The 40529-nt window shown below is 37.8% G+C and carries 35 protein-coding genes and 3 tRNA genes (1 of these 38 running past the window's edge); 17 read left to right on the top strand and 21 right to left on the bottom strand.

What is annotated here, in order from left to right; genetic code table 11:
- The 3 genes from ABFY81_RS10135 to ABFY81_RS10125 all read left to right on the top strand — a co-directional run.
- On the top strand, positions 1–2749 hold a 2749-nt coding region (locus ABFY81_RS10135), incomplete at its 5' end, for a BapA/Bap/LapF family large adhesin (protein WP_347913698.1).
- A gap of 145 nt (positions 2750–2894) precedes the next feature.
- Complete coding sequence (locus tag ABFY81_RS10130; RefSeq protein WP_347913697.1) at positions 2895–4550, top strand: poly alpha-glucosyltransferase; 1656 nt, start codon at positions 2895–2897, stop codon at positions 4548–4550.
- Positions 4547–6271, top strand: coding sequence for a CapA family protein (locus ABFY81_RS10125; protein WP_347913696.1), 1725 nt, complete (start codon positions 4547–4549; stop codon positions 6269–6271). Before ABFY81_RS10130 ends, ABFY81_RS10125 begins: the two co-directional genes overlap by 4 nt.
- Here the strand turns inward: ABFY81_RS10125 and ABFY81_RS10120 are convergent.
- Positions 6268–6984: a metalloprotease gene (locus ABFY81_RS10120; RefSeq protein WP_068935374.1), complete on the bottom strand. Its 717-nt coding sequence runs from the start codon at positions 6982–6984 to the stop codon at positions 6268–6270. The genes ABFY81_RS10125 and ABFY81_RS10120 overlap by 4 nt on opposite strands.
- 79 nt (positions 6985–7063) lie before the next feature.
- Between ABFY81_RS10120 and ABFY81_RS10115 the strand changes: the two genes are divergently transcribed.
- Positions 7064–7396, top strand: a complete 333-nt coding sequence (locus ABFY81_RS10115) for an MGMT family protein (protein WP_347913709.1) — start codon at positions 7064–7066, stop codon at positions 7394–7396.
- Between the two features lie 24 nt (positions 7397–7420).
- Positions 7421–8167: a hypothetical protein gene (locus tag ABFY81_RS10110; RefSeq protein WP_347913695.1), complete on the top strand. Its 747-nt coding sequence runs from the start codon at positions 7421–7423 to the stop codon at positions 8165–8167.
- Between the two features lie 38 nt (positions 8168–8205).
- On the opposite strand, the gene ABFY81_RS10105 is transcribed toward ABFY81_RS10110, so the two are convergent.
- From ABFY81_RS10105 to carA, 5 genes are all read right to left on the bottom strand, one after another.
- A complete protein-coding gene (locus ABFY81_RS10105) occupies positions 8206–8643 on the bottom strand; it encodes a universal stress protein (protein ID WP_347913694.1) in 438 nt (145 codons plus the stop codon).
- 123 nt (positions 8644–8766) lie between these two features.
- A complete protein-coding gene (locus ABFY81_RS10100) occupies positions 8767–9399 on the bottom strand; it encodes a CatB-related O-acetyltransferase (protein WP_174723723.1) in 633 nt (210 codons plus the stop codon).
- A 71-nt stretch (positions 9400–9470) separates the two neighbouring features.
- On the bottom strand, positions 9471–9947 hold the full coding sequence (greA, locus tag ABFY81_RS10095) for a transcription elongation factor GreA (RefSeq protein ID WP_004699621.1): 477 nt from the start codon (positions 9945–9947) through the stop codon (positions 9471–9473).
- Between the two features lie 87 nt (positions 9948–10034).
- Positions 10035–13265 carry a carbamoyl-phosphate synthase large subunit gene (gene carB, locus ABFY81_RS10090; RefSeq protein ID WP_004699623.1) on the bottom strand — a complete coding sequence of 1077 codons (3231 nt, stop codon included), beginning with the start codon at positions 13263–13265 and terminating at the stop codon, positions 10035–10037.
- A 14-nt stretch (positions 13266–13279) separates the two neighbouring features.
- Entirely contained in the window at positions 13280–14419 is a 1140-nt protein-coding gene (gene carA / locus ABFY81_RS10085) for a glutamine-hydrolyzing carbamoyl-phosphate synthase small subunit (RefSeq protein WP_200000947.1), read from the bottom strand.
- Between the two features lie 312 nt (positions 14420–14731).
- On the opposite strand from carA, the gene ABFY81_RS10080 reads away from it, so the two are divergent.
- Positions 14732–15316: a hypothetical protein gene (locus tag ABFY81_RS10080; protein ID WP_068935382.1), complete on the top strand. Its 585-nt coding sequence runs from the start codon at positions 14732–14734 to the stop codon at positions 15314–15316.
- 56 nt (positions 15317–15372) lie between these two features.
- Here the strand turns inward: ABFY81_RS10080 and ABFY81_RS10075 are convergent, their stop codons facing one another.
- Positions 15373–15909 carry a DOMON-like domain-containing protein gene (locus ABFY81_RS10075; protein ID WP_347913693.1) on the bottom strand — a complete coding sequence of 179 codons (537 nt, stop codon included), beginning with the start codon at positions 15907–15909 and terminating at the stop codon, positions 15373–15375.
- A gap of 15 nt (positions 15910–15924) precedes the next feature.
- The gene (yhbY, locus tag ABFY81_RS10070; protein WP_004699631.1) at positions 15925–16248 is read right to left on the bottom strand and encodes a ribosome assembly RNA-binding protein YhbY; all 324 of its coding nucleotides are present in this window, start codon (positions 16246–16248) and stop codon (positions 15925–15927) included.
- Between the two features lie 199 nt (positions 16249–16447).
- Here yhbY and rlmE point away from each other — a divergent pair, with 199 nt between their 5' ends.
- From rlmE to ABFY81_RS10050, 4 genes are all read left to right on the top strand, one after another.
- Positions 16448–17098, top strand: a complete 651-nt coding sequence (gene rlmE / locus ABFY81_RS10065) for a 23S rRNA (uridine(2552)-2'-O)-methyltransferase RlmE (protein ID WP_000235573.1) — start codon at positions 16448–16450, stop codon at positions 17096–17098.
- Positions 17099–17232: 134 nt separating this feature from the next.
- Positions 17233–19128 (top strand): ATP-dependent zinc metalloprotease FtsH, encoded by a 1896-nt coding sequence (gene ftsH / locus ABFY81_RS10060; RefSeq protein ID WP_347913708.1) that lies wholly within the window; start codon positions 17233–17235, stop codon positions 19126–19128.
- A gap of 133 nt (positions 19129–19261) precedes the next feature.
- Positions 19262–20113, top strand: coding sequence for a dihydropteroate synthase (folP, locus tag ABFY81_RS10055; protein WP_347913692.1), 852 nt, complete (start codon positions 19262–19264; stop codon positions 20111–20113).
- A gap of 128 nt (positions 20114–20241) precedes the next feature.
- Positions 20242–20556 carry a DUF5713 family protein gene (locus ABFY81_RS10050; protein ID WP_004699637.1) on the top strand — a complete coding sequence of 105 codons (315 nt, stop codon included), beginning with the start codon at positions 20242–20244 and terminating at the stop codon, positions 20554–20556.
- On the opposite strand, the gene ABFY81_RS10045 is transcribed toward ABFY81_RS10050, so the two are convergent.
- Positions 20557–20898 (bottom strand): hypothetical protein, encoded by a 342-nt coding sequence (locus ABFY81_RS10045; protein ID WP_347913691.1) that lies wholly within the window; start codon positions 20896–20898, stop codon positions 20557–20559.
- A gap of 76 nt (positions 20899–20974) precedes the next feature.
- Positions 20975–21060: transfer RNA gene (locus tag ABFY81_RS10040), tRNA-Leu, on the bottom strand.
- 196 nt (positions 21061–21256) lie between these two features.
- Between ABFY81_RS10040 and ABFY81_RS10035 the strand changes: the two genes are divergently transcribed.
- On the top strand, positions 21257–23020 hold the full coding sequence (locus ABFY81_RS10035) for an alkaline phosphatase D family protein (RefSeq protein ID WP_347913690.1): 1764 nt from the start codon (positions 21257–21259) through the stop codon (positions 23018–23020).
- A 100-nt stretch (positions 23021–23120) separates the two neighbouring features.
- On the opposite strand, the gene ABFY81_RS10030 is transcribed toward ABFY81_RS10035, so the two are convergent.
- Both ABFY81_RS10030 and ABFY81_RS10025 read right to left on the bottom strand, forming a co-directional pair.
- A tRNA-Leu gene (locus ABFY81_RS10030) sits at positions 23121–23206 on the bottom strand.
- Between the two features lie 11 nt (positions 23207–23217).
- Positions 23218–23291: transfer RNA gene (locus ABFY81_RS10025), tRNA-Cys, on the bottom strand.
- Between the two features lie 152 nt (positions 23292–23443).
- Here ABFY81_RS10025 and folD point away from each other — a divergent pair.
- On the top strand, positions 23444–24292 hold the full coding sequence (gene folD / locus ABFY81_RS10020; protein ID WP_347913689.1) for a bifunctional methylenetetrahydrofolate dehydrogenase/methenyltetrahydrofolate cyclohydrolase FolD: 849 nt from the start codon (positions 23444–23446) through the stop codon (positions 24290–24292).
- 256 nt (positions 24293–24548) lie between these two features.
- Positions 24549–25217 (top strand): 50S ribosomal protein L11 methyltransferase, encoded by a 669-nt coding sequence (locus ABFY81_RS10015; RefSeq protein WP_347913688.1) that lies wholly within the window; start codon positions 24549–24551, stop codon positions 25215–25217.
- A 22-nt stretch (positions 25218–25239) separates the two neighbouring features.
- On the opposite strand, the gene ABFY81_RS10010 is transcribed toward ABFY81_RS10015, so the two are convergent.
- Together ABFY81_RS10010 and ABFY81_RS10005 are read right to left on the bottom strand one after the other, a co-directional pair.
- Positions 25240–25662: a hypothetical protein gene (locus tag ABFY81_RS10010; RefSeq protein WP_004699645.1), complete on the bottom strand. Its 423-nt coding sequence runs from the start codon at positions 25660–25662 to the stop codon at positions 25240–25242.
- Between the two features lie 116 nt (positions 25663–25778).
- Positions 25779–27110, bottom strand: coding sequence for an MFS transporter (locus ABFY81_RS10005; protein WP_347913687.1), 1332 nt, complete (start codon positions 27108–27110; stop codon positions 25779–25781).
- Between the two features lie 373 nt (positions 27111–27483).
- On the opposite strand from ABFY81_RS10005, the gene glpK reads away from it, so the two are divergent.
- Together glpK and glpD are read left to right on the top strand one after the other, a co-directional pair.
- Complete coding sequence (glpK, locus tag ABFY81_RS10000) at positions 27484–28992, top strand: glycerol kinase GlpK (protein ID WP_347913686.1); 1509 nt, start codon at positions 27484–27486, stop codon at positions 28990–28992.
- A 149-nt stretch (positions 28993–29141) separates the two neighbouring features.
- Positions 29142–30659, top strand: a complete 1518-nt coding sequence (gene glpD / locus ABFY81_RS09995; protein WP_347913685.1) for a glycerol-3-phosphate dehydrogenase — start codon at positions 29142–29144, stop codon at positions 30657–30659.
- Positions 30660–30700: 41 nt separating this feature from the next.
- Here the strand turns inward: glpD and ABFY81_RS09990 are convergent, their stop codons facing one another.
- Entirely contained in the window at positions 30701–32533 is a 1833-nt protein-coding gene (locus ABFY81_RS09990; RefSeq protein ID WP_004699652.1) for a phosphoenolpyruvate carboxykinase (GTP), read from the bottom strand.
- Between the two features lie 391 nt (positions 32534–32924).
- On the opposite strand from ABFY81_RS09990, the gene ABFY81_RS09985 reads away from it, so the two are divergent.
- Together ABFY81_RS09985 and ABFY81_RS09980 are read left to right on the top strand one after the other, a co-directional pair.
- Positions 32925–33863: a diacylglycerol kinase family protein gene (locus tag ABFY81_RS09985; protein ID WP_347913684.1), complete on the top strand. Its 939-nt coding sequence runs from the start codon at positions 32925–32927 to the stop codon at positions 33861–33863.
- Entirely contained in the window at positions 33844–34596 is a 753-nt protein-coding gene (locus tag ABFY81_RS09980; protein ID WP_347913683.1) for a metallophosphoesterase family protein, read from the top strand. Before ABFY81_RS09985 ends, ABFY81_RS09980 begins: the two co-directional genes overlap by 20 nt.
- A gap of 144 nt (positions 34597–34740) precedes the next feature.
- Here ABFY81_RS09980 and ABFY81_RS09975 read toward each other — a convergent pair whose 3' ends face one another.
- The 6 genes from ABFY81_RS09975 to ABFY81_RS09950 form a co-directional block, all read right to left on the bottom strand.
- Positions 34741–35103, bottom strand: coding sequence for a transposase (locus ABFY81_RS09975; RefSeq protein ID WP_068935493.1), 363 nt, complete (start codon positions 35101–35103; stop codon positions 34741–34743).
- Positions 35104–35390: 287 nt separating this feature from the next.
- On the bottom strand, positions 35391–35654 hold the full coding sequence (locus ABFY81_RS09970) for a hypothetical protein (RefSeq protein ID WP_347913682.1): 264 nt from the start codon (positions 35652–35654) through the stop codon (positions 35391–35393).
- A gap of 621 nt (positions 35655–36275) precedes the next feature.
- Entirely contained in the window at positions 36276–36581 is a 306-nt protein-coding gene (locus ABFY81_RS09965) for a hypothetical protein (RefSeq protein ID WP_347913681.1), read from the bottom strand.
- 16 nt (positions 36582–36597) lie between these two features.
- Positions 36598–37977 carry an RHS repeat-associated core domain-containing protein gene (locus ABFY81_RS09960; protein WP_347913680.1) on the bottom strand — a complete coding sequence of 460 codons (1380 nt, stop codon included), beginning with the start codon at positions 37975–37977 and terminating at the stop codon, positions 36598–36600.
- A gap of 13 nt (positions 37978–37990) precedes the next feature.
- Positions 37991–38833 (bottom strand): hypothetical protein, encoded by an 843-nt coding sequence (locus tag ABFY81_RS09955; RefSeq protein ID WP_347913679.1) that lies wholly within the window; start codon positions 38831–38833, stop codon positions 37991–37993.
- A 57-nt stretch (positions 38834–38890) separates the two neighbouring features.
- Positions 38891–40529, bottom strand: the 3' portion of a protein-coding gene (locus ABFY81_RS09950; RefSeq protein WP_347913678.1) for an RHS repeat-associated core domain-containing protein. It continues 2948 nt past the right edge of the window; 1639 of the gene's 4587 nt are visible here — the last part of the coding sequence; the start codon falls outside the window, past its right edge; its stop codon occupies positions 38891–38893.

Raw genomic sequence — 40529 nt, 5'->3', positions numbered from 1 at the left:
CTTTACTCAAGACGGCAGTGCAACTGCACCAAGCTTGAGTGTGGTGAACGGTAGCTATACTGACCTTGCAGGTAACCCAGGTTCAGGTGCGAGTCTTGCAGGTTTAACTGCGGACATTACACCACCGACCCTTGCAATCAGTGCGACTGACCTGAACCTTGCTGCGGGCGAAAGCACTACAGTGACCTTTACCTTCAGTGAAGCGGTGACTGGCTTTGATGCAACTGATGTGGCAGTGGCGGGTGGTACGTTGACTGGCTTGACGACCACAGATGGTGTGACCTGGACAGCAACCTTTACTCAAGACGGCAGTGCAACTGCACCAAGCTTGAGTGTTGCAAATAACACTTATACTGACCTTGCAGGTAACTTAGGTACTGGTGCAGCATTGGCTGGTTTAGTGGCTGACATTACACCACCGACCCTTGCGATCAGTGCCACTGACCTCAATTTATCTTTAGGTGAAAGCACCACAGTGACCTTCACTTTCAGTGAAGCGGTGACCGGCTTTGATGCAACTGATGTGGCAGTGGCTGGCGGTACGTTGACTGGCTTGACGACCACAGACGGTGTGACCTGGACAGCAACCTTTACTCAAGATGGTACTTCGACACTACCGAGCTTGAGTGTTGCAAACGGTACTTATACCGACCTTGCAGGCAACCCAGGTTCAGGTGCTAATCTTGCTGGCCTTGTTCTGGCGCCAACAATTACTGCACATGACAATGTGGATAGTGTAGCTATAGATATTGTTCCATTAACGACAACGGGTATTAATGCTGGTTCTGCAACTTATCTGGCATTGATCGGTGTAACTGAGAATCTCAATGTATCGCTTTTAGGTACTCCGAGTGTGAGCTTCAATATTGCCGCTGGACATACTTCAGATGCAACGATTAGCTATGGAGCTTTACTCAGTTTATCTTTGCTTAACGACTATAAAATAGTCTTGCAAAAACAAGCACCGGATGGTTCGTGGCAGAATGTTGCAGGTGACGCGAGTACTGGATTAATTAACGTCGGAATACTCGGTGGTAATGGATTTGGTGCGACTATCACAGATTTAGCAAGTGGTTCTTATAGAGCGTTTATGGTCTATACCGGTGTTGGTGTAGGATTGTTAGGCACAATGAGTGTGGTTCGCGATGACTATAATCACACAGTAGTACCTACATATAGTGCAGCAACAGTGAGCGGTAATGTGCTTACTGATGATGATTCAACTATATATGGTCCTTCATATGTGCCAGATACAATTACTGGAACAACAGTTGTGTCTACTGTTGTGGGTGAGCAAGTAGGTGCAATACCAACATCTATTGGTTCTTCAACCCCAGTAATAGGAGCTTATGGAACACTTACGATTTCTGCGAATGGTTCATATAGCTATACACCGACTGCTAACCCTGCCAACATTGGTAAAGTAGATAGCTTTACTTATACCATTACTGATCCAGTAACGGGTGCGACAAGTACAGCTGTATTACATATACAGATTGGGTCACCTGATGTCAGCATTACTTGGAATACAGCTAGTCCTGGAACGGATGGTACGACTCAAATCGTTGCCAATGCAGACCAAGCTGTTGCAACGGTTGACTTTAGCAACTCAACTGATACACCTGTAGATGTTCCAAGTCCGGTCGTATCTGTAAGTATAATTGGCTCAAATAGCGTATTATCAAATACCTTTACTGTTGGAGCAAATGACCTAGTAGATGTACAGGTGGCAGCAACTTATGCCAACCAACCTCTAGTAAGTGTGTTGCCAACCGTGAGTTATGTTGTTCAGCAATTTGTTGGTGGAGTATGGGTTGATACTACTTATACCGGTTCAGCAACTGCACTTGGAAGTGTGGCAACAATTAGTTTGGGAACTGTAGCTTTCCAAGATGCTGTTCTACACTTAGGAGCTGGTACATACCGTGTTCAATATACGTTGACTGGAGTATCACTTGGAACAACAACGTTGGATACCCAAGTAACGACAACTACAACGCATTTGAATAATTATTCATCTGATTGGATTCATGGAAACATTGTCCATGGTGACACAATTGGTGGGGTTGCAGACAGTGGTATCTTTACCGCTGATGGTGTCAAACTCTATGTTGAAACAAGTCCTGGTGTGTATGTTGAGGCTACTGGACAATCTATCACTACTGCGAATGGTACATTTGTGATCAATTCGAATGGTGACTATGATTACCGTGCCAATACTACATCGTTAACATTGGCTAATCCAACCGATACCATTAACTATAAGTTGGTGGCAGCGAATGGTTCCGAGTCTTTATCATCATTGACAATTAACCTGACTACTTCTGATTACAATACTCATGTAATTAGCACATCAGGAAATGACACGTTCAATACGGATACTGGCACGATTGGGGCTGGTTCAGATACTCTCATTTATCATGTATTAAATAACGTTGCTATAGGTAATGGTGGTAATACAGGTGGTAATGGCGTAGATACTTGGACTAACTTCCATGTGGGTAATGTGGCGACAGATCAACAAGCTGATCTGATTGATATCAGAGGATTACTCGATGGAGCTCAAACAGACCTTACTATTGGACAATATATCAATGTCGTTGTAAGTGGTGGTAATACCACTATTCAGATTGACCGTGATGGATTAACAGGAATTATTCCTACCAATAACTTTACGAATCTATTGGTTTTACAAGGTGTTACGACTAGTGAGGCAGAGTTACTTGCTAATGGCCAAATTATCTATTAATAGATAATTAACCAAATAAAAAAAGAGCCTTCGGGCTCTTTTTTTTATGTTTAAACAATACGTTAATCTAGCTTTTAATTTCTCCGTGCTATGATGTATTGAAAATTTTATAGAACAACAATTAACGAATAGGGACTAAATTCGAGTGTCGGTATTTCTAGACTTTAAAAGACAACTTAAGCTTTGGTTGGAACATTTCGTTCAGCATGTTTCAGACCTTCCAGAAGAAACAATTTTGTTTATATCATTTGGTCCTAAAGATCAAAGATGTAGTGTCTGGCATACCGAAAAAACAGCTTTTTCACAAGCAACTATACAATTACTCGATTTTATTGATAAACAGTTTTCTCCAGATCAACTTCCAGACTATATAAAAATTGATGTTGCGTACAATCTAGAAAAACAAAGTTGGAGTCAAATAGAACAACTTGTTCATCATCAATTTCATAATAATCATTACCGCAGAGGAATTGCACTTGATGAAGCATGTTCAGTAGTTTTTCTGGAGCAAGAGATCTATGGAAAAGCAATTATTCGAGGTTTGAGTTATGACAAACCTAATTTTTTTGATGAAACCAATCTGAACTATGCGATTAAGCAAAAATATAACGCTACTAAGTCACAAATTAGACTACAAGAGCTACAAGATGTTTGGACTTTCGATACCTATGCAACTTTTTATGAAAATGGACAATTCATTAATTTAGCAAGCCGTTATGATGCAAATGGTATTAGAGTTATTGCGACCAACAAGAAACAGCATTTTAGAGAGCTCATTGAGAAAAATGCAGCGTTTTTGCACAGTCAGATTCAAGAAAATGGCAAATTCATTTATGGCTATTTTCCTGCTTTTGATCGGGATATCCGCAGCTATAATACGGTACGTCATTGCACATCACTTTATGCACTATTAGAAACGTTCGAAGTACAAGATAAACCTGAATATTTGCCTAAAATAATGAGTGCCATCCAATATGCACTTACTAGCTTTTATAAAGAAAAAGACTCTACAACTGCTTTTATGATTGATGGTAAAGAAGGGGAGTTTGAAATTAAACTAGGTGCAAACGCAGCAGCTATTTTAATGTTAACGAAATATCAGGAAATTACCCAAAAGTCTGAATATTTAAAATATGCAGAAAAACTTGCAAATGGTATTTTAAAATTAGTTGATTCAGATGGATTAACTACCCATGTGTTAAATTATCCAGACTATGATTTAAAAGAAAAGTTTAGAATTATTTATTACGATGGCGAAGCAGCATTAGCTTTATTAAGGTTATATCAAATAAATCAGGATAAAAGATTATTAGAAATAGTTAAATTAATGTTTGAAAATTTTATTCATAAAAGATATGAAAAATATCATGATCACTGGTTAAGTTATTGTACTAATGAGCTTACAAAAATATGTCCTGAAGAAAAATATTTTATTTTTGGTTTAAATAATTATTTAAAGCATTTTGTTTTTATAAGAAATAGAAAGACAGCGTATGCCACTTTATTAGAAATGCTCATGGCTGCTTATAAAATGGTAAATCGATTAAAAGAGCAAGGCCATCAAAAGCTTCTTGATCAAGCTTATATGTCAGAGCTAAAAAAACTCATTAAATTTCGGGCTGAATTCCAAACTACGGGTTTTTTCTATCCAGAAATGGCTATGTATATGGATCGTCCAGATAAAATATTACATGCTTTTTATGTGCGACATGATCGCTTTAGAGTAAGAATAGATGATCAAGAACATAACTTATCAGGCTATATAGCCTATGTAAAAGATTTCCAAGGAGAGGAGATATGACTTACTCTCTTTTTGAAATTAAGTTATTGGTACCTCTAGATAATACTAACTTCGATAATGCGGTTTGGAAATTTGAAGTTGATGGAGATGTTTCAACTTTATTGCTTATTGATTATGCATTAGAACAATTTCATCAAAAAAACATCGAAGCAAATAAGACCTATGTTGTATCTGAACAAAAGCATAAGCAACTTGGTGAGCAAAATTTAGGTTTAGAAAAAAATGAGTCTTATACATTTGTCGAGCTCTTACAATTCTTAATTTTTACTCAGGCCAATGATGTTAAACATGCGTTAAGCAATATGCTTTTTGACTCAACTGAACAAGCCCAATTGATTTTGTCTCAAAGAGCAGAGAACTATCACTTATCTTTAAATTCCTCTAATCAGTTGAAAGATTTATTTGGGTTGATAAACCATATCTGTAGCTATCCAGCCGAGCTAAAAAAATTTTTCTTTATTAAAAACCTTTCTTTTAAAAATAAAGTATATCAACCGATTACACCTTTAATTGCTCATCCAGTGCTAACCTCGGTTTTATATATGTCCCATCAATTTAGAAAAATTTATATCACTTATCTTGAAGATAACCAGAGCATTGGCTTTTTCTCTTTTTTAGATGACATTCACCGTCTCGAGCATTTGGTTCCTTACTATCACTGTTTTCAAGAAGAGCGCGTAAAGGCGAAGAGTTGTACTTCACAGACTGGTATTATTAATATTCTTGGAGATACCTATTTCGGTGAGACCTATACTGAAAAGCGTAAGTCGAGAAGGCAAATAGATGCTTTACAACAATATGGATATCACTATTCATTTGAAAAAATACAGCCATTTTTAGGTAAAAATGACATAAACATAGCTAACTTTGAAGCAGTCTTTTCTTTAGAAAACCAATCACCTTTAAAAGATAAAAAGCCATTCATTCTAAAAGCCGATGCTAAAAAAACATTAGAAGAATTTAAAAGCATTCATCTAAATTATTTGGTGTTAGCAAATAATCATCTCAAAGATTATGGTGATGAAGGGCTTACCTATACATTACAACAATTGGACGAGGCTAATGTTTCCTATATTGGTGCTGGGCACAACCAAAAAGATGCTCACAATTACTTTGAAATAGTTTTTGAAAATAAGTACTATGCGATTTTTAATGGTTATTGGCATAGAGACACTGCTTATTTGGATTATGACTTTTATGCGCTAGGGTCAAGAAGAGGAGTCGCTTGTTTAAACGGTGTCTTACTGGAGCAAATAGTTTTTTATAAACAGGCTCATCCTAAACATAAAATTATTGTTATTTGTCATTGGGGAGTCGACTTTAAACCTCCTACAAAAGAGCAAATTAAACTTGCTGGTATTCTTACACAGGCTGGGGCTGACCTAATTATTGGTCATGGTGCTCATACTATTCAGCCAATTCAGATGATCAACGATAAGCCAGTGGTGTTGGGTATCGGCAATGCTGTATTTAATAGTGATGGAGAATATGAGCAGCATCATTCTTTGCCATTTGGCTGTATTGCCAGAATAGATCTAGCAAAGGAGTTGCTTCGACTTTATCCAATTTATACGGATAACTTAAAAACTTTTTGGCAACCGTATCCAGTAGATTTTAATGACTTCTCAAAGGCCAGTACTTATATGACATCTTTACTGACCTCTGAGCGCTACATTACTACCCAAGATTACTTAGGACGGTATGTTGAAATTAAATTTTAAGGGTATTGTTGATAACTCGATAAAATCGTTTGAAGCTGTGATGGGGTAAAACCCAAATTTCTTAAGCCGCCACTGCCTAATTTACACTCAGCACTGGCCATAATATTAGTCGGGGTAGTTTTTGTAGCATTAGGTGCACATACATGTTTCAAGCCGAAAGCGTGGCCCATTTCATGAATACTACCTGCTTGTATATTATAATTTAATCTATTCCAGTCTAATAAAATAAAAGGCTTTCCATTATTACGGAATGTTCGGCTTGTAACATCATTAAACTCTAACTTTTTTGAATAAGCATCGTATATAAAGACAATGACTTCTTTACTTACTGTGCGCTTAGGAAAGCATGCATTCACGCTTGCAGGCATAGATCCTATAGAAATAGGGCGGGGTTGGTTTATTTCATTACCAAGTTGACAATGTAGTTTTGAAAATTTGTGATAAGAGATATAACGGTTTAACTTAAAGTTAAAAATTTTGTTTCCTTGGTCGTCTAAATAATATTTATTTAAAATACCAACTTCTTTTCGCATTTGTGCAAGATTATCAAAACGTGCAGCAGAAGGATTGTTGGTTGTAAAAACGAAAGTGACTGGAACTACAGGTCTATTATTAGCAGGTTCCTCTAATAAATCTGGCTTTTGTAAAGGAGAATGTGTTGTACAAGAAACACACAGTAGTGTCCCTATAATCATCAATAAGGTTTTTTTCATATTCATCACATTGTCTCTGCATATTATTCTAAAGTGATTTAAAGTAAATTTTTATATGATATGAACGATGTCAATTTTTATGGATTCCATTTTGACAACTCAGTATGAACTACATCGACAAATTTTAGAAGTCATCGCTCTAATTCCATATGGAAAAGTAGCAACTTACGGACAAATAGCACGTATGGCGGGGTTACCTAAACATGCCAGATTAGTGGGTTATGTTCTTAAACATCTTGAAGCAGATCATCATCAGGTGCCTTGGTACCGTGTTATTAATTCACAAGGTAAAATTAGCCTAAGCAGATTTAATGAAAAAGGTGAAAATGTTCAGCAGTTAAAGCTTGAAGATGAAGGAGTCTATTTGTTGAATGGCAAAGTGAACTTAAAGCAGTTCGCATGGCAACCTTAAAATTATTAAAGAGAACAAATACAAATGCAGCATTATAAATGGCAGAGTCTAGCCATATTACTATTAGGTTTAACAGTGCAATCGAGTTTTGCAGAGCAGGCTATTTCAGCCCAACCTTTTATAAATGTGAAAGCTTCATCACAAGAAATACACTCGATTTGTCAGCAGTTGAGTCAGAAATGTAGCGATGAAGTTAAGCTGTGGAAACCCAAAAATACACAAGATCAGACTTATTATTTAATAGATGAGACTCCGCAAATTGCTCAAGTTAAAAAGCTAAATAATCAATACACAGTAATAAATGAGTGGAACTTTAAAAATTATGAACATACTAATAAAGAGCCACATTCTGATGATTTAGGTCCTGATGGACTCAAAATCTTTCCAGCACTGTATCCACTCAATAAAAATGAATATGCCATAGCAGTACTAAATACTTGGTTTACTGGTTACTCTGGAGGAGGACATTTTGAAGAAAATGCTGATTTTATTGAGCTTAAGCCTAAAGGGCAGTATCAAGTTGCATTAAAAGATATTAATTTTTCTTCAAGTGAAATGATTCGTGCATGCTTTTCAGAACAAGATTATAAAAAATCTCCTCATTGTCATGACGAGACATGGATGACTCTAAACATAAGGTTTAAAGATACTGGTCAACCATACTATTTATGGCAATTAAATTATAAAAATTATTCTTGGAATGCTTTTAAAAGTAAAAAAACAATAACAGTTGAACAATCGAGTGAAGATGTTTTTCCATTTAAAAAATAGATACCTACCTGACTAAATTGAGCCAGATAGGGGTTTTTTTAGCGAACAATCAAAACAGGGATATGGCTTTCACCTAAAACTTTTTGTGCAACACTTCCTAATACAAGTTTTCGGACACCTGTACGGCCATGCGAACCCATAACGATGAGATCTGCATTGATATCTTGTGCAGCTTGAATAATTTCCTCATGAACCACAAAGCCTTCAAGTAATTTGGTTTCTACGGTAAGCCCTTCTTGTACAAATTGTTGTTTGGCTTGGTCTAAAATATCGAGCAAATAAGCTCTAGTGCGCTCAATCAATTCATTAGTTTGACCAGTCTTCACATAAAGATCGGCAATAATTGGATCAAGCGCCATCACTTGTACGATAGTAATTTTACTATTTAATGCTTTTCCAAGTTTGATGGCTTCTTTCATAGCGACCGTAGAAGTTTCAGAACCATCAATTGGTACAAGAATATGCTGATATGACATGAGATTGTTCCTTATTGTAATGATGCTTATTTATTCAATACTTTATACTTCTTTTCTTACGATTTAAATTCTAGCTCGTAATGATTTGTGTTATTGAAACAAGAAAATCTTGGCACTATTTTTTTATTTATCTCTTAAATTTTCAATATGTGTTGTTAAAGCATTGATATCATCAGTTTGCAAATATTCACGCATTTTTAAAACTTGTTTTTCATCTAAATCATAAAGTTTTAAAGTGAGTAGTTTCTCTATTTGCTCTGGCGGAAAACGGTATTTAATAACTTTTGCCGGAACTCCACCAACAATTGCATAGGGTGGAACGTCTTTAGTGACGACAGCTCCAGTTGCAATTACAGCACCTTCACCAATTTTTACGCCTTGCATAATCATTGCACGGCTTCCAACCCAACAGCCATCTGCAATTATGGTGTCGCCAGCAGCTAAAAAACTGCGGGTATCAAAGGGGAAAGTCGAAATCCAATCTGGTCTATGAAGCTGATTGCCACCCATCATAATCACGCATTCAGCACCAAAACATACAAAATTACCAATATAAAGCTGATCAATAGGTTTTTCTGGAGTAGAGGGTTTGTCGTGTAAATAGCGTACTACACAACGCTCAAAACCTTGATCCCAATAGGCTGAGTAGTAAGAGTAATTACCCTTGATATGGATATTCGGATTTTTGACAGTTTTGGAAATAAACTCAAATTCACACCAATGACGGACTGGCGAGTTAATCAGAGGTGTATCCATAATTTACTATCCAAAGAAATGAGTTAAAGCAATTAAAAACCCCTCATAAAGAGGGGCTTAAGAGTAGTATCTTAAAGATATTCTACGCTTACAACTTCGTATTCAACTTCACCTTGAGGAGTGATAATTTTTGCCTCATCACCTTCATTTTTGCCTAAAAGGCCACGAGCAATTGGTGAGTTCACTGAGATTTTATTAATTTTAAAATCAGCCTCATCATCGCCAACAATTTTATAAGTCTTGCGTTCTTCAGTATCAAGGTTTTCAATCGTTACCGTAACACCGAATACAACACGACCGTTTTGTTCTAAGTCTTTAACATCGATGACTTGTGCAGCACCCAATTTTCCTTCGATATCTTGGATACGGCCTTCGCAGAAACCTTGTTGCTCACGAGCAGCATGATATTCTGCATTTTCTTTTAAGTCCCCATGCTCACGTGCCTCAGCAATCGCTTGAGTAATACGCGGACGTTCAACAGATTTCAGATGTTGTAATTCTTTCTCTAAGGCACTTTTACCTTCAGGGGTCATTGGATAACGTTGCATTTCGGTCCCTCTTAAGTTGAGAAAACACAGTTAAAAAAATGAAAAAATCCCGCCACCGATAAGGTGGCGGGACTTATCGGAAAAAAATTAACCTACAGTTAAATCTTGCAAGCGGTATACATCCATTGGCAATTTCACAGCAAAGGCTTGGCAAACTGCTTCTGCGCCATTGATAGTCGTTGTGTAATACACTTTGCCTTGTAGGGCAGCACGACGAATCATTGCAGAGTCATATTGAGCTTGTTTGCCTTCAGTAGTGTTGACAATAAGGTGTATTTCGCCATTTTTCAAGCGGTCAACAATGTGTGGACGACCTTCAGTTACTTTATTTACAGGTTCACATTCCAAACCTGCTTCTTTAAGCACTTTATAAGTTCCACCTGTTGCTACCAGTTTGAAGCCGTATGCTACAAACTTTTTAGCGATATCAGCGATATATTTCTTATCAGATTCACGGACAGATAAGAAAGCAATCTTTTCTTCGCCTTCAGTTGGTAGGCCTGGTAAGCGGTCATTAGAACCTAAAACAGCTTTATAGAATGCTTCACCAAATGTCTTACCAACACCCATTACTTCACCTGTAGATTTCATCTCAGGTCCAAGCATTGGATCTACGCCTTGGAATTTAGCAAATGGGAAAACTGCTTCTTTCACAGAAAAGTGTGTTGGAATGATTTCTTTAGTAAAGCCTTGAGATTCAAGTGATTGACCCGCCATACAACGAGCAGCTACTTTTGCTAAAGATTCACCAATACATTTCGATACGAACGGCACAGTACGTGAAGCACGTGGGTTAACTTCAAGAACATAAACGTCATCGCCTTTAACTGCGAATTGAACGTTCATCAAGCCAACAACACCAAGTTCTTTTGCCATAGCCACTGTTTGACGACGCATTTCGTCCTGAATCTCTTGAGACAGAGAGTAAGGAGGAATAGAACACGCAGAGTCACCTGAGTGAATACCTGCTTGTTCGATGTGCTGCATGATACCGCCAATCACAACATCTTTACCGTCAGATACACAGTCAACGTCAACTTCAGTTGCATCGTCAAGGAAACGGTCAAGAAGAACAGGGGCTTCGTTAGAAGCTTGTACTGCTTCGCGAAGATAACGTTTAAGTTCATCTTCGTTATACACGATTTCCATTGCGCGACCACCTAATACATAAGATGGGCGAACAACTAACGGATAACCAACTTTCGCAGCTTCAGAGATACCTTCTTCAGCAGATTTTACAATGCTGTTGTTTGGTTGACGAAGCTGTAAACGTTGAATCATTTGTTGGAAACGTTCACGGTCTTCTGCACGGTCAATTGCATCTGGAGAAGTACCGATAATAGGAGTACCAGCTTCTTCTAAAGCACGTGCTAACTTAAGTGGAGTTTGACCACCGTATTGTACGATTACGCCTTTTGGTTTCTCAGTACGTACGATCTCAAGAACATCTTCAAGTGTTACAGGTTCGAAGTACAAACGATCTGATGTGTCGTAGTCAGTAGAAACAGTCTCAGGGTTACAGTTCACCATGATTGTTTCATAACCGTCTTCACGCATAGCTAGAGCAGCGTGTACACAGCAGTAGTCAAATTCGATACCTTGACCAATACGGTTTGGACCACCACCAATTACCATGATCTTGTCACGATTTGATGGATTTGCTTCACATTCTTCATCGTAAGTTGAATACATATATGCTGTGCCAGATTCAAACTCAGCAGCACATGTATCAACACGTTTGTAAACTGGATAAACACCCAAGTTCCAACGTTGTTTACGGAATTGCTTTTGTGAAATGCCCATGAGGTGAGCAATACGAAGGTCCGATAAACCTTTACGCTTGAACGAACGGATGTTGTCCGCGTTTAAGTCACCAAAACCTAAAGTTTTTACTTGAGCTTCTGTGTTGACGATATCTTGAATTTGAATCAAGAACCAACGGTCAATTTTAGTTGCTTCAAATACGTCATCTAAAGAGAAACCATGACGGAATGCATCTGCTACGTACCAAATACGCTCAGGACCCGGAACTTTAAGCTCTTTTAAAATCGTTTCTTTTACATTTGTTGCACCAGCTTCGATTTTTTCATCAAAACCGCTTACACCAACTTCAAGACCACGTAATGCTTTTTGTACAGATTCTTGGAAGTTACGACCAATTGCCATGACTTCACCAACAGACTTCATCTGAGTGGTAAGAACTGGTTCTGCTTGTGGGAACTTCTCAAAGTTAAAACGAGGAATCTTCGTTACAACATAGTCAATTGCTGGTTCAAAGCTCGCAGGAGTTACACCACCAGTGATATCATTTTTCAATTCATCAAGAGTATAACCAACAGCTAGTTTCGCAGCGATTTTTGCAATTGGGAAACCAGTTGCTTTAGAAGCAAGAGCAGACGAACGAGATACACGAGGGTTCATCTCGATCACAACCATACGGCCGTCTTTCGGGTTAATACCGAACTGAACGTTAGAACCACCGGTCTCAACACCAATTTCACGAAGAACTGCAACTGAAGCATTACGCATCAATTGATATTCTTTGTCAGTCAATGTTTGAGCTGGTGCTACAGTGATTGAGTCACCAGTGTGAACACCCATTGGGTCAAAGTTTTCGATCGCACATACGATAATACAGTTGTCGTTTTTGTCACGAACAACTTCCATTTCGTATTCTTTCCAGCCGATTAATGATTCATCAATCAATAATTGGTGAGTAGGAGAGAGATCGAAACCACGTTCACAGATTTCAAGGAATTCTTCACGGTTATATGCAATACCACCGCCTGAACCACCCATTGTGAATGAAGGACGGATAATTACTGGGAAACCAAAGCGAGATTGGATTTCCAATGCTTCTTCCATGGTTTCAGCAATAGCAGCTTTTGGACATTCCAAACCGATTTTGCGCATAGCGATGTCGAAGAGTTTACGGTCTTCGGCTTTTTCAATCGCTTCTTTAGTTGCACCAATAAGTTCTACATTGTACTTCGCTAATACGCCATTTTCATCAAGTGCAAGTGCGCAGTTCAATGCAGTTTGTCCACCCATCGTAGGTAGGACTGCATCTGGACGCTCTTTTTCAATGATTTGAGCAACAGTTTGCCAAGTAATTGGCTCAATATATGTTGCATCCGCCATTGAAGGGTCAGTCATAATGGTCGCTGGGTTAGAGTTAACCAAAATAACACGGTAGCCTTCTTCACGAAGCGCTTTACATGCTTGAGCACCAGAGTAGTCAAACTCACAAGCCTGACCGATAACAATTGGACCAGCACCAATAATTAAGATGCTTTTAATATCCGTACGTTTAGGCATTATTCGCTCCGTAATTACTGTTTAGATGCTTCGATAAGTTCGATGAAATGATCGAACAATGGTGCACAATCATGTGGACCTGGGCTTGCTTCAGGGTGACCTTGGAAGCTGAAAGCTGGTTTGTCAGTACGGTGGATACCTTGTAAGGTGCCATCGAACAATGATTTATGCGTTGCTTTTAAGTTAGCCGGTAATGTTTCTGCATCTACAGCAAAACCATGGTTTTGAGATGTAATCATCACTGTACCATCTTCAAGATTTTGTACAGGGTGGTTTGCACCGTGGTGACCATGATTCATTTTTACAGTTTTTGCACCAGAAGCGAGTGCCAAGATTTGGTGTCCTAAACAGATACCAAATACAGGTAATGTTGTGGTTTCAACAATAGTGTTTACAGCTTCGATTGCATAGTCACAAGCAGCTGGGTCACCAGGACCGTTTGAGAGGAATACGCCATCTGGATTAAGTGCTAATACTTTTTCAGCCGGAGTTTCAGCAGGGACAACAGTAAGTTTGCAACCGCGGTCTGCAAGCATACGCAAGATGTTGGTTTTGACACCATAATCGTATGCAACCACATGGTATTTTAACTCAGGTTGTTTAAAGCCCTTACCTAATACCCATGAACCTTCAGACCATTCAAAACCCGTTGGATCACAGCATTCTTTAGCAAGGTCTAAACCATTTAGACCACCAAAAGCGCGAGCTTTAGCAATAGCTTCTTCTTCAGTAATATTTTCGCCAGCAAGGATGCAACCATTTTGTGCACCTTTGTCACGTAAAATACGAGTAAGTTTACGTGTATCAATATCAGCAATTGCAACAACATTGTGCGCTTGTAAATATTCACCTAACGACTGCTCAGAACGGAAGTTACTGTGTAGTAGTGGAAGGTCACGAATAATTAAACCATTCGCCCATACTTTATGGATACGACCAGATTCAACGTCTTCTTCGTTGCAACCAGTGTTACCAATATGAGGGTAAGTTAATGTCACAATTTGTTGTGCATAACTTGGGTCAGTCAAAATTTCTTGATAGCCTGTCATGGCTGTGTTAAAAACGACTTCACCAGTCGTACTTCCCGTTGCGCCGATTGACGTTCCTTTAAAGATCGTTCCATCTGCGAGGGCTAAAATGGCGGGGATGCTCAAACCAAAGCTCCTGAATTTCGGCTGTAAAAAAGCGAGTAGACCTAAAAAAGATAGGCGATGTTCTAAAAAAACATGCCCCTCCTCATCGGTCTGCCCGCTTGTAACTTAACAGCGCATTATACGCATGGAACCCTAAAAAGTCTATTTGTTTTCTATTAAAAAATATAATTCCTTGCTTGCTTTTTGCAAAAATATTCATCCGCTTGTCTGAAATTGATACTTTTGGCAAATTGTCTAACAATCTGGCGGTTAAATTATGTTAATTCCACTTATTGTAATGTTAGAAAAAAATAAACAATATGAGGAAATAGTATGAGCAATCAAGTTTCAAAAGATATAGCTGAAAACGCTTCTAAAGTTGCAGATGTTGTTAAGGCTGAAGTAACTGAAGTGAAAGAAGCAGTTGCTAAAACAACGACCCGCGCTAAAAAAGCAGTGAGTGCTAAAGCGACGCAGGTAAAAGAAGTTGTAGCTGAAAAAACAGAACAGGTGAAAGAAGTCGCTCAAGAAGCAACTTCGCAAGTTAAAGAAGCTATAAATGAAACTCAAGAACAAGTAAAAGTTGTATTGAGTGAAACTGAAGAAAAAATTGAGACTGAGACTCAAGAGTTGAACCAAAACATTCAAAATCAGTTTGCTCAGATTAAACAAGATATTTTACAACGTCTTGATGTTATTAAAGCTCAGTTTAATACGTCTCAAGAAGGATTAAATGAACTGAAAAATACATTAAAAGCTGAAATTAATGCATTAATTGAAGATTTAACAAAAGTCACCAAAGAACTCAAAGGTGACATTAGCCAAATCTCTTTGAAGCACAAAGATTCTTTAAGTGAGAGTTTGAAACGCACTAAAAATAATGCGGTTGAAGCGTGGAACAAAGCAAGAGATAACTAAGTTTAGCTTCATAAAATTAATAAAAAAGCGAGAATCAATTTCTCGCTTTTTTATTTTTAAAACTGATGTAGCCAATCACGTTTATTGTGAAAATCAGCATTTTGTCCACTATGCTGCATTGCATAGTACTGCATACCATCTTTAGTCTTTAAAACAGCAGTTAAACCTAAATAAAGGTTTGTCCATTTTAAATGATGCTGCTGCATAAACTGACCTAAATCAAGACTTACATTTAAGCCGTAGTGAGTACGCTTGAGATGATTGAGCTCGATATCGTAAGCAACGAGGGGAGGCATGCTTTCCGGATAGCGATATTCTTCAAACTGGTAAGTTTGCCATGCTTGAGAAGGAGAAAGATTAATTTCCCGATAGAAATCTTCACCATGCACGCCAATAAAAATCTCAAAACAAGTCTCTTCCCACAAAAAATCTTGACGGGGATGAGCTGCAACTTCTTGAGGCCAGATAATAAGTTGGTTTGGATCACGAATCCAAAAACCCACATTTAATGTATGTGGGGTTTGCTGTTCAATTGCGCCAACAACAGAAACAGCATGAAAACGATCAAAAGCTGAAAGTTCGTAACTTGCCATAAAGTAGTCAATAAATTAGTTTGCTAAGTGAGCGTGACGAACAAGGTTAGATAAGTGTTGGTTCTGTTTAGCTGCTTTTTTGTAAAGTAAAACAATTTTACCAATTTTTTGCACAGCTTCAGCACCAGTTGCTTCGACAATTGCATCGATTACAGCAGCACGAGCTTCACGATCTTCGCCAGCAACTTTTACTTTGATGAGTTCATGATCATTCAAAGCACGAAGAGTTTCTTCGATTACAGCATCTGTTAAGCCTTGTCCACCAATCATGACAACCGGATTAAGCACATGACCAATTTGACGTAAACGTTTACGTTCATGAATAGATAAAGCGGCCATTAAAAATACCTGATTTTAAAAACGACTTAGTATAGCAAAAAACTTAAAATCAAATGTACGAAAAACTGTATAAATAATCGATCAACATTATTGGAAAAAAACTGTAAAAGTTATTGAGATTACGTTACATCCGTACTGTAATGAGAGTAATTTTCACGTACAATGAGCAATCAGAAGTTTTTTTGATATTTAGTGAGTTATGGCAACACGCATTACAAACCAAAAATTGTCTAAAAGTAGTCGTGCGTGGATGAGGGAACATCTAGACGATCCTTTTGTAAAAAAAGCACAAAAGGAAGGATATCGTGCACGAGCAGCATATAAACTTCTTGAAATTCAAGAAAAATATAAGTTGATCAAGCCAGGCATGACAGTGGTTGATTTGGGAGCGGCTCCTGGGAGTTGGTCGCAAATTGCTGGGAAACTTGTTGGTAGCAAAGGGTTGGTTATTGCTTCCGATATTTTACCTATGGATGCTTTGCCGGATGTCACTTTCTTACAAGGCGACTTCAGAGAAGAAGCAGTATTTGAAAAATTGTTAAATATTTTAAATGGAAGACAAGTAGACATTGTAATTTCTGATATGGCCCCCAATACATCAGGTAATAGGGCTGTTGATCAACCTCGACAGATTTACTTATGTGAACTTGCTTTAGACTTTGCTCAAAAAGTCTTGGGTCCAAATGGACAATTTGTTGTTAAAGTGTTTCAAGGCGCAGGATTTGATGAGTTTCGTAAACAAGTCGTTGATAGTTTTGATGTGTTAAAAACAGCAAAACCGGCAGCTTCTCGGGCACGATCTAAAGAAGTTTTTTTGGTTGGACAAGGGCGTAAGAAAGCATTGCAATAAAGTTTACTTGCCAAGCTCCTAAAAATTGTGCATTTTGTATCTTTTAGGTTATCCGCAAGCAAGACAATTGCTGTTTTTAAGAAGATCGGCCAAGATTAGGCATGATCAAATTAGATCGATATGGGAATAAAGCTTTGAGCGATTACTTCAAGAATGCCGTATTGTGGCTAATAATACTGGGTGTTCTGATTTTAATTTTCAGTAATATCAGTGACCGCAATAAGCCTTCTGCAATGAAATATTCAGATTTTGTTGCAGCGGTGAATGCTGGCCAAATTAAGCAAGTCACGATTGACGGTTTAAATATTAGTGGTGAAAAAACTAACGGATCTCAGTTTGAAACTGTTCGTCCGCAAGTTGAAGACACTGAACTTATGCCAAGCTTAAACAAGCAAAATGTTGTTGTAGAGGGCACAGCACCACAACGTCAAGGCATTTTGATGCAACTTCTCATTGCTAGTTTCCCTGTACTGTTAATCATTTTGTTATTCATGTTCTTTATGCGTAACATGGGTGGTGGTGCAGGCGGTAAAAATGGTCCGATGAGTTTTGGTAAGTCAAAAGCAAAAATGCTTTCTGAAGACCAAATCAAAGTGACTTTTGCTGACGTTGCCGGTTGTGATGAAGCGAAACAAGAAGTTGTAGAAATTGTAGATTTCTTAAAAGATCCTGCAAAGTTCAAACGCTTGGGCGCTACAATTCCACGTGGCGTACTTATGGTTGGTCCTCCAGGTACTGGTAAAACGTTATTAGCTAAAGCAATTGCTGGTGAAGCAAAAGTTCCATTCTTCAGCATTTCTGGTTCTGACTTTGTTGAGATGTTTGTGGGTGTGGGTGCGTCCCGTGTCCGCGATATGTTTGAACAAGCAAAACGTCATGCACCATGTATCATTTTTATTGATGAGATTGATGCAGTAGGTCGTCACCGTGGTTCAGGTACTGGCGGTGGACATGACGAACGCGAACAAACCTTAAACCAAATGCTCGTAGAGATGGATGGTTTTGAAGGTAATGAAGGCGTAATCGTTATTGCTGCAACTAACCGTGTTGATGTGTTGGATAAAGCATTGTTACGTCCAGGCCGTTTCGACCGTCAAGTTATGGTAGGTCTACCGGACATCCGTGGTCGTGAGCAAATCCTGAATGTACATTTGAAAAAGTTACCTTCAGTGACTGGTGTAGATGTTAAAGTCTTATCACGTGGTACACCTGGTTTCTCTGGTGCTCAGTTGGCAAACCTTGTAAACGAAGCTGCTTTGTTTGCTGCTCGCCGTAATAAGAACACTGTCGATATGCATGACTTTGAAGATGCAAAAGACAAGATCTATATGGGACCAGAACGCAAATCAATGGTTCTGCGTGAAGAAGAGCGCCGTGCAACAGCTTACCATGAAGCTGGACATGCAATTGTTGCTGAGATTTTACCGGGTACTGACCCTGTGCATAAAGTAACAATTATGCCGCGTGGTTGGGCTTTAGGTGTAACTTGGCAGTTACCTGAACAAGACCAGATTAGCCACTATAAAGACAAAATGTTGAATGAAATTGCAATTTTGTTTGGTGGTCGTATTGCTGAAGAAGTCTTTATTCAGCAGCAATCGACTGGTGCTTCAAATGACTTTGAGCGTGCTACGAAAATGGCTCGTGCGATGGTTACGAAGTACGGTATGTCTGACAAAATGGGTGTTATGGTTTACGAAGATGAGAACCAGAATGGTTTCTTTGGAAATGTAGGAAGTCGTACGATTTCTGAAGCAACTCAACAACAGGTTGATCAGGAAGTACGCCGTATTTTAGATGAACAATATAAAGTTGCACGTAATATCTTAGAAGGTAATAAAGATATTGCCCATGCAATGGTAAAAGCTTTGATGGAATGGGAAACCATTGATCGTGATCAAATTCGTGACATTATGGAAGGTCGTGAGCCACAACCACCTAAAGTCTATGTTGCTGAAAATCCAGTGGCTGCATTTGAACCACCGAAAGATGGCCCATCTACTCCACCGCCATTACCAGCGATGAATTAAGTTAATTAATAAAAAAGCCACAGTCATGTGGCTTTTTTATTTGTCTTAAATTCGGCTAAAGCTGAAAAGAAATCAACAGCATGTAAAGTATAGACTTGCTAAAATATCACCTGATTTTAAACCGGAGCTTTTTATGCAGTTAATATCTTTACCAAAGCAGATTTTACAGTGTGGACAGCTTCAACTAGATTTATCTCAGCCACATGTTATGGGCATTTTAAATGTCACCCCGGATTCTTTTAGCGATGGTGGTAAACATAACCAATTAGACCAAGCGGTTGAGCATGCGCTTAGTATGATTGAACAAGGCGCGACTATTATTGATATTGGGGGGGAGTCTACTCGACCTGGTGCTTCAGAAGTGGCGATTGAAGAAGAAATACGCCGTGTGGTACCTGTAGTTGAAGTTTTATCTCGGCATAATGTTATTTTATCGATCGACACGAGCCAGCCAGAGGTGATTCGTGCAGCAAAAGCAGCAGGGGCGCATATTTGGAATGATGTACGCGCTCTAACACGCCCTAATGCATTGAAGACCGCAGCAGAGTTAGATATACCTGTAGTCATTATGCATATGCGTGGTGAGCCAACCACAATGAATCAGTTGGATCAGTACACTGATGTAACACTTGATGTGATGCAAGAGCTGCAACAACGCATTGGTGAGGCTTTGGTTGCTGGAATTCAACAGCATAATATTATTATTGATCCTGGATTTGGTTTTGCAAAAAATGCTCAGCAAAATTTAAAACTATTAAAAGAATTTTGGAAACTTAATCAATTAGGTTATCCAATTTTATCAGGTCTTTCTCGTAAACGCTTTATAGGTGAGGCTTTGAAAGGTGCAGCTGCTGATCAGCGTGCTGTAGGAAGCGTTACTGGGCATTTGTTAAGTATTCAGCAAGGAGCGTCGATTGTAAGAGCACATGATGTGAAAGCGATGCATGAGGCTGTTTTAGTTTGGCAAGCCATGCAGCAGGCATAAAGTGTATTCGTATTGAATTAGATGTCTGTGTATCATATAAAGGCGGATGAGGAGTCGGGTAAAAATCTCGTGATTTTTGCGAAAATATGTTATAAGCGTCAAGTTTTTGCTGTTGTGTAATCTTTTGTATGTTCGAAGACCTACTTCTCCCAATGTTTGATGATGAATATTATCCAGATATTTTGGTCGCTGAACTTAAGCAGCTTATTGAACAATTTGCTAAAAAAGTTCAGAAGCCTGCTTTAGCTGATCAAGATGTTTATCGATATGCTCATCAGACTGTAAATGAAATTAATGAAATGAAACCACAGTTTGAAGATCTGGATTCATCGCTTGATGATAGTGCTGCCGATTACATTGCTGAGGCAATGATGATGGTAGTTCAAGATGCAGGATTTTTAGATCTTGAAATGGAAGAGCTGGTGATGAATCGAGAGTGGTAATTACTCTCGATTCTCAAAATTTTCAATCGCATCTAATAAATGACATGATGCTTTTAAATGTACTTGATCTATTTTTTTAATTTTTAAAATTAAATGTCCATTTTGCTGCTCATTCACATCTGCTAATACGCTTATCCAATAGGTTGTCTTTTGATGTTGTAATGCTTTTAATTGAGTAATTACATCTTGAGATGTTTTGATTAGGTAGTCATCCTGAGTTAGAGAGCAGCGTATAAAGTGCCAATCATTATTTTTAAATAAGATTGTGCCGTTAAATATATCTTCAGCATCTGCAATCGATATAAAAAGTAGGGTGGAAATAAATATGATTGTTTTTATCATAATTTTTATTTTCATCAGACATAAAAAAACCAGCTTGCGCTGGATTCTTTCTAACACCAAATTCAATAGTTGAAAATGGTGCCCGGGGCCGGACTCGAACCGGCACGCTTTGTGGGCGGGGGATTTTAAATCCCCTGTGTCTACCTATTTCACCACCCGGGCATGTGCGCAATAATAGAGGACAAGTGCGCGATTGGCAAGAGAAAAACAGAGAGTTTGCTTTATTTTCAATCAGTTCTTGTCGGTATTTATATAAATTAACCAGTTTGTGTCATGATTTGTTCATCAAACTGAGATCAGACGTTCATCTTATGTACTTAAGTTTAAAGCACTCATTGCTTAAAACTTAGAGAATTTTATGTCAGAGAAAATTTCACGCCGAGAATTAATTCAAAAAAGTCTACTCGGTTTTGGGGCTTTATCTATGCCTGTTGCTTTTACTGGTTGTAATGACGGTTCAGAAGATGAAAGTCCTCAAGTACAAGCAGATTTTCTTCATGGTGTTGCAAGTGGAGATCCCTTACAGGATAAAGTCATTTTATGGACACGGCTGACACCTACAGACTCCGGGGGACGCTTAAAAGTTGTGTGGGAAATTTCAACCGATAATCAGTTTAAACAAAATTTAAAGACGGGGATGGTTGAAACAAGCAAAACTGATGACTTTACAGTGAAAGTTGATGCAGCTGGTTTACAAGCAGATACGGTGTACTACTACCGTTTTAAGTTTGGTAGTAAGGTTTCACCAGTAGGGCAGACGAAAACATTACCAACATCGACCAATAAAGTAAGCTTTGCAGTATGTTCTTGCTCTAACTATCCTGCGGGTTACTTTTATGTTTATCGTGAAATGGCAAAACAAAACGTCGATGTCATTATTCATTTAGGTGACTATATTTATGAGTATGGGGCAGATGGTTATGCGACAGAGGATGCTGCAAAGCTAGGTCGTACGCTACCTGCTGACAATAATAAAGAAATTATTAAATTAGATGATTATCGCAAACGCTATGCACTTTATCGTCAGGATAAAGATTTACAAGCAGCTCATCAACGCCATCCTTTTATTGTAATTTGGGATGATCACGAGTTAGCGAACGATGCTTGGCGTGATGGTGCGGAAAACCATCAAAGTAACGAAGTGTCTTTCTCAGATCGTAAATTAGCTGCTCTGCAAGCTTATTTTGAATGGATGCCGATTCGTCCAGTTTCAAGTTCTGACCATTTAAATATTTATCGCCAGTTTAACTTTGGCTCTCTTGTCCAACTCACTATGCTAGATACACGCATTATTGCGCGTGACAAGCAACTTGAATATGCGGACTATATGACAGCCTCTGGCTTAGATATTGTAAAATTTCAAGCAGATTTAACAAATCCGGCGCGTACTTTAATGGGGTATACGCAAAGAGATTGGTTGGTCGATAAATTAACGCAATCTACTGCAACATGGAATGTGGTAGGGCAGCAAGTCTTAATGAGTAAAATGTGGATTCCAGCCGAATTGCTGGCATCTTTAGGGCAAATTACTTCAGGAGGAACTTCATCTGAAGCACTTGCTAAGATGAACGCACAAATTACCGAGTTGGTCACTTTAAGACTTCGTTTACAACAAAATGATCCAACATTAACAGCCCAAGAAAAAGCAAGGATTATGACGGTGGCACCATACAATTTAGATGCTTGGGATGGTTACTATGCTGAGCGAGAGTTTGTATACGATAAATTGGCAGAGTTTAATAAAAAGATGATTGTGCTTGCGGGAGATACACACAACGCATGGGCATCTTATTTATATAGCCAAAAAGGAAAATATGTAGGTGTTGAACTGGCAACAAGCTCTGTATCATCTCCTGGCTTAGAAAAATATTTAAGTATTCCATTGGCACAGTTACAGCAGTTTGAGTTTGCGTTTACTACATTGATTGATGAATTGGTCTATTGTAATTTAAATCAACGCGGATACTTGCTCGTTACTCTCGATCAGGCACAAGTTCATTCGGAGTGGGTATTTTTAGATTCAATTAAGAATGCTGAATATCAAGTGGATTCAAGCAGGCAAAACGAGATTATATTGGATCTGAATTTGACGCCTTTAAAGCAAGATCAGAAAACTGCTTAAAGCATAAAAGAATAGGGGTTACATATGTAGCCCTTTTTTTAGATATAAAAAAACCAGCTTACGCTGGATTCTTTATGACACCATATTCAGTACTTGAAGATGGTGCCCGGGGCCGGACTCGAACCGGCACGCTTTGTGGGCGGGGGATTTTAAATCCCCTGTGTCTACCTATTTCACCACCCGGGCTTTACCAAATTTGGAGGCGGAGGTCGGAATCGAACCGGCGTCCACGGAGTTGCAGTCCGCTGCATGACCACTCTGCCACCCCGCCTACATTTGGTGATGCACATATTAGCAACCTTTACGAAAAAAACAATACCGTTTTGAGCGAAGATGCACATAAAAACAACATCTAGAATAAAATTAGCGAAATTATCATGTATTATTGGCACATTAAATTCATGTCTACCTTGGAGATGTGCTGTGGCATTGGTTTTAGACGGTCGTGCATTAGCAAAGCAAATTGAAGAAAATTTGTCGGTACGTGTTGAAGCTTTAAAAGCAAAAACAGGTCGTACCCCGATTTTGGCGACTATTTTGGTTGGGGATGACGGTGCATCTGCAACTTATGTACGTATGAAAGGTAATGCCTGCCACCGCGTAGGTATGGATTCATTAAAAATCGAATTACCACAAGAAACGACAACAGAACAATTGTTAGCTGAAATTGAAAAGCTAAATGCCAATCCAGATGTTCACGGTATTCTTTTACAACATCCAGTTCCTGCACAAATTGATGAGCGTGCATGTTTTGATGCAATCTCATTAGCAAAAGATGTTGATGGCGTAACTTGCCTTGGTTTTGGTCGTATGGCAATGGGTGAAGCTGCGTACGGTTCAGCAACTCCAGCTGGCATTATGACGATTCTTAAAGAAAACAATATCGAAATTGCGGGCAAACATGCAGTTGTAGTTGGCCGTTCAGCAATTTTAGGTAAACCAATGGCAATGATGTTGTTACAAGCAAATGCAACAGTAACGATTTGCCATTCGCGTACACAAAATTTACCTGAGCTTGTAAAACAAGCTGACATTATTGTTGGTGCTGTAGGTAAAGCTGAACTTATTCAAAAAGATTGGATTAAACAAGGTGCAGTTGTTGTAGACGCAGGTTTCCATCCACGTGAGGGTGGCGGCGTTGGCGATATTCAATTACAAGGTATTGAAGAAATTGCTTCTGCTTACACACCAGTACCGGGTGGTGTTGGTCCAATGACAATCACAACTTTGATTCGTCAAACTGTAGAAGCTGCTGAAAAAGCTTTAGGTTAATTTAATTAACGCTAGGCTGTTATTTGATACGCGTAACCGTCATCCGCAATTGTTTGAGGCAGAAATACGTTAAAAATTTAATGTTTCTGCGATGCTTTCGATTCTAGAGAGTATCTGCCGAGTTTTGCGGATGACAATGGTTTTGCCTACTTTTCCCGAAAGAAAAGTAGGTCCAACCGAAGGTTAAGGTAAAAATCCAAATCATAATGGAATGACTCTGTTATGCTTGTTATAAAAATGAATTAAAAGAAATCTGATGAGCTGTACCTTTCAACTGACCAACGCACCTGAACATTTACTTCAAGCCTTACATGAAGTCATTCCTCAATGTGAGTTAATGGCACAACAGTTGCCTGAAACTCCAATCTCTTTATGGTTGATTCCGCCAGTTTTCCCGACTGATCGTTTAGATGATGAAGTTATTCGTCGTATTTGGAATGACACGCCGTATTGGATTTTCTGTTGGGCATCAGGTTTGGCGATGGCGCAGTGGATACTTGCAGAGCCGCACCATGTTAAAGATAAAGTGGTATTAGATTTTGGCGCGGGTTCTGGTGTAGTCGCTATTGCTGCAAAAATGGCAGGAGCAAAACGAGTAATCTGCTGTGACATTGATCAAGTTAGTCTAAATGCTTGCCGTGAAAATGCATTGCTTAATAGTGTAGAGCTCGAATATTTGGACGATTTATATAAAGCTGAACAAGTTGATGTTCTATTGGCTGCTGATGTGTTATATGACCAATGTAACCGCTTTTTCTTAGACGAATTTTTAAAATTTGCGCCAGAAGTTTGGGTGGCAGATAGCCGAGTTAAAAATTTTAGTCATCCAAAATATGAAAAAATTGAAGAAAGAAGCGCTACTACGTGGCCAGATCTGGATGAAGCAAGAGAATTTAGAAATGTAAGTTTTTATAAGACGCTGTAAAAGAACAGCGTCTTTCTTTATTTTATGAACAAGTATAACGAACCACTTTTAATGTGCTTGGGCGAGCTTCAAGTGCTTGGCGAGTCGCGTAATCTTCACCATTATTTAAACTTGGTGTGTTTGATAAACCGAAAGAAGCACGAGTTTCACCCAATTTAATTCCATACTGCTCATCTTTAGCTGGGTTTGGAATTTCATTGACACTTAAAATTGATAATTTATAAACTTTCTGAGCACCTAACACATTTTGGCAAGCACGTTGTAATTTACGCTCATCAAGTTGCTGGTTACTACGACCAGCTAAAGTATAAGCTAAAGTCGCTGAAGTTTTAGTTTGGTTTTCAATCTGATAGCCAGTTGAACCATTATATTGTCGAGGTGTAGTCTGACAAGCAGTTAAAATAAACATACTACTTAATGCCAAACATAAAATACTTTTGTTCATCAGTATCGTCCTTATTTTCTTATATGAAGTATCTCATAAAATAGAAGGGTTGTTTGTGCTTATTCGCTTGGTTAGAGCCAATATTAACTGACGATATTGACTCTAATTGTAAAATATTAATGCTCTTTAATTTTTGAATGATGCTTGGTGTCTTTCATAAATATATAGATCAGTAATGAAATGAAAATCATAATACTGACATAAATAAAGAACCATGATTCATGACCAGCTTCTTTGAAACTTAACGCGAAAAACTCGGCTGTGCCACCGAATAAAGTATTGGCAATTGCATAAGGTAACGCGACACCCAAAGCTCGAATATGTGCAGGGAAAAGTTCGGCTTTTACAACAGCGTTAATTGAGGTATAGCCAGTTACCATGACCAGTCCACCTAAACATAACCAGAATGCTGTCCAGTAGTTATGCGTGTTTGCGAGTGCATCAAACAAAATATAGGTGAATAAAACACCTGTTACCCCGAATGCAATCATAAGAGGTTTACGGCCAATTCGATCCGATAATGCGCCTGCCAGTGGCTGTAAGCACATAAAGATGAATAGGGCTAAAGTGGTAATTTGAGTAGCTTCAGGTTTAGTAAAACCAGAAGTATTCACTAAATATTTCTGTAAATAGGTGGTGTAAGTATAGAAAGCTAAAGTACCACCAGCAGTTAAAAATAATACGGTGAATGCTTCTTTAGGGTAGTGTTTAAATAAAGCAAACATGCCCGATTGTGGTTGGTCTTTTTCAGCTTGAGCATTTTTAAAAGATTGAGTTTCTAGTAAGCCACGACGAATACGGAACACAACAATCGCAAGTAAAGCGCCAATAAAGAATGGAATACGCCATCCCCAGTCATGTAATTGCTGCTCTGTAAGTACCATTTGTAAAATGAGAAGTACACACAAGGCAGTGAGCTGTCCGGCAATTAAAGTGACATATTGAAAGCTTGAGAAAAAACCACGTCGGTCTTTTTCTGCCATCTCACTTAAATAAGTAGCACTTGCACCATATTCACCACCTACACTTAGACCTTGTATTAAACGTGCAACAACCAGAAGTAATGGGGCAAATACACCAATGCTTTCATAAGATGGTGTAACTGCAATAAGTAGAGAGCCAACACACATTAAAGTAACGGAAAGTGTAAGACCCGCCTTACGTCCTTTACGGTCTGAATAAATCCCCATAATCCATGCGCCGATAGGACGCATAAGGAAACCTACTGCAAAAATTGCAGCTGCTTGTAGGAGTTGAGCTGTTTGACTTCCTTTTGGGAAAAAGGCATGAGCAAAATAGAGCGTAAATGCGGCATATACATACCAGTCGTACCATTCGACAAGGTTACCGGCAGAACCGCCCAAAATTGATTTTAGACGAGTTTTTGTATCTAAATTAGAATGTGGAGGTGTTGCGGTAGAAGGTTGATCAACCATGATTCGCTCCATGTTTTGCTTGGGTTGAATGCTAAAAAAGAGAAGATTTATTCTGATTTTTCATATTATCTAGAAGAGTATTTCACTTTATTTTTTTTATGTCTGTAAAACAATGTTTATTATTTAAGCGAAGGAATAAGTTGAATATTTATGTGATTTCAAATCAGTCGACCAACTGGTTTTTGTGATCTTATCTGAAACGTTGGGCTGTTATTTTTTCCCAATGAGTAAAAACGGATAAAGAATGAGTAATGTTTGGAAGAAGAAAACCTATATCCCTTAAAAATAATGATATATTCCAAAGAAAATTTTAAATAAATACAGTTGGACATAATGTCTTAGCATTGTGGACTAGATGTGTGTAGATAATGAAAGGGACATTCAGATGTCAAATTGCCCAAAAAAATATATTGTTGCTTTTGATCAGGGAACAACAAGCTCAAGAGCAATTGTTTTAGACCATGATGCAAGCGTTGTCAGTATTGCTCAAAAAGAATTTACTCAAGTATATCCTCAGCCGGGTTGGGTTGAGCATGACCCTATGGAAATTTGGGCAACACAAAGTGCGGTATGGGTAGAGGCATTGGCTCAAGCTGGTATTAAGAGTGAACAAGTTGCGGCAATTGGCATTACAAACCAGCGCGAAACCACAGTTGTTTGGGATAAAAAAACAGGCAAGCCGATTTACAATGCGATTGTTTGGCAAAGCCGACAGACGACTGAAATTTGTAATCAATTGCATAAAGCAGGTTGGCAAGAATATATCCGTAAAACAACGGGTTTAGTCATTGATCCTTATTTTTCGGCCACAAAAATTAAATGGATTTTAGACCACGTTGAAGGAAGCCGTGAACGTGCTAAGCGAGGAGAGTTGTTGTTTGGTACGGTGGATACATGGTTAATCTGGAAGTTAACCAATGGCGGTGTTCACGTCACTGATTTTACCAATGCTTCACGAACTATGCTGTTTGATATTGAAAAGCTTGAATGGGATGAAAAGCTTTTACAGGCCTTAGATATCCCTAAAGCAATGTTACCTGAGGTACGAAGTTCATCTGAGGTTTATGGATATACACATACCATTAGTGGGCAAGAAGTCGGTATTCCAATTGCGGGAATTGCAGGTGATCAACAAGCTGCGCTTTTTGGTCAAATGTGTGTTGAGGCAGGACAGGCTAAAAATACTTACGGTACTGGCTGTTTTTTACTCATGAACACAGGTAAAAAAATTGTCCGTTCAGAGCATGGATTACTCACAACTATTGCATGTGGTGCGAGCGGTGAGGTGAACTATGCTTTAGAGGGTGCCGTATTTAATGGTGGCTCTTGTGTACAGTGGTTACGTGATGAGTTAAAAGTCATTAAGAACGCTAAAGACTCTGAGCTTTATGCAACACGGGTAAAAGACAGTAATGGAGTATATGTAGTTCCTGCTTTTACTGGATTAGGTGCACCTTATTGGGACCCAACAGCGCGTGGGGCAATTTTTGGTCTGACACGTGGAGCCAGTATTGAACATATTATTCGTGCAACTTTAGAGTCTATTGCTTACCAGACAAAAGATGTACTTGATGCTATGCAGCAAGATGCAGAAGAAGAGCTTCGTACTCTTCGTGTTGATGGGGGAGTAACGGAAAATAATTTCTTGATGCAATTTCAAGCCGATATTTTAGCGACATCAGTAGAACGCCCAATAATGAAAGAAACAACTGCTTTGGGTGCAGCTTTCCTTGCAGGGTTGGCAACGGGTTTCTGGCAAGATCTTCATGAGTTAAGAAATAAATCTGCCATAGAAAAGGTATTTGAGCCAAAAATGTCTGCTGAACAATCTGAGCTGATTTATAAAGGTTGGCTTAAGGCGGTTAAGCGTAGTCAAAATTGGGCTGAAGATTGATTTTTTCTTAAATTAATTAAATTGTAGAGTAATCAATTAATGGTTAAAGGTTTGCTAATTCAAATTTGATTATTCTACTTTTTAGATTGTTGTTTCATCAATTTGATGTTTTAATTTTTATAAGATCAACAATAAAAAGAATATGAGAAATGACAATACAATCTAATGATTATTCAAAAGTATATGATATTGCCGTAATTGGTGGCGGTATTAATGGCGTCGGTATTGCTAATGATGCAGTAGGCCGTGGATTATCGGTATTTTTATGTGAAAAGGATGATTTAGCCAGTCACACCTCATCTGCTAGCAGTAAATTAATTCATGGCGGTCTACGTTATTTAGAACATAAAGAATTTAGACTGGTCAGAGAAGCATTAGCAGAGCGAGAAGTACTATTAGCGAAAGCTCCACATATTATTGCACCAATGCGTTTTATTATGCCGCATCGGCCACATTTACGTCCTGCGTGGTTAATTCGAGCGGGCCTATTTTTTTATGATCATTTGGGAAGACGAGAAAAATTATTAGGTTCAAATCTTATTTATTTCAAAGAAGATAGTCCCTTAAAACCAGCTATAACGCGTGGTTTTGAATATTCGGACTGTACTGTAGATGACGCACGTCTTGTTGTGTTAAATGCGCTACAAGCTAAAGAGCAGGGTGCCAAAGTCGTGACACGAACACGATGTGTGAAGGCTTATCTAGAACAAGAACTGTGGCATTTGGAACTACAAAGTGGAGCTGAGTCTTATCAAATACGAGCAAAAGCTTTAGTAAATGCAGCAGGTCCTTGGGTCGAAGAAATCATTAGTGAAAACCTAAATTTAAGATCGCCTTATCAAGTCCGATTGATTCAAGGAAGTCATATTGTTGTGCCAAAGCTATATGATTGTCATAAAGCCTTTATTATGCAAAATGAAGACCGACGCATCGTTTTTGCAATTCCATATTTAGAAAAATATACCCTCATTGGTACAACAGATCAGGAATATACAGGTGATCCACAAAAGGTAGAGATTACCGATGTAGAAATAGATTATCTTTTGACGGTCACAAATTCACATTTTAAAAAACAGTTAACGCGAGCAGATATTGTAAGTCAGTACTCAGGTGTACGCGCTTTATGTGATGATGAGTCTGATAACCCTTCGGCAATTACCCGTGACTATACTTTGGCACTACAAGCAGAAAATACTAACGCACCATTGTTATCGGTATTTGGCGGCAAGATTACGACTTATCGAAAACTGGCTGAGGCTGCTTTAGAACATTTGTCTCCGTTCTTTAGTGAAATGGCAGAGCAGTGGACTGCCAATAAGCCATTACCAGGTGCTGAGAACTGGACCACACTAGATGATTTAATCAACCAGATTCAATTACGCGTAAATGGAGTTTCTGACACCGTTGCCAAACGTTGGGCTCATGCATATGGCACAAGAGTTTGGAACATGCTTCAAGAACGAAATGCTATAGAACAATTGGGGCAAAATTTTGGTCACGATTTATTTGAATGTGAAGTTAAATATTTATGTGAATATGAGTGGGCAAATACTGCAGAAGACATACTCTGGCGAAGATCTAAATTGGGATTACCGTTTAATGATCAACAGATAAAAGTGTTAGAAGCTTATTTATCTGAACGTCGACTAAAAGATGATGCCGCATAATAAAAAAGGCCGCATAAAGCGGCCTTTTTTATATTCAGCAATTAGAAGCCAGTTTTTACAGCTTCAAGTAAAGCTGCTTGACGTTCTTTTAATGCTTTTGGTAAGCGCTCACCAAGTTTATTGAATAACTCAGTGTGGCTTTCAATTTCAGTAACCCACTGATCTTTATCTTGAGCTGTAATAAGGTCAAATTCTTCTTTAGAGAATTCAGTACCTTCCCAGTTCAAGTCATCGTAAGTTGGAACAAGGCCAATTGGTGTTTCAACAGCATTTGCACGACCTTCACAACGGTCAATGATCCACTCAAGAACACGCATGTTTTGACCGAAACCAGGCCATACGAAGTTGCCTTCAGCATCACGACGGAACCAGTTTACATTGAAGATTTTTGGTAATTTATTACCAGCAGCTTCAGCTTTTGTACTTACTTCTTGACCAAGGCTTAACCAGTGATCGAAGTAGTCAGCCATGTTATAGCCAGCAAATGGAAGCATCGCGAATGGGTCACGACGAACGATACCTTGTTGACCAACAGCAGCAGCTGTAGTTTCAGAACCCATAGTTGCAGCTTTATAAACGCCGTCAACCCAGTCAAAAGCTTCAGAAACTAAAGGAACAGTATCTGCACGACGACCACCGAAGATGAATGCAGAAATTGGAACACCTGCTGGGTTTTCCCAATCAGCATCGATAGATGGACATTGACCAGCTGCAACAGTGAAACGAGCATTTGGATGTGCTGCTTTTTCGCCGTTTACGTGAGGTTGACCTTTCCAGTTCGTTAAGTTTGTTGGAACTTCTTTAGAAAGACCTTCCCACCATACTTGGCCATCTTCGGTTACTGCTACGTTTGTGTAGATAACATCTTTATGAAGAGTTGCCATACAGTTCGGGTTAGTCTTGGTATTTGTACCAGGCGCTACACCGAAGAAACCAGCTTCAGGGTTAATTGCATATAAGCGACCGTCTTCACCTGGTTTGATCCAAGCAATATCGTCACCTACAGTTTCGATTTTCCAACCTTCATAACCTGCTGGTGGAATTAACATCGCAAAGTTTGTTTTACCACAAGCAGATGGGAAAGCAGCAGCGATGTAGTGTTTTTCACCTTGAGGGTTAGTTACACCAAGAATAAGCATGTGTTCAGCTAACCAACCTTGTTCGCGTCCCATGACAGAAGCGATACGAAGAGCTAAACATTTTTTACCAAGTAATGCGTTACCGCCGTACCCAGAACCGAAAGACCAGATTTCACGAGTCTCTGGGTAATGAACGATATATTTCTCTGGGTTACATGGCCATGCAACGTCTTTTTGACCTTCAGCAAGTGGTGCACCTACTGTGTGTACACAAGGAACGAATTCGCCGTCTGTACCTAATACGTCATAAACTGCTTTACCCATACGTGCCATTTTGCGCATGCTAACAGCAACATAAGGAGAGTCAGTTAACTCGATACCGATATGAGCAATATGGCTACCTAAAGGACCCATAGAGAAAGGAACAACGTACATCGTACGGCCTTCCATTGAACCTTCAAATAAACCATTTAATTTTTCACGCATAACAGCTGGATCTTCCCAGTTGTTTGTCGCACCAGCATCTTCTTTATTTTGAGAGCAGATGTAAGTACGATCTTCAACACGCGCAACGTCAGATGGGTCAGAATTTGCAAGATAAGAACCAGGATGTTTTTCTTGGTTTAATTTCTGCATGGTGCCGTTAGCGATCATCAAGTCGATTAGACGTTGAGATTCTTCTTCGCTTCCGTCACACCATTCGATTTTTGCTGGTTTGGTTAAGTTTGCAATTTCTTCAACCCATGCTATAAGCTTAGGATGACGAACGAATTCTGGTGCGTTCACTGTGGTCATGGTGAGGCCTATTCAAAATGTGTACAACGTACAAGTCTATTCATTGGGGTACAATGAAAGATCAAATAAAAAAGTGGCTGTATTAAAGCATAAAATCATAAAAAAAATAAGACTAAAGACTAACAATTAGATATTTGGGTTTTTGAGTGTTTTTTAATGAAAATCATTTGGTTAGAGTTTTTTATACGGTTTATACTTTCATATTTTTATGTTGTATGTGTGTTATTTATTAAAATTATTTTATTTAAAATCAATAAATTAACTCTTAAATATTTCTTGAGAATTATTATTGATTAAACAAATGAAGATCATTCAAAATTTACATAAAGAGACTTTTAATAGGTGATTTTATATACAAAATAGAATAAACATCCCTATTTACGATAAGAAAATGCGGCCCTTAAAACCTCTTTCAATCATCTACAATGAAAAATCAGGATTTCATGCTTCAAAGCATGAAGATGTTTATGAGCAACTGATGACCGCGTTAACAGAACATGATTTTGAGATACAAGTTTTTGAATTAAATGAAGATACATCGTTTGATGATTTGATGAATAATGTGATCCATCGGCATTCACAAAATGAAAATAGAGGGGTAGTGGTTGCAGCTGGTGGGGATGGTACTTTAAATGCTGTTGCATCTAAACTTAAAAATACGTCTATTCCAATGGGAATTTTGCCTTTAGGGACTTTTAACTACGTTGCTAAAGTTTTAGATATTCCATTAGACCTTTTGGACGCAGTAGAAGTTATTGCCACAGGTACACCTCGATCGGTTCATATAGCAGCAATCAATGATAATATTTATTTGAATAATGCCAGTTTAGGTCTATATCCACTCTTTATTAAAAAGCGCGAACTTTACAATAAATATTTAGGAAGGCTTCCTTTACATGCTTATACCTCAGCTTTAGATGTTTTATTAAGAGAAAATAAATCCATGAAGTTGTCGATAACGGTAGATGGGAAAAAATATCCAGTTAAAGCACCTCTAATTTTTTTTGGAAATAACCAATTACAGTTGTGTGATATGAAACTCAGGATTGCAGAATGTGCAGCACAGGGAAGAGTGGCTGGAGTTGTAATTACAAAAAGTGATAAGCTGAGTTTACTGAATATGCTTTGGCAATGGGTTCAAGGTAAAGTTGAAGATGCAGAAGACGTATATAGTTTTTGTGCAGATCATGTTGTGGTGGAATGTGCAAAGAAATCGAAACTCACAGTTGCTTTAGATGGTGAAATCATAGAGATGAAACCACCTCTAAATTTCACTGTAGAAAAAAATGCTTTAAATATTATGGTGCCGAATGTTATTACATCTGTCTGATTTACACTTTGGGACAGAAAAAAAAGAGTGTTTAGAGGCAATAAGACATTTTTGTATTCAGCAAACGCCTGAAGTGATTGTCGTGAGTGGCGATGTTACTCAGCGTGCTAAATATGAACAATTTTTTAAATGTCGGCAGTTTTTAGATAGCCTCAATATTCCTTATCTTTTAGTGCCTGGGAATCATGATATTCCTTTGTATCATGTCTGGAACCGTTTTTTTTCTCCATTTACCCGATATCGATATTTCTTTGGTGAACTAGAGCCGACTTTAGAAACCGAACATTTCTATATTGTTGGGGTAAACAGCATACGTCGTCGTTATCACACACGTGGGCATATTTCGATTGAACAAATTCAAGATACTTATGAGCGTTTAGAAAAAGCCCCAAAAGATAAAATAAAGCTGGTGGTTTTTCATCAACCCTTTTATACACCACCCGATAATAAGCATGGCATAAAGGATTGTCCCGTTTTGGGAAAAATTGCTTTAGAAAAGTGGAGTACAACAGGATTATTTGGAATGTTGCATGGCCATCTCCATAAAACGGCTATATATGATTTAACGCAAATTTATGATTTAGAAATAGATCATCCTATTTATGATATTCATGCGGGTACAGCAACTTCTACTCGTTTATATCATCACAATCCGAATAGCTTTAATACAGTTTCAAATGAAGGGGAAATTAATCATTATTGGTTTAATGATGATTTAAAGATTTTTGTATGAAAATTCCTATTATTTTTCTTTCAGGAATGTTGAAATTATCTTTTACAATCTTAATTTTAAGGTAAATATTTAAATAATATAGAATATAAAATTATTCTTAATTTCAATAGAGAAATATTTCTCTATTGATTACTCTTTAGGAGCCTAGGTTATATTTGTGGTTGATAAAAAGTCATCTTGTAAATCTCCATTTAATATAACTTTATCTTCTTCAGGGGAGTGGTATGTGAGTTGAAAATCCCCTCGTACTCCATCTAAAGAAACTGGACCATCAATGATACCTAAGATTGTACTTGTAGTGTCAATAATAGTTTGTTGGATTATTTTGAATAATATTTCTTTCTCCTTTAAAGGTAAAGATTGATAAAAAGTTAAAGTATTAAGCCAATATGGATCTTTCTCTATATTTTTATCAATTTGGGTAGATTCATAAATTTCCTTATAAGTAACTATATAGTCATTTAAAATAACTTCTTTTAACTTCTTAATAAAAACTTCCGAATTCATTTATCTCTCCTCATTATTTTTTCTTAAAATAGGCTGGATACATAGCCTTATTCATGTTAATCAAGTATTGCAGTTGGATATTGGGAATATCAGAATAAACTCTACGAAGTTGCATAATATCCCTTACTATAACTCTATGAGGTGTTAATGACTCAGATACATTGCGAGCAACAATACCAGCTCTAGGTTTAGCCGTCATATGTCCATTTTATTACTATATATCAAAGAAATAGTTTTAAAATAAATAGAGAGAGTTAACCCTCTCTATTTATTGGGATTAAGCATCATTAATCACATATTCTATTAACCTGATCTTCAACAGTGAGTTTATTGAAGCTTGGTATTTGTGATAGATCACTTAGTGGGTCTTTTACAATGAATATTTCAAGAAAATACTCATAAACTTTATCACTGTCACTTATTTTTATTGCACCATCTTCAGGTTCCTCTACAACTATCGCATCTGATAGAGTTGTCCAAGGAGATTCAGCATAAATAGTATATTCATCTGAGAAATTCTTTATATTTGATATAATGTTAAGTAAGTTCATGTAATTATTTCCCCCAAATTGAATATCCGCCTTTTCCATTAGGATGGAAAATAGGTCAGAAAGGACTTCCTGAGTTCTGCTGATTTCTAGGAACTAACTGCATTTTACCAGGTTCTACATTATGATGTCAGGTCCATCCGGCTGGAGATGTTCTCGGTGCAAGCCCTGTTGAGGTAAGCGATATGTTTATTCCCATATTTTTGATGGTAGTTGAAAACTGAGGATCACTTTCCATAGCAGATAATAAATTTTGATTTGCTTCCTGATAATGTCTTGCTCGAGAAATAGCAGGATAAGAAGAATTAGCTCATTTCATAAGCTACGGAGTATGCAGTAGGTTTTATTATAGAACAGGTTTATCCCCTAACCATACATACTCAACTAGTGGTACACCATCGGCATTGTATTCACCAATTAGATGGCTGTTTTTATCATAAACGAACTGAACAGCATTAGTTCTTCATGCAGTACTGTTAGCTGTATAAGCGCGAACAGTACGTTCGTTTTTATGCTTATACTTCATGTAATACTGAGGCATAGAAACAATAATATATTACAAAATAGCCTTGATAGTTTTTATCAAGGCTATTTTTTATGATCTTAAAGGTAATAAGATTTAATTTATTGTAATGCAGTTAAAAAGTTCTTAATACTATTGCTTAATTCAAACGTTATTTTTTTATCGATATCAAGATATGAAACAGCGCCTGAGCTATGGCGGATAATATAATTTCCAAGATGATCTTCAGCAATAGCGCGAATCTCTTTTCCTGTCCACAAATCTAATTGTAACTGCCCACCGTAACCCAAACCTATGCGCGGGTATATCTTGACTATAATAATATCTACTCCTCTAGATTTATCTTTAAAAATATGCTTTTGTTCAAGATTTTTAATTGATCGTTGAACTAAATCATCAAGAGACATCGTCTAATTCCTTTAATTAAAATTTTGGAGAAATAGTATTGCAGTATTGTCCAGAAGATAGACATTCATGTTGTCGAATATCTTCAGGTAACATTATCAATGATAATTTTTCTATAGTATTTAAATTTTGGAATCTTTCTGGGTGCAGTTGTTGCTCTACTAATGGAGTAATAAACAATAATGAACCTAAAGTTCCTAATCGTGTATTTGCACTTCCTATTTCTATTTGAAAACTTTTAATATTTGAATAACCCTTTGCAGGTAATTGGTCTAATTTTCTTAATTCAGAAATCATGGTTCCTTTTAATTGGTTTCTTACATCGATAGGGAGATTAGGTGCAACTTTAATATCATGTTTGGGCTTAAAGCTACCATCAGCATTCCATATACCTTGTTCAATAAGTTTCGTACCCTGTTTTCGATAAACATGGACTTCAAATGTTCTTTGATTGTTTAAATTATATGAGTCAACTCTAGCATGATAGTTACCACCTAAAGATTGTGGAGCAATTTTTTCAATAGCATTTCGATTATTGCCGACATTATATTCATTTGCTAAGCCTGTTGCATCTACAAACGTAATAGGATTTGCGCCAGCATAGATATAAGGATTTAATCCACCTTTTAAGCCAATACGGTCAGGTTCCACATAACGTCCTAACACTGGGTTATAGAAGCGGTTATGGTTGTAGTGTTGTTTAGTCACTTCATCATAGTACTGACCAGGGAAGCGCAGGTTAAAGTTCACATTCTGAACATCTGGTGTACCTACACCGAATGCAGTCGAGTCCCACGTCCAAACAGTAGTGGTACCATCAGCAGCATCAATTAAACGACGTGGAGTGTTTTGAGCATCGCTCGCAATCCAGTAAGTTTTAGCTGTAGTCCCAGAGCCATAAATCGCAGCAACAGGTTTATCACCTAACCATACATACTCAACTAGTGGTACACCATCGTCATTGTATTCACCAATCAGATGGCTATTTTCATCATAAACGAACTGAACAGCATTGGCTTTCCATGCAGTACTGTTGGCAGTATAACCGCGAACAGTACGTTCGTTTTTATGGTTATAAGTCATGTAGTACTGAGGAGCCGTTGCAGCACCACTAGTAGTTTTATCTTCACGACGGTTACCGGCATTGTCATAAGTTGGCGTAAATCCACCATAGATCAACTCAGAATTAGCCGTATGAGAAACAGCAGCTCCACCAATAGTGGCAAGCTTGTTTCCAGTGTAGGTATAAGCCACATTAGCTTGAGGCTGTTGATGTGTACCAGTTGCAGCAAGACTTAAACGGTTACCGTTCTTGTCATAAGTGTAGGTAATACCAAAGACACTTGTTGCACCATTTGCACGAGCTTCGGTCAGCATTGCTGTAAGTAAAACTGTCAATCAATCCGTAGAATTAACTATATTTTTTAATATATTCTAGAAGACTTTCTTCATAAAAATCGAAGCACATATTGATATAGTATGCAGCGATATCACAAAGAATAAATAACCACTTTAGCTCAGTAGATGCACTTTCTTGGTATAGTCCATGATGAAAACTTAGACTATCTATTGCTGGATGTTCAATTCTATTAAAAAAGAATTTATATGAATCTATAAAAAAACCTCCTTTAATAAATATTGGAAATGGAGGCAATCTTCCATATTTTTTTATCTCATGATCTATAAGTTTTATATCTACTTGTATAAAAAAAATAATTTGATCATTAACTATTTTTTCTAAAATTAAACCATTTGGTGTTTTATTTATTGAATATTCTTTACCTAAAAAGAATTGTAGAAAATATGTATATATTTCCCCATTTATATTTTTATTTGATAATATTTTTTTATTAAAGAAATCTATTTTTTCTTTATCAATTTTTGCCCAGTAATTTTGGTATAATTTTATTTGGTAATTATGAAATTTTAAATAGTAATTTGAAGGAATTTCTTTAATAAAGTTAAATTGTTCACTAAAATTAATGATGTGCTCATTTGTAAAAAAATCTGATGGTTTACTAATGCTATAGGAATATTTCATGACATCATTAAATATGCATTCTATTCTATATTTTATATCATCTTTTTCGAAAATTATATTCTCATTTTCATATTTACATAGATTAAATGCTTGCATCAGAAGATAACAGTCTTTATCAAATGTAGTTAAAATTAAAGATTTTTCTAACATTTTTTTAGAATTTTCTAAAAGGAATTGATTAAAATACTTTTTAAATAAATCAACTTGATTCATATTATTTCCCTGCATGTTTAGAAAGATGGTTTAATAAACCATCTTTCGTTGTAATAATTAAGGTACTATAGGAAGCATTCCTGGAGCAGGAGGGAACATTCCTCCATTACCTGAAGTATTATTATATCCATAATCAAAGCTCCCATTAGATTTTAATTGAATAGATGAGTCAAAGTTGAAAAATGGTACTTTTAAATAATCACTGAAACTAATAGGGGTAGCACTATATCCTAGTAGACCGGCTTGCGGATTTAGAATATTGTAGTCAAAGCGGTATGGAGTCATCCCAACCAATCCAGTTAGTGTTAAATTCGTAAATGGTAAAGGATTTCCACCTTGTATCCCTGCTGACCAATTTCCTCCATATTGCTTTTGGGCTTGAAGTACATACCCTTGTATTTGATTAATACTTTGTCCAAACTTCAAACCTGAAGCATAGCTCATAGGCTTCAATTCCCAGATAGAACCAACTTTTTGTAATGGATTAAAATATGTTAAATCAGCTCGGCCATTTCGTCCCAAGGTATTGAAACTTAGTTCAGATTTCCAGTTAAAATTACCCTTCATATTGTAATTAAAATTAACCCAATTACTGAGAAGATAATGTGCAGTTATACCAACTCTCCAAGCAGGTTGTTGATCTGCTCTTTCAACAGCGCGTCCTTTCTGGTCAACATTGGTAATAGGATTTCCATTTGCATAAGTATAAGGATTCAATCCTCCTTCTAAACCAATACGATCTGGTTCCACATAACGGCCTAACACAGGATTATAGAAACGGTTATGGTTGTAGTGCTGTTTAGTCACTTCATCGTAGTATTGACCCGGGAAGCGAAGGTTAAACTTCACAGTCTGAACACTTGGTACACCTACACCGAATGCGGTTGAGTCCCACGCCCAAACAGTAGTGGTACCATCAGCAGCATCAATTAAACGACGTGGAGTATTCTGTGCATCGCTCGCAATCCAGTAAGTTTTAGCTGTAGTGCCAGAGCCATAAATCGCAGCAACAGGTTTATCACCTAACCATACATACTCAACTAGTGGTACACCATCGTCATTGTATTCACCAATCAGATGGCTATTTTCATCATAAACGAACTGAACAGCATTGGCTTTCCATGCAGTACTGTTGGCAGTATAACCGCGAACAGTACGTTCGTTTTTATGGTTATAAGTCATGTAGTACTGAGGCGCAGTTGCAGCACCACCAGTAGTTTTGTCTTCACGACGGTTGCCGGCATTGTCATAAGTTGGCGTAAAACCACCATAGATCAACTCAGCATTGCCGGTATGGGAAACAGCAGCTCCACCAATAGTTGCCAGTTTGTTTCCAGTGTAGGTATAAGCCACATTAGCTTGAGGCTGTTGATGTGTACCAGTTGCAGCAAGACTTAAACGGTTACCGTTCTTGTCATAAGTGTAGGTAATACCAAAGACACTTGTTGCGCCATTTGCACGAGCTTCGGTCAGCAGACGGTCAGCATTACTGTAAGTAAAACTGTCAACCAATCCATTATTACGCGTGATTTTGCTGACACGACCATCATTATCAAAGTCATAAGCGAGACTATAGTTCACCACACCTGAGTTGTTTTTATTACTAATCGACTGGATCACACCATTTTTAACAGCATCATAAGTCCATGTGTAGCTTGCAGCACCAGCTCCCCAGTTCCAGCCTGTCATCTGACCG

This window comes from Acinetobacter sp. WA-87 (assembly GCF_039938935.1).
GTDB lineage: Bacteria > Pseudomonadota > Gammaproteobacteria > Pseudomonadales > Moraxellaceae > Acinetobacter > Acinetobacter seifertii.
This window is presented reverse-complemented; position numbering and strand designations above follow the sequence as displayed.

Bases quoted from the DNA above. Each gene is read 5' to 3' on its own strand.
- ABFY81_RS10125 (WP_347913696.1), top strand. From the start codon at position 4,547: ATGACTTACTCTCTTTTTGAAATTAAGTTATTGGTACCTCTAGATAAT.
- ABFY81_RS10120 (WP_068935374.1), bottom strand. From the start codon at position 6,984: ATGAAAAAAACCTTATTGATGATTATAGGGACACTACTGTGTGTTTCT.
- ABFY81_RS10115 (WP_347913709.1), top strand. From the start codon at position 7,064: ATGGATTCCATTTTGACAACTCAGTATGAACTACATCGACAAATTTTA.
- ABFY81_RS10110 (WP_347913695.1), top strand. From the start codon at position 7,421: ATGCAGCATTATAAATGGCAGAGTCTAGCCATATTACTATTAGGTTTA.
- ABFY81_RS10105 (WP_347913694.1), bottom strand. From the start codon at position 8,643: ATGTCATATCAGCATATTCTTGTACCAATTGATGGTTCTGAAACTTCT.
- ABFY81_RS10100 (WP_174723723.1), bottom strand. From the start codon at position 9,399: ATGGATACACCTCTGATTAACTCGCCAGTCCGTCATTGGTGTGAATTT.
- greA (WP_004699621.1), bottom strand. From the start codon at position 9,947: ATGCAACGTTATCCAATGACCCCTGAAGGTAAAAGTGCCTTAGAGAAA.
- carB (WP_004699623.1), bottom strand. From the start codon at position 13,265: ATGCCTAAACGTACGGATATTAAAAGCATCTTAATTATTGGTGCTGGT.
- ABFY81_RS10080 (WP_068935382.1), top strand. From the start codon at position 14,732: ATGAGCAATCAAGTTTCAAAAGATATAGCTGAAAACGCTTCTAAAGTT.
- ABFY81_RS10075 (WP_347913693.1), bottom strand. From the start codon at position 15,909: ATGGCAAGTTACGAACTTTCAGCTTTTGATCGTTTTCATGCTGTTTCT.
- yhbY (WP_004699631.1), bottom strand. From the start codon at position 16,248: ATGGCCGCTTTATCTATTCATGAACGTAAACGTTTACGTCAAATTGGT.
- rlmE (WP_000235573.1), top strand. From the start codon at position 16,448: ATGGCAACACGCATTACAAACCAAAAATTGTCTAAAAGTAGTCGTGCG.
- folP (WP_347913692.1), top strand. From the start codon at position 19,262: ATGCAGTTAATATCTTTACCAAAGCAGATTTTACAGTGTGGACAGCTT.
- ABFY81_RS10050 (WP_004699637.1), top strand. From the start codon at position 20,242: ATGTTCGAAGACCTACTTCTCCCAATGTTTGATGATGAATATTATCCA.
- ABFY81_RS10045 (WP_347913691.1), bottom strand. From the start codon at position 20,898: ATGATAAAAACAATCATATTTATTTCCACCCTACTTTTTATATCGATT.
- ABFY81_RS10035 (WP_347913690.1), top strand. From the start codon at position 21,257: ATGTCAGAGAAAATTTCACGCCGAGAATTAATTCAAAAAAGTCTACTC.
- ABFY81_RS10015 (WP_347913688.1), top strand. From the start codon at position 24,549: ATGAGCTGTACCTTTCAACTGACCAACGCACCTGAACATTTACTTCAA.
- ABFY81_RS10010 (WP_004699645.1), bottom strand. From the start codon at position 25,662: ATGAACAAAAGTATTTTATGTTTGGCATTAAGTAGTATGTTTATTTTA.
- ABFY81_RS10005 (WP_347913687.1), bottom strand. From the start codon at position 27,110: ATGGAGCGAATCATGGTTGATCAACCTTCTACCGCAACACCTCCACAT.
- glpK (WP_347913686.1), top strand. From the start codon at position 27,484: ATGTCAAATTGCCCAAAAAAATATATTGTTGCTTTTGATCAGGGAACA.
- glpD (WP_347913685.1), top strand. From the start codon at position 29,142: ATGACAATACAATCTAATGATTATTCAAAAGTATATGATATTGCCGTA.
- ABFY81_RS09990 (WP_004699652.1), bottom strand. From the start codon at position 32,533: ATGACCACAGTGAACGCACCAGAATTCGTTCGTCATCCTAAGCTTATA.
- ABFY81_RS09985 (WP_347913684.1), top strand. From the start codon at position 32,925: ATGCGGCCCTTAAAACCTCTTTCAATCATCTACAATGAAAAATCAGGA.
- ABFY81_RS09980 (WP_347913683.1), top strand. From the start codon at position 33,844: ATGTTATTACATCTGTCTGATTTACACTTTGGGACAGAAAAAAAAGAG.
- ABFY81_RS09975 (WP_068935493.1), bottom strand. From the start codon at position 35,103: ATGAATTCGGAAGTTTTTATTAAGAAGTTAAAAGAAGTTATTTTAAAT.
- ABFY81_RS09970 (WP_347913682.1), bottom strand. From the start codon at position 35,654: ATGAACTTACTTAACATTATATCAAATATAAAGAATTTCTCAGATGAA.
- ABFY81_RS09965 (WP_347913681.1), bottom strand. From the start codon at position 36,581: ATGTCTCTTGATGATTTAGTTCAACGATCAATTAAAAATCTTGAACAA.
- ABFY81_RS09955 (WP_347913679.1), bottom strand. From the start codon at position 38,833: ATGAATCAAGTTGATTTATTTAAAAAGTATTTTAATCAATTCCTTTTA.